Consider the following 57,671-nt stretch of genomic DNA (forward strand, 5'->3'; position numbering starts at 1 on the left):
CTACATCATCAGCACTACTTTCGCGGAGGGTTGGCTGCCGGTGGCGAACATGTCGACGGCTTCAAGGAATTTCTTGAAGGGGTAGCGGTGAGTAATCACCGGGCGCGGATCAACCATGCCGCCGTCGAGAAGCGCCTGCATCTGGTACCAGGTTTCGAACATCTTGCGGCCGTTGATACCGATCACGGTGGCGCCTTTGAAGATGATGGCTTTGTTGACATCGATCATCACAGCGTCGGGCGGGATACCGAACATCACGAGCGTGCCGGCTTTGCGAAGAATCTCGAATCCGGTTTCGACGGACTTTTGGTTGCCGGCCATATCGAGGACGACATCGACGCCGCCTGAGGTTTCATCCCAGATGCGCGTTTTGAAATCTTTGTCGTTGGCGACATTGATCGAGACGTGGGCGCCCATCTGTTTGCAGATGTCGAGATTGAAATCCTGCATGCCGATATTGTAGATTCGTTCGGCGCCGACGGCTTTGGCGATGCCGCACGAAAACGCCGCCGTTGGGCCGTCGCCGATGATGGCGATACGTTTGGTCGAGACATTGGCAGACATGGTGGTGTAGACGGCGTTGCCGAAAGGTTCGTGGATCGAGGCGATTGCCGGGTCCATGCCTTTGTCGATTTTCCAGCAGACGATTTCCGGGAGCGCGACATACTCGGCAAAGATGCCGTCGGTGTCGACACCGAGGATGACGAGATTGTCGCAGATGTGCATGTTGCCCATGCGGCATTGTTTGCAGACACCGCAGGGGATGTGCGATTCGGCGGCGATGAAGTCGCCGAGTTTGAGACCGCGGATATTTTTGCCGACCTCTACAACTTCGCCGCAACATTCGTGGCCGAAAATCAACGGCGGCTTGAGGCGGCCCTGCGCCCATTTGTCCCAATTGTAGATATGCTTGTCGGTACCGCAGATCGAGGACGCAATCGTCTTGATCAGTACCTGGTTGTCGTTTATCTGAGGAATTTTGACTTTACGAAAATCGGCTCCCGCCGCCCGATCCGGTTTTACTCCGGCCCACATCGTTTCCACGGTAGTTGTCCTTTCCCCTCGGTCTTGTCCAAGGGACTTGATAGGTGCTGGGAAAAGATACACTTCGGCAACCGCAAAGTCAATCAGCCCCGATGCCGGTGTTTCCTTTGGAAAAAGATTAGACCTTTGCCCGGAAGAAACTGGCATATTGACAAATTGCACCCAAGGCCTTATTATATGGACAATAACGTCTATCACCCACGCCGAACGCGGAGGTTTTGCGATGCGCTGGACCGCTGTTTTGACATTCTCGGTGATTATTGCCATCACCACGAGTGAAGTCTATGGCCAGCAGAGCACAAGCGGACCGTTCTCGCCGGCAGGATCGACCGTGGCCTGCGCCCGCCCGACAAATCCCGCAAAGTCATCGGCGGCGTCCCATCCTACATTTGGCACCACGGTTGCGGCCCGACAGCCGCCGGTATGGTGCTGGGCTTCTGGGACGGCTTTGCATTTCCCAACCTGATTTCGGGATCGGCAAGCACACAGACTATTGAAGTCAGCGAGATGATGGCGACCGACGGCGGAAATGAAGGCTGCGGTATTAGTGCATCGGATCACTTTCGCGACTACTCCTGCCCGATTGATGCTTCGCCCGGAGCTTTGCAGCCGGATCGCTCTGAGACCGGCCAGGTGCACGCCAACAATTGCCTGGCGGATTTCATGCTCACCTCCCGAAGCGCGAATTATAACTACTACGGTTGGAGTTGGTTCAATGACGTTGAATCGTCTTTGCGGCAATATTTCCTCTATCGACTCCCCGGAACAACCATCAACGCCGGCAGCTTTCTTTTTGATGATTACAGTTGGCAACTATTCAAAGATCAGATTGACCTCCTCCATCCGCTGGTGCTTTTGGTGGACACTGAGGGCGACGGCTGGACTGACCACTTTGTGACCGCAATCGGCTACGATGAAGCCCGGCAAGAATATGGCATCTATGACACGTGGGATCACAACGTGCATTGGTACAAGTGGCGCAAAATTGCTTCGGGAAGCGAGTGGGGTGTCTTCGGGGTGACAACGTTTGGCCCGCAGATTGCTTGTGTTGACAGTGACTCCGACGGATACGGAGATCCAGAGCAGGCCGGCAATCAGTGTCCTGACGATAACTGCCCGGCAATTGCCAATTCTGACCAGGGCGATGTCGATGGCGACTTGCTGGGCAACTCCTGCGATCCTGACGCCGACGCCGACGCAATCGCCAATGCTCTCGACAACTGCTGGTTAGTGAGCAATCCCGAACAGGAGGATACGGATGCTGACTCGGTCGGCAACCTGTGTGACAATTGTCCAAACGTTGGCAATTCTCAACAGCGCGATGAAGACTATGATGGCGTGGGCGACCTCTGTGACGGCAAGCTCCACATCTATTCTCGGTCCTGTCCCGACGCATATCTTGGAAAACCTTACTACTTCCAACTCGATGGCGCCGGCGGAGTCTATCCGTTAACATGGACTTTCTTGGGCGGGGATTTGCCATTCGGAACTTCGTTCACAGGTCCGGGAGGAACTATTAGCGGTACGCCGACTTACAAAGCCATTTACTACTTCACGGTCGAGTTATCCGATTCCGACAACCCAGCCCGACGCTCGACGTTAAACACTTCCATTCTCGTTACTGATCCTCCGCCCCCACCACGGCCATGCGGTGATGCCGACAACAATCTGCAAGTTACGATCTCTGATGCTGTATACCAAATCAGCTACGTCTTCTCCGGAGGTCCGGCGCCAACGCCGTTGCAATACGGCGACACCAACTGCAGCGGACAGGTTAGTATCTCGGATGCGGTATACTTGATAAATTACATTTTTGCCGGCGGACCTATTCCTTGCGCTGCATGTCCATAAGCAGAAATTGTGCTTCGATCGAACAATGGCCGCAATTGTCATCTATTGGCAAATCGCTTGATTTTGGGAGGCTTTTGTCGATTTTAGGATCAAACCGAACATTACATCGTTAGCGCCTGCAATTGTGTCTTTTACACCTATGTTTCAACTGATTCCGGAGGAGTATCATGTCTTCCTTACTATCCTTGCTCAACCTTGTTAAGTCCGTGGCATTACTGGTCTGCTTATTGACATCAGTGGCGCAAGCCAGCGTCCCCAGTTCCTTCACGTACCAAGGACGACTGACTGATGCTGCCGGCACAGCGCTTAATGAAGTTGTTGCACTGACATTTGGCATCTACTCTGATTCGCTCGGCACAAAGCTAATCTGGAGTGAGATGCATCCGACAGTAACCGTTACAGAAGGACTGTTCACAATAGTGTTAGGGCAGGCGAATCCACTGACCGTAGCAGTGTTTGATGGGAGTATTCGGTGGATTGGCGTCAGTATTGATGGCGAGGCGGAACTGCGACCGTTGCGGCCGCTGTTGAGTGTACCCGGGGCGTTTCAGGCAATCGAGTCTGATACTGCCGGGCACGCAAAGACAATAGCGGACAACTCTGTCACCACAAGTAAGATCGCTAATGGTACGATCGCATTTACCGACATCGGCCAGAATGGCGCGACGAGCGGACAGGTCATGAAGTGGAACGGATCGAACTGGGCGGCTGCCGCGGACGCGGTCAGCAGTAATACTTCGGGCTGGACCGATAATGGCACGGTGGTGAGCTTAACAAATCCGATTGATACTGTTGCCCTCAATACGAGTTCACGCCTGGGCAAATTGAACTTCAGCGGCGATCTGGGGATGTCAGGTCAATCAGCGATCTACTTCGGTTCCGCTAATGCGCGACTGGAATCACTGGTCGGCAATGACATGAAGTGGGTTGGCGCCGACTTGAGTTTGCTATCGACGGAGAGTGTTTACTTCACGGAACTCGGTGTTGATACATGGGCAGAGTTTGACAATGTCAACCGGAGGGTTGGAATCGGCACGATCAACCCGGATGACAGGCTTCATATAGAGAATTCCGAGGCGGGCACTTGCTGGTTAAAGATCCAGGGTTCACATCCGACCAATTGGGGGCAGACGGGCTTAAGGATTCAGACCCCGGCAAACACCTGGCATTTGCGGCAGGATCTCTACACCCATGCAAATTTCCCGGAAGGTGCGTTGTCGCTCTACTCCTCGGCGATGAGCGAGGAGGCGATGACTTGGTTAGAAAATGGTAATGTCGGGATCGGCACAGCCAACCCGACGCGAAAACTGCAAGTAGATGGCAGCATTCAAGTCGATGACACGCTTTATGCCGGTGCGATCAAGCCGTCGTTGATGGCGGCGTCGAGGTTACCGGACGAGGCGGGATTTGCAACGAGCTTCTTCTTCTCCCCGGCTAAAACCATCACCTCGGATCCGCATACAGTGCTCACGGCAGAGATTGTTGTCCCAGCCAGTGGCTATGTGCTTGGAGTAGGTTTCTGCGAGTTTCAAATTGACCATACATGGGGAGACGTTGACGAGGTATACGCCTCAATAGTCGAGGACACAACGTACTACTGGGTATCAACGGCCTTTGGATATGACGACGACGTCGAAAGCGGCAACTTTAAGGTAACAGCCTCACCAAATTCTGTCTTTTGGGTTTCGGAGCAGGATCACACACATTTCGCATTATGGCGTCCAAATGGTGACCTGCGGTTACCAAATCAGCCAGAGCCAGCCTTGTCTTAAACTATAGCCCAACTTATTACGGAACCTTCAAAAGCCCTGAAGAGTCGAATAAGGCAAATGACCACTTCGATCCGAGTAATAGTGCCCGATCCGCGGACACAATGTCCGGGAACGGCTGCCCGATTGACGGAGCAGATTAACACTCTTAAATCTGAAGTGGAAGCTCTCAAGGCACAAATGGCAGCGGCGAAGAAATGATCCTCGCCGCTCGACCATTCGCGATTGGGAATGGTGTAGTCGGTTGGAGTTAGACTACCGGAGTGGGCATTCCGTAGTTGCCCCATTCTTCGAGCGAGGGGCCGTAGATTCCCGGAATCTTCAAACCCGCTTGACGCATTAATACTGTCATCTGACCGCGATGATGGACCTCGTGGCCGATCAGGACAAAGAGGGTGAAACTGCGCGTCCAGATTGAGCCGTACATGTCATCCTCCTGGAGGAGGGTTTCGTCTTTCCAGTTCGCCTTGATTGTCGCCAAGAGCGAGGTTGCGGCTTTGTCGTACGCCTGCTGGATGGCAGCGGCGCTGGTGGGAACCGGAGCGTGTTCATCGGGTGCGTCGATCTTCATGCCAAGGCGGGTCGGCATCTCGCCCATAGTCTGGATGATATGCCAAGCCATCCGGCCTAAGGTGCGGTGGTCTTTGGCTACGGACTGATTTAGCGAGGCGTCGGTAAGTGCCCCAAGAATTTTCCGAGTCGCTGTTGTTTCGTTATTCCACCATTTTTCGAAGTCTGCGATTGTGCGAATCAGCACGAAGCCTTCTGACATAATGTCTCCTTGACGACTCTCAGTCGCTACGGTCTATAGGTTCAGCAAATATCTTTGGGTAAAATGGACATTAGGCGGCTTGTCGTCAATCACATTTCTGGGGCATAGGTTTTCGGTTGCGCGGAGGCTGTGCGAGGAATATATTCTCGTCAGGAGAGTTGGCAGAGCGGTCTAATGCGGCGGTCTTGAAAACCGTTGTCCTGCAAGGGACCGGGGGTTCGAATCCCTCACTCTCCGTATTTATATTGCACTCCGACCGCGCAGAATCTTGACATCTAATTTACTGCCGACATTGTTCTCTCCAATAATCGTAGTTTTCCAAGTATGTCAAATTTAGAGCCGAACAATGCGGAATGTCAGGCACCGGACCATCCTAACTTCCTATTGAGCCACCTTAAGCCCTAGACAATCTCGATAGCACGTATCGTAATTCAAGCACCGGATTCAGTGTTTTGCTGACAGCGAACAGGCCATCGAACGTGGACAAGAGCAGTGTCGTTTCGGTATGGCACGAGTTTCTCCAACAATCGCTGCCGGATCGAATGGCAGATTCGCAGAATGAAGATTGTGTGCGAATTTCCTGATAACATGGACTCGCTAGTTTAAGTTTTGTATCTCGCAGCCGAACCAAGTTGATATGTCACGCGCAGATGACTGCGAGTGCCTCGACTTAAGCGATCAGTGCATCTGTATCATTACACACCCAGGGCCTCCTAGAATGCAATGCGATCGTCCAAGGTTGACGGATAAAGAATATATCTCGAGGAAGGGAGCCTCTTAATCATATGATGCAAGACTTGACGTTAGCAGCCAGGGCGTGCCGTTGTCCGGGCGATTCGAGAAACGGTTGCGGTAGTAGGAAAGAGAAATCTACTCGATTGGCCGGTCTAATCGTTACAATATGTCTGTTGGTTCTCTCCACGGTTTTCGAGACGGCAACAGCCGAAAGGCCTGAGCGAGGTGATAATGCGGCGCTTGATCTGACCGAATTGAGTCTCGAGGACTTGATGAACGTTGAAGTTTCATCGGTGTCAAAGAAATCCGAACCGATTTCGGAAGCGGCTGCCGCTATCTATGTCCTGACAGCCGAAGATATACGCAAGTCTGGTGCCATGTCGATACCTGATGCACTAAGGATGGTGCCGGGCGTACAGGTAGCACAGATTGATGCAAACAAATGGGCGGTGACGGCACGCGGGTTCAATGGGAGCTTTGCCAACAAGCTCTTGGTCCTGGTTGACGGTCGGTCAGTATACACGCCCTTGTACTCCGGGGTCTACTGGAATGTCCAGGATGTGTTACTTGAAGATATCGATCGCATCGAGGTCATCCGTGGTCCCGGCGCAACTCTTTGGGGTGCCAATGCCGTCAATGGGGTCATTAATATCCTGACGAAGTCGGCTGCAGAAACGAAGGGCGTGTTCGTCAGCGGTGGTTCAGGATCGTATGACCGCGCCAACGGGGAAATTCGATATGGAAGATCCCTTAAGGGAAACGGCGCATTTCGCGCCTACGGCAAATGGTTTGAAAAAGACGGGTTTGATGATGCATCAGGCAAATCGACGCTAGACGCCTGGAAGATGCTCCGCGGCGGTCTGCGTGCGGATTGGGAACTCGGCTCCAATTCCAATCTGACCCTGCAGGGTGATGCTTATGATGGTGAAGCCAACACTGTCTATCACTTGCCCAGCATTTCATTTCCTTATTCGCAAACCCTGCATTCGGTTGCTCCGCTACGGGGACGAATACTCTGGCGCGCCTGACCACAGGGCAGCCTGATCAATCAACATGGACATTCCAAATGTACCACGATTGGTATGAGCGACATGATCGTTTCATTGGAGAGTCCCGGCACACCTACGACATCGACGTTCAGCACAATTGGACATTGTCCCGTCGATTCAATCTGACGTCTGGTGTCGGATACCGCCGCAGTACGGATAATGTAGACTCAACCGATTTTTCCGGAGTCGAAGATCCGAGCCGTAGTTCAAACCTGTTCAGTGCTTTTGCGCAGACCACAGCACTGCTGATTCATAATCGAGTTCAACTTACATTCGGTTCGAAGCTTGAGCACAACGACTACACGGGCTACGAGTTTCAGCCCAGTCTTGTTTGTTTGGGCGCTCAGTGAGCGCCATTCGGTTTGGTCATCAGTATCGCGGGCGATACGTACTCCTTCACGCGGAGAGAACGATGGGCGTGCCTGGCTGTACGTTGTTCCACCGCTTACAACGGCCAATCCTACAGACCTGGCGATGAAGGTTGAATACCAGGGGTCACCAGAATTCAAGAGTGAGACTCTGGTCAGTTATGAGTCCGGCTATCGTGGAAATCTGACAAACCGATTCTGGATTGATGCAGCAGCATATTACAACATTTACGATGGCATCATTATGGGCCAAGTGGGTCAGCCCGTACCTCCTGATGCGCAGCACCCTTATATCACAATTCCATTTAGACCATATAATGGTGGCAGTGTAAAGTCATACGGCATGGAGATTACCGCCGACTTCCAACTGTCTCCATCGATTCGAACCAAGATGGCCTACTCCTATGGCCACGGTGAGAAGCTAAAGGCGGTTTCCGAGATAAGCGCAGGATCCTTCTATCTGCCGCGCCATCAACTTAGCCTGCAACTAAACACCAGCCCAGCCCGTTGGATCGAGCTCGGATATTGGATCCGTTTTGTGGACGAGATTGCCGAAGGGCCGGTTCCGAGTTACTGGACGCTAGATTCGCGGCTGGCAATCAGCTTAACCAAGCAGCTAGAATTCGCACTGATCGGCAAAGATCTGCTTGAAAAACAACATCAGGAGTTTCAATCGGATCTGAACAACGTGTATTCAGAACCCGAACGAAGAATTGTCGGATCACTTACCTGGAGATACTAGCTTCATGCATAGATTCTGGCTTTGGCTCGCAACGGTGTTACTGTTGTCTGGAGTCAGTCAAGGTAACATCGGCGCAGGAGAAAGCCTCCGAGACCGACGTGAAAGCGGCGTTCCTTTATAACTTCGCGAAATTCGTTGAGTGGCCGAATTCGCCAAATCGTACACTGGACTCCACGTTTCGCATCGGAGTAGCAGGCAGAACTGCGATCAATAAGGCTATCAAGGCTGCTGTTGATAACAAACAAGTAGCAGGCCGACGTGTTGAGATCGTTGAGTCCGATGATGCCAAGGAGCTGCTTGACTGCAACATTGTATTCATCAATTCCTCTTCGCCTACCACGATGGAGGCTATGCTGACTGCCCTGCGCGGACATCCAGTTCTCACGGTGAGCGAGCATGAAGAGTTCATTTCCTACGGTGGGATGATTCGGTTCTTTGTCGCAGACGGAAAAGTTCGTTTCGAGATATCACCGAAAAGGCGCGCGAGAGAGGCTCAATATCAGCTCAAAGTTGTTGAAACTGGCAGTAATAGCTGACAGTTACGGGGACTGAATGATCCAAACATTCCTGAAAGACCTGACGATTCGCGGCAAGCTGATTGGAATCGTCATGATCAGCTCTGCTCTGGCGTTGTTACTCGTTGGAATCGCCTTCATCGCATACGATTACTCGAGTGCAAGGGCGGATTTGTTTCGTTCGATGGCGACCTTGACCGATGTCATCGGAATCAACTGCACTGCGTCGGTGCAGTTTGATAACAGCAATGATACAAAAGGCACGTTGGTCAGTTTGCTTGCTGAGCGGCAAGTAGTTTCGGCGGGTGTGTATTCTCGCACCGGCGAGATCTTTGCCTCCTTCCCCTCAGATGATAGCCTTTGTCCGCGTGTGTTTCGTCTCGAAGATTCCACGACGCAGATCGCCAAAGACGGGTTACTCATCACTTCTCGTCCCATTAGACTGGATGACGAACCGATCGGGTTCATAACGGTTCGCGCCGACATGCGTGAACTGTCGGCACGATTGAAGCGTGATTTCCTGATGGTGGGATTGCTTATCGTGCTGGCTCTGTTGTTTGCATTTCTCGTCGTCAGTCGTCTCCAACGAGTAATCTCCGAGCCGGTGTTGCATCTGACGTCGGTTGCTAAGGCGGTTTCAAGGGACAAAGACTACTCGATTCGGGCCGTGCCCTCCGGAGCCGATGAGATCGGGTACTTGGTTGGTACATTCAACGAGATGCTCACACAAGTGCAGGATCGCGATCGGGAGTTGCTCGACGCACGAGATTTTCTGGAACAACGCGTGAGGAGCGGACTTCTGAATTGGAGTCGGAAATCACCGAACGAGTCCTGGCAGGATAAAATCACTGCCTCGTTGCGGGAAGGAAGTCCTGCTTAAAGAAGTCCATCACCGCGTAAAGAATAATCTCCAGATTATAACCAGCTTGCTCAATTTACAGGCGGGCAAGATCAAAGATAAGAAACTCGAGGCAATGTTCCGCGATAGTCAGGGGAGGGTAAAGACAATGGCTTTGATTCATGAAAAGCTCTACCGCTCGGAGAATCTTAGCGAAGTCAATTTCCCGGACTACGTTGACAGTCTCACGAGTTACATGATGAGCACGGTCTCCGGTAATCGGGAGAGAGTCAACATCAGACGTGAGATTGACCCCATTAATCTCGGCGTTGATGTTGCCATACCGTGCGGTCTGATTATCAATGAACTCGTCACAAATTCGCTGAAGTACGCCTTTCCGGACGGCAGGCGAGGGGAAATCACAATCCGTTGCCGTAAGTCGATGAATGCGACACTCATCCTGGAAGTTGCCGACGACGGAATTGGAATTCCGGATGTGGTTGATATTCAAAATAGCGGGACGTTGGGAATGCAGTTGGTCCATGGGCTGATCGGCCAGTTGGACGGAACGATCAAGATCGAACGAGAACGCGGCACCAGTTTCATTCTTGAATTCGCCGCTTCCCGGCGCGAGGAGAAAGAGAGACAACTTGTCAGCGCATAAGATTCTGGTAGTTGAAGACGAGTCGATTGTTGCTTTAGACATTCGGCAGCGACTTGAAATCATGGGTTTTGAAGTAGTCGCGACAGTCGCCACCGGTGCTGCTGCCATCGAGAAAACATTGTCGGAAAAGCCTGATTTGATTCTAATGGATATTCAAATCAAAGGAGAGATCGATGGTATCCAGACAGCCGATCAGATAGCTCAATTAGTCGACGTACCGATCATCTTTCTCACGGCTAACTCCAGATCGAGTTACTATCGACCGGGCAAAGAACTCAGGTCCGCTCGCGTATCTTTGAAACCTTTCGAAGATCGGGAACTTCAAACCGCTATCGAAATCGCTCTCGAACGACACCGCTTAGAGCGCAAGCTGAAGGAGCACGAACAGTGGCTATCAGTGACTCTCGGCAGTATTGGTGATGCCGTTTTGGCATTTGACACGAAAGGCAATGTCACCTATCTAAATTGTATAGCGGAACAGCTTACAGGTTGGACAAACGATGAAGCACTCGGGCGACCAGCAAGAGAGGTCCTGAGACTCACGCTCAGCGAAGCGGCGGCATTCAAACCGATTGAACCAATCGCAAAGGTGTTGGATTCAGGGACAACCTTCCATCTGAGTGAATTCGCCCTTTTGACTCGGCGTGACGAAGTGCAAATCGCGATTGAAGACAGCGTTGCTCCAATTCGGCTCGAGTCGGGCGAATTGATCGGTGCTGTCATGGTCTTCCGTGACGTTACTGCTCGTATCCTCACTGAGAGGAAATTGCGAGATTCCGAGATGCACATCAAACGGATCTTTGAAACTGTGCAGGAAGGGTTGGGAGTGGTCGATGAACACGAGCAGATACTGATCTGCAACCCCGCCTTTGCTGCGATTCTGGGTGAAGACGATCCCAAAGCGGTCATCGGAAAGAAAATTGTAGACTACATGAGCCCGGAATCACAACTGGAAATCTTGGCACAGACAAACATCCGGCAGACGGGCGTCAGCAATGAGTACGAGTTGAGCGTTGCGACTCCGGCCGGCGAAGCAAGAATTGTAGATGTGAATGTCGCGCCGCTCGTAGATGAATTGGGCAAATACTGCGGCGCTGTTAGCACGATGGTTGATATTACCCATCGCAAGCAATTGGAACTGGAGCTGAGCCAGCATCGTGATCACCTCGAGAAGTTAGTGCAGGCACGCACCAAAGAACTAACGGTGACACTCAAGACTCTTCAAAGCGAAATCGATGAGCGCAAGCGCCTTGAAACTGAACGCGAGGCGATGAAAGGTAAGTTACAAAAGGCCGAGAAGATGGAAGCCTTGGGGATGCTCGCCGGCGGCGTCGCTCATGACCTAAACAACACCTTGGGACCCCTTGTCGGATATCCCGATTTGATTCTTGAGTTCCTGCCGAATAATCCCGGAGTCCGAAGAATGGTTGAGCGGATAAAGCTTGCCGCGGTTGACGCGGCCAGCGTGGTTAACGATCTCCTTACCCTCGCCCGACGGGGCCGGTATGAGATGTATCCGATGCGAATGAGTGACGTTCTTCGCGAATATCTTGATTCGCCTGGCTTCTTACGGCTCCAAGCTGAACATCCGAAAATCAAGACTGTGACCGACCTTGACGACGCCGCTGATCTCATAATGGGCTCAGCTCCACATCTGGCCAAGGTGCTGATGAACCTGGTGATCAACGCATTTGACGCCATCAAGGCAGAAGGAACTGTGACTGTTAAAATCGCCAAGGTTAGCTTGACAAGACTGGATTCCGGCTACGACAAAATCAATCCGGGCGACTACGTTATGGTTCGAGTATCCGATACCGGATGTGGAATCTCCGAGGAAGACCTCACCAAGATTTTTGAGCCTTACTACTCGAAGAAGAAAATGGGTCGTAGCGGTACGGGACTGGGACTTTCGGTGGTCTACGGGATTGTTCAGGACCATGCTGGTTACTACGATGTTCTCTCCGAAGTCGGACGAGGGACTGATTTTGTACTGTACTTCCCGGTAACCGAAAAGGCCATTTCCAAGACTCCGAATCAAGAAGTCAAGCAGGGTTCTGAATCACTTCTTGTGGTTGATGACAACGAGGAGCAGCGAGAACTTGCCAGCGAAATTCTTGGCAGCATCGGTTATCGCGTCAGTTCCGTTGCCAGTGGACGTGAAGCAGTAAGATACCTACATGACAACTCCGTTGATTTAATCTTGCTCGACATGATTATGGAACCTGACTTCGACGGGCTCGATACTTACAAAGAAGTGCTTAAGTTGAGACCGCAACAAAACGCAGTCGTCGTGTCCGGATTCTCTTCGAACGAACGTGTTGAGGAACTTCTGCGTCTCGGTGCGTCGGGGTACCTTCAAAACCATACTCGGTGGAACAGATCGCATCGGCAGTTTATGCCGCTCTACATCCATGCTCCTCAAATCCTGAACACGACACAAACAGTTCAGTCTCACCGATGCTGACTTTGTAGCCAGCCTGAGCGGCGAGAGATTAATGAGTTATTACAGAGTCAAACAGGTGCGGCGAGATGAGAAAAATGCGCCCACTGCCCTTCCGAACTCACTTTCCAAGTTTGACCGAGTGTTCAGCAGCGTCTAAACATGTAGCATGATTGGACCGCTCGATTCAAGTGCGCTACTACTTCACCGACTGCCACGAGTCGGTTTTCTTGTAGTCGAAGAGCAACAACAACGGAATCACCAGCCAAATCAACAGCGCCAATCCTGTCACTGACAGTGTCACTGCGCTCTTCGTTGAAATCAGGAAGATGAAGCTTCCGCCCCAGACGAATATATTGATGGCGACAATCGTCAGTGTCACTCTGAGATTATCCATCGTCCAGCCAGAGCTTGATTAGGATCTTCATCGACATGGCAAATGCCAAAAACAGTAGCCCGGCAACGCGGAGAATGCTGACGGCGACAAAGTAGGTGCTGTCGGTTACGATCCGGCCGGAACGTTCGCCCAGGAAATCAGGGCATCATTGACGATCAAGTGGGGAACCATCAACGCAAACACCGCAGGCAAACGTAAACCAGATTGAGAAGTTGATCAGCCGCCAAGTCATGGAATGAATCTACCTCCTACGTTATCAAACTGCAACACATCATCACCGAAGTTGCCTGAATAGGAAATCAACTGCCTAAACCTTTGCCGTCAACCATCGGCCGCGGCGATAATAGAAGTAGAACAGTATCGTTGTCAGGATTCCCGAGCCGGTAAGAACCCACCAGACGGCGGTTTCATTGAAACCAAGCAGCTGCGTCAACATGACTGCAGGCAGTACCTGGAAAAGCCACGAATGGATAATGCTGAATACCATGTATGGCGCATTGAGTCCGACGCCAAGATGAATCTGTTCAAGCATCAAGAACGCTCCAAAGAACGGGAAACTGATTGCCGTAATACGCAGAATATTGACACCGTGGCGCACCGTTTCTTCGCTCTCAAAGAATACCCGCATGTACGCTCCGGCAAAGACAAAAGTCAGAATTCCCATCGCAGCCATAACTCCGAACGACAACAAAACAGCATGATCGGCAGTCGCTTTGGCGCGATCGATTTTTGGGCGCCGATATTATGCCCAATCAGCGATGACAGCCCGAGTCCAATCCCGACAATGATCGACATACCAAATCCGATCACCTGCATACTTGCTCCATAGGCCGCAACCACTGTCGTGCCGAAGCCGGCGACGATCGGCGTAATCAACAAGCGGGATAAAGAGAATGACAGTTCTCCCAACCAGGCCGGGACGCCAAGCCAGATCATGGTCCACATAGAGGCAATCGAAATCGGTACTTTGCTGCGAAGGTGGAGCCGGACATTTACTTTGCTCGAGAAGAACAGAGCAATGCCAACAATAAACGTGACTGTGACGCTGATCACCGTCGCCCACCCCGCTCGGCAATGCCCCACTGCGGAAGACCCATCCAGCCGAACATCAGAAGCGGCGCCAAAATTATGTTGAGGATGTTTGAACCCAGCATCAGCGCCATCGCCAAATTCGGATTCGCCACACAGCGGAGGGCCGTAAAAATCGTATAAACCGAATACATAATCGGCAAACCAATGATCATGATCCGGCCATACACTATTCCCATCTCTAAAGCTTGCCCCTTTGCACCGAGGAGTTCGAGAAAGTCCGGAAGGAAAAACAGTCCTGTGAGGTTAAGCAGTATCCCAAAGAACAGTTTCAGAATCAGTGTTTCCTTAATTGCTGTTTCTGTCCGGTCGAAGTCCTTTTCGCCATATCGCCGAGAGATTATCGCAACAGAGCCAGGCCCAATGAGGCTGTTGAAGGCAAAAAGCATCCAGAGCAGGTTCATGAAGAAAGTCACACCGGCAACACCATTCTCGCCCTCCGGAAGACGCGACACCCAGAACATGTCGGCTACCGAATAGAGATGCTGGGCTAGGAACCCGATCATCGACGGCAACCCCATCTTCAGCACGGAGGCTGCAACGGAGCCTTCGGTAAAGTCGGTACGTTTCTGCTCGGTGGTTTCTAACATGGTTTAGCTATACGATAATATCGCAAGAATGTTCGTAACCGGTTACGCAAATTTGCTCTCTCAATTGGATGGTAGTCGTTACAGGCCGCCTTTACTTTCTCGCGTGGCCGAATATAATGTACTTATGGTGATCTTTCAGAATGGGGTCAATGAATTTGTCTATGTGATGGAGAGACTTTCTTTGAAACTCATTGCGCCCGAACGTGCCGAGGAATCCAAAGGTCGCATAATTGAAGTGAGAAAACCCTCCATGAAATTGCTGCATCTCATCAATCGTGACATAGCGCCAATATCCTCCCCATTTAGTCATCCTTCGGAAAAATCGATGAAGTGCAGTACCGGCAAGGTTTTCAGCAAAAAGCAGGATGCCGCCCGGCTTAAGAACCCGGTACATTTCGCTGATAGCATTTGCCTGATGGTTTATTTGGTCGTTGCGGCCAATGGTACCAAGAATCGACTTAAATGCGACTACATCGAAACGGCCACTATCAAACGGTAATCGCGTCGCGTCAGCAGCAGCGTAATTGATCAGATGAGAAACGCAGTGGCGCTTGTGGCGAATCTCTGCCGTCACTCGTGGGTTTTCGACATCGCTGCAGATTACATGGAAACCTTTGAGCGCAAAGTAGAGGGACAAACCGCCTTCCCGAGCGCCGACTTCCAGCGCCGAGGCTCCTTGCGGGACTTGAGAAAGTACCTTGTCCCACGTTCTGAGCGCGACGCTCCAGTTCTTTATGTCCCAGCCTATTATGTCCTGGAGAGTTGATCCCGGGTACTTAGTCATTTGGAGAATACTGTTAGGGCCTTGAAATCTGTTAGATTAGTGAGTACTATATTGTCCACGAACTTATTGAGAAACAACAGTGAGTCTCTCCGAGTATACGATACAGGGAACCAGATCTGCAAGTCGAGTGTTAGAGGGTGGGGTAATTTAGAAAGAATTATATACCTCAGGAGTTTTTTTGTATACTGCGAACGGGTCAGGCAATTTGGAATGAAGTGGTACCACGGTGACCTCCTGTTTCCCACAACAGCACAGTTTTGCCGCACCCTTGCAGAGCAGTAAAAAATGTACAGTAGAAGGAATTGGAATGAAGTTCAATCGTCTACATTCTTGGACAGACGATGTAAAAGAGGCCGAGCGTCTTCAAGAAAAACATGCTCCCTTGGTGAGCACTAAACCGGAGAAGACCTCTTTTCGTCTCGTAGGCGGAGTTGATGTCGCCTACTCAAAAAAGGACAACACCGCGTTTTGCACGGTCGTTGTCATGAAAGTTCCCGAGATGGAACTACTCGAAAAAGTTCGCGCGCAAGCGGAGATCACTTTCCCGTTTGTACCCGGGCTTTTTTACTTTCGAGAGGGTCCCGTCATCTCAAAAGCCCTGAGCAGGCTCAAATTTGTGCCAGATGTCTTTATCTTTGACGGTCACGGCATCGATCACCCGCGTGGTATCGGTATGGCGTCGCACATGGGTGTGATGCTTGAGATGCCGACGATCGGCTGTGCCAAGAAGATTCTTGTCGGCAAAGTCGATGCTCTTGGAAATGAAGTCGGCGAAACGGCAGCCATTTATCTTGGCAATATTGAAGTCGGGCGCGCCATCAGATCACGCGAGAATGTCAAACCGCTCTTTGTCTCACCCCGTCACAAGATCGATGTTGAGACGGCAGTCAAGACGGTTATCGACCTGTTGCGCGGATATCGTCTTCCCGAGCCATTGCGTTTGGCTCACATCATGGTCAACAAACAGCGTCGCAACTATGATATGAATTTACCGGGTGGAAACGCCCCATCCCGCGGACGCCAGCGTGATGATGACGATGATGATGATCGCGAGTAACTCTATCGAACGACAGTAAACGATTCGTTCAGTTTCCGCTAATGCATTAAGGGCGACCTACCGGTCGCCCTTAATGTTTGTGATCCGAAATTCGATTTGTTGTTGGTGCTAAGGCAGACACGCGGCACAAGGCACTGGTCCGCCGGAAAAGATGTGACTGATCAGATAGACTACGTCGGAAATCGTCACGCTCGAGTTGCAATCAACATCTGCCGATTCGAGCGGATCCGGCATTGTACCCCCGGAAAAGATGTAATTGATAATTCTTACGACGTCGGAGATATTGACCGACCCGCTGTTGTCTGCATCACCGCAAATATAGTCTGGAGGCGGCGCATCAGTAACGGCCATATGCAGGCTCAACGTGTCTGATTTAGCTGGACTACCGGCGTCCGTCGCAGTTATTGTGAAGTAGTAATCGGCATTAAATGTCGGAACGCCTGTGAGTGTACCCTGAGGGCTGTTGAATGTCAGACCAAAGGGAAGATCTCCACCGAGGAAAGCCCAGCTATAAGACCCAACTCCGCCGATTGCTTCCATTTGGCAGAAGTAACTCTCCATCCGATAGGCTGGCGGCATATTATAGCTTAGAATGTGCACTCTTCCATCGCAGTAGTCCCCGATACCGTCATTATACTCATCTTCCTGAAGCGGATTGTAAACATCAGGGCAGTTATCGCAGGAACTGCCGACTGCGTCGAGGTCGGGGTCGGCTTGCGAGGCATTTGCGACATAGATGCAGTTATCGACACCATTCAGAACTCCGTCGTTGTCAAAGTCACCTGAGTTGGCGCCTTGGACGACTGTCGCCAATGATGCGCGCACCATCCGCGTCATGTACTCGAAATTCATATATGTGGTGCTGTCGCGTGCTGAGTGATAGACGCTTGAGAAGTTGTATTCTATGATGAAGACTGCTGTATACCCGTTCTGCGTAAATGGATAGTGGTCCGATCCGCTCGAGTTGCCGCTAAGATACCCAGTGATGCCATAGCTTGCTTGAGCAATACCGTTCCACATGCTGGCGTACGTCGTGTTGGCACCGCTATATACTGTCGCCCGATTCGTGTTTGAGATGTTCGCGATCATGTCCATATTGAACATAAACAGAATCTGATCACCGTTGGCAGCCGCGGCATTGGCATAGTGGTACGAGCCGTAGAGTCCCCATTCTTCTGCGTCAAAAGTAATAAACTTGATTGTGACTTCTGTCGGCGTGTCGGAAAGAGCGCGGGCAATTTCCAGCACTCCTGCCGTTCCTGAGCCATTGTCGTCTGCGGCGGGCGAGGTTGTTACTCCGTCATAGTGAGCGCCGACAATAATCTCAATCTCCGGATAGACTGTTCCAACCTTGGTCGCCACGACATTGTAGCACTGGTTTGTCTTTCCATTGAAATACTGACTCCAGCCATCGAGATAAACCGAATCATAGCCGAACGACTCGAATTTTGCCTTGATCCAATCCCTCGCAAGGAAAATGCTTGGCGAACCGGCAACACGACGATAATATGATTGCAGGCGAGCAGTGTATGAATAGAGCGAATCCTGCTGGATCGTTCCCAAGAATTTCTCCATAGTCGTCGACTGATCAGGCGCCACGAATTCTTTCAAGCTCGTCTCTTCAAAAACTATCCTGAGCGGCTGATCCGGCAAGGCGAGCAATGTCGGTTGAACCTCTCGGAGTCGGATCAAATCCACCCGGTACCCGATAGACGCGAATAGCGCCTTCGGAGAAAACAATTGGATATCTCGACTGGTTGTAGTTATCGAGACGAAGGTCAAGCGCAAGCTCGTCGCGGTTGACTGCTGAGGCACAAGTTTCGACTTTCAACCAGATGCCGAAAGTTGTGCGGTGGTTGAAGGCTCTGCAATCAACAGATAGCCGGAATTCATCTTGAGTACAGCGTCGGGACTTAACTCCTGAGCAATTGTGCGTCATCCCGGTTGCTGAGCGTGACTTTCACAAGGTCCGAGGCGATATTGCAGTTGACAGTAAAAGAGTTAGAATTGTGACAAATTTTAACGTGGTTCTCATGGCAGGTAACTCCAGAGTAAGAGATCTAAAGAAATAGCGTTGATAATATAGTCTTAAATCTAATTTAGTAAAGCCCAAAAAGCGGTCAATTATGAGGGTCGATATGAACTGAAAGGAATTGAGGAAGGTTTTTTACCGAGGACTGCCAACCCGAAACAGTCGGATTTCGTACTCGGTCGATCCGGAGACGATCAAAGAATCAGTATACAGCTGGTAACCCGACTTGTATGCTGAGATTTGATAAACCCCCGCGGAAACTACAGAGAAGCTGAATTGTCCATTAGTTACGGTCGTAAATGAGTAATCACCCAACTTCACTTCGACCTTCGGAATCGTAAATTCTGTATCCTCAAGCAGGACCCTGCCGGTTACCCGACCTACTTCGCGACCATTGTCGACCGCATTCGAGCAAGATATTGCTGCCACTGCAATCGCGATAATTGAGAGCAGATTCCGCATGTAACACAACTTCCCGAATTGATATGGTGCTTATCATAATTTCTACGAGTTGATATATGCCGATTTTTGCCACATTACACCTAATCTGACCATCGCGAGAGAGTCGCAAGTTCACCTTGTCCTAATTCGCTTGACTTAAATTCGCCAAATCCCTAACCTTTATGATTCACTATGGCTACTAATTCTGAACTGCGATACGATTTCTGGGACATTCTCAAAGCCCCACGTATGGCTTTGTCCGGCAAGTGCTTGCTTGCTCAGGCACAGCCGCTGGCATTCGGCTACGCAGCTTACTTCGTGTTCGCTTACCTTGCCCTGCTAATCGACGGGCAACAACTATCCTCAGTCATGGAGCCAGTTCAGGCTCTTTCCCGTTCTTTCTTTGGGCTTGGAACATTGGTACAGCTGCGCAATTTGGATTGTCGGAATTATCGCATTCATTGTCATGTATGACTACGGCAACCTCACTGTAGCCAAGCTTGGTTTCGAGCATCTTCGCGGAAACCACTTCTTCTCGAAGCGGGATGCAGCGAATGACGCTCGTTCTAACTTGATGCCCATGTGGGTTTCAGGCGGGTTGGTACTGCTTTTGATAGCAGTTTTGACGCTGGTTCAAGGTGTAGTCAGCTTGGTATCGCTGATTCCGGGAATCGGTGAACTTCTCTATGCAGTGCTCTACATCGTTCCATTCTTTCTGTGGTCGCTCTTCCTCGTCTTCCTTGCTTTTGGATTGGCGACGTCTTGCCTGACACTCCCGGCAATCATTGTCGCCCGCGAGAAAGAAACCTTCGGAGCGACATTCTATATTTACAATGTCATCTGGACGCAGCCCTTGCGCTGGTTGGGAATGACCATTTCCGGTCTGGTTCTTGCCAAGATTGGCATCTTCGTCATAGGCTATTTCTTTGCTCGTGCTCTGCAGTTAACCAATTTCCTTGCCGCATGGTTTGGCGGCGAAAAGATAAACAGCATCATCGTCAGCGCCTATAGCGCCCTCGACCCAATCCAGAACGTGATTCGCTTCTTCACGACTCTGTATCCCGGTTCGTGCATCAGCTATGACCCCAAAATGCCTATCGCATACAACCTCAAGCACTTCGACTGGCTCTCTTCAGTTTCCGGAACCGAGCAAGTTGCCGCATTGGTAATCGCTATTGGCGTGTTGGGAATCCTGTTTCTGATGATTTCTTATGGTATCAACATCGTCACTAACTCGCAGTTATTGGCTTTTTTGCTGGTAGCATATTCTGAGGACAAGGTCAAACTTACCGAAGATGCCTCCAATCGTGCAGCCGAACCGAACGAAATTCTTCCCGAAAAACCGCAATCAGACAGCACGAACTCTTGACATTACCCCTCTTTGCACCGTAAATAGGCCGATGGAATTAGTAAAGAACATACGCAACTTCTCGATTATCGCACATATCGACCACGGCAAGTCAACTATAGCGGACCGCTTGCTCGAAATGACGCGCACAATCAACGTCACTCACAAGCAAATGCTCGACAATATGGACCTCGAGCAAGAGCGCGGAATCACGATCAAAGCACATGCGATCCGAATGCACTATCACGCCAATGACGGGCACAAGTACATCCTTAATCTGATCGATACACCCGGACACGTCGACTTCTCCTATGAAGTCTCGCGCTCGATTGCCGCTTGCGAGGGTGCGCTCTTGGTTGTTGACGCTTCACAGGGAATCGAAGCGCAAACGCTGTCAAATCTCTACAAAGCGCTCGACCAGAATCTGGAGATCATTCCGGTACTCAATAAGATCGATCTCCCCCACGCCGAACCGGAGCGAGTCGCCGAGTCGATTCTTAACCTCATTGGCGGCAAGAAGGAAGATATCCTCCATACCTCCGCGAAGATGGGAATCGGGATTCACGAGATTCTCGAAGCCATCGTTCAGCGCATTCCGGCTCCGACCACAGATCCCAACGGAACTCTGAAGGCGATGGTGTTCGATTCCAAATTCGACAGTTATCGCGGTGCAGTCCCGTATCTGCGTGTCGTCGATGGCGAAGTCAAGAAGGGCGATGTCATCAAGTTTTTCTCCACCGGAATCGAATACGAAGTCGACGAGGTTGGCCACTTGATCATCGACCGCAAGCCGGCCAAGAAACTCACCGCAGGGGAGGTCGGCTACATCGTCTGCAATATCCGCCACCTTGCTGATGCCAAGGTCGGCGACACAATCACCTATGCCAAAGATGGTGCACCAACGCCGCTGCCGGGCTTCAAAGAAATCAAGTCGATGGTCTTTTCCGGTATTTATCCCGCGACCACCGAACGCTACGAACAGCTCCGCGAAGCGCTGGAGAAACTACAGCTTAACGATGCGTCCTTAACCTTCGAGCCGGAATCGTCGCTGGCATTGGGATTCGGTTTCCGCTGCGGGTTCCTTGGGCTGTTGCATCTCGAGATCGTGCACGAACGCCTCGAACGCGAATACGGTGTCACGATTGTCAACACGGTGCCCAACGTCGAGTACCACGTTTATACTAAGAATAGTGAAATCGTCAAGGTCGATAACCCGGCCAAGATGCCTTCACCGATGTTGATCGACCATATCGAAGAGCCGTTTGTCGCGGCTCAAATCATCACGCCGGTGGAATACATCGGCGGTATCATGAAGATCATCGCCGAACGACGCGGCGAATTCAAGGCGACACATTATCCCGACCCGGCGCGTGCAACTTTGGAATTCAACTTGCCGTTGTCGGAGATCATCTTCGATTTCCACGACAAACTCAAATCGATTTCGCGCGGATATGCTTCGCTCGACTACGATTTCCTCGAAATGCGCACCAGCAAATTGCAAAAGCTCGATATCCTGCTCAATTCCGAGCCGGTCGATGCGCTGTCCTGTTTGATTCATCAGGACCGCGCCCAAGTCTGGGGCCGCAAACTTTGTGCAAAACTGCAGGAGTTGATTCCGCGACAGATGTTCGAGGTCATCATCCAGGCGGCAATCGGCTCCAAAGTCGTCGCGCGCGAGACAGTCCGCGCCATGCGCAAGAACGTTACTGCAAAATGCTACGGCGGCGACATTACCCGGAAACGCAAACTGATCGAGCGTCAAAAAGAGGGCAAGAAGAAGATGAAGCAGATCGGCAGCGTGGAATTACCGCAGGAAGCATTCCTGGCGGTACTGCAAATTGACCGGGACGGGGAGTAGAATCTACCGTCCTGCCCGCAAAGTCGTCTTCTCGGTCCGCTTGAGAGACCCTCTTAATATAGCAATCATGGCTCCATATTTTTATTGACACAACTATAAGTGCTCCTAAATTTACGACCGTAACATTCACAAGGAGTACCTTATGCGACTGACAAAAGTCAAAACCGTCCTTTCACTTTCTCTTCTTACTGCAGCTTTGATTGTTGCGAACTGCGCCCAAAACAGCGCCGACAAGCCGCTCACCAAGGAAGAAATGATCAAACGCGGGTCATACTTGGTAAATTCCGGCTCGTGTAATGACTGCCATTCACCCAAGAAGTATGGCCCGAAGGGACCAGAACCGGATCAGTCAATCTTGCTGTCTGGCCACAGAGCGAATCTGCCGGTCGCAGCGATTCCGGCTGGATTGCCCGATCCTAATGGCTGGGTCGTAATGGGTAATGCCGACTTCACTGCGTGGGCAGGTCCCTGGGGAGTTTCTTTTGCGGCCAACCTGACACCCGATCCGAATACGGGCATCGGCAAGTGGACCGAAGACGACTTTGTCAATGCGATGCGCAACGGCAAACACATGGGCACCGGTCGCGAGATTCTTCCGCCGATGCCGTGGCAGATGATCGGTCAGATGACTGATGAGGATCTCAAGTCGATGTTTGCTTACTTCATGTCATTGCCTGCCGTGCCCAATCTGGTGCCGGGACCGATCCCGCCGCAGGCTGCGCCTCCGGCGACAGCAGAATAACAAAGAGCGACCTGCAATAGAATCTCTGGTTACTCAACCGGAGATTCAATTGACGGAAGTATATACTTCGGGATGTACTCTTGTTGGGGGATCAGGCCCGCACGGTCGGAATAGTTTCCGCCATAGAAACCGATCAGTAAATCAAGTTCTGGAATTCCCAGCACAAGTTGACCGCCGTTGCCGCCGGCAAAGAATGCTCTAATCGTGCGACCGCGAAAGGGATATTCAACAACCCACCACAAATATCCATAACCGTGCCCTTCAATCTCCACGAGTGCCGACGTCGACCTGCGCGCATATTCTGCACTGACAATCTGACGACCTTGCCACTTGCCGTCATCGAGTATCATCTGGCCGAGCTTCATGAAATCGCGAAGTGTGAAGTGTCCACCACCACCCATGTAAGCATCGCCGGTTGGAGTCAAATTCAGGGCGTAGTTGCGAATTTGCAGGGGCTCGGCGATCAGTTCGCGAAACAGGTCTGGAAGCCATCTGCCGGTCGTCTTCGCGAGCACGCCTCCAAGCAGATTCGGATTCGCACTGCCATAAACAGCCTTCTCCCCCGGATTGCGCACCATGTCGAGGTCGAGAGTATAGCGATACCAGTCGGGCTGAACAGCTTGCTCTTGCATTGTGTCCTCGTTGCCGCGGGAATCGGAATTGGAATCGTCACAATCGAGACCGGAGGACATGGTCAGAAGATGTTCAACTTTGAGTGCTTGCTTGCGCGGATCGAGATGAATCAAGGCGGACGCGCCGTCCATAACCTCAAAGACGCCGGTCGAAATTGAAATCGTTTGATTGTCAAGCATTGCGGCGCCGAAAAGCGCTGAAGTCATGCTCTTTGAAGCGGACCTTGTATCGTGAAGCTGATCGCGTGAATAGCGATGGAAGTATTCCTCCAGCACGAGTTTGCCGTGGCGGGCGATCAGTAATGCGTGAATGTCCGAAGTCTGAACCGATTCAATCGGCATTTTGATTAGCATCTCGACGAATTTAGCAATTGTGTCTCTTGAAATGCCGACATCGGCAAGATTCGCGACTGGCCAACCGTCGTCCAGAAGCGGAGGCGCATGATATGTGTATGGCGCGGGCGATTTGCTGCGCGGATAGAACCCAAGCTCTTCAAACTCCGACGCGCGGTGGAAATCATAGGTTCCACCCCGCCAAGGCAGCGATAGAGAAAACATCTCATGCTCAGTATTGAACGATCCCACCATCAACAACTCTTCCGGCTGATCTGATGAGCGACGGCCAAAAAGGGATACCTTATTTGTATCAAGCGAGATCCGATCAACTCTCATGAATCTGCCGGAGTTGCGTTCCGGATTGCGCAGGAACGTAGCAAACGAGCCATCCTCATTGCGTTTGACGGGCAAGTAGAAAGTCATGTGATCATCGAGGGGACTTACTTCGCCGAGCCAACGGTTCGGACCTTGCTGGCTCAAGATCACCGGCGTCGCATATCGACAGCCATTGACGACTGTGTGCGGTTGAATCCAATGGCCAATGATTTGGTCGCCAGTGAAGCGACCGCGAAAGCCCCCTTGTTCTCCCGAAATCTCGAACGAGATTTGATTGTCACTGACGGTTACGAATTCCGTTACGCCACCAATCTCCGCGATCCAATAGTCTCCGCGATGTTGAATCGCCAAGTCGCCTTTTAGCTCAGGACCGAAATGACGCTTGGCGCACCACAGACCGACAGGGTCTCGTGCTGTAGCCAATGAATCTGAGCGCAGGGGTTCAGCCGTCAGAGCGTGTACGAACAAAAGTATTGCGAGTAGCAGTGTCTTAGTTTTCATAAGTATAGTCGTTACTTTCGCGTTTGTCGGTTTTTCAACCATTCGACGATGGGATCCTTACCGCTCTCCATATTCTCCTGAAGTGCGGTGCAGGCAGCATCCAAGTCGCCGCGATTGAGGGCTTCGATAATGGTCTGGTGACCCTGCAGAGTTCGGTTGACGTTGCGGTTTTCTCGCATTAGTGCAATTTCATAGCGCCGGGTTCGTCGCATGAATTGTTCAATCAGCTCAATCAGGACGCGATTGGGACATTGAGACAACAATTCGAGATGCCAAGAATCATCGAGCGAAGATGCAGTCGCAGGCTCGGTGGCTTTCTCGATCTTCTTATTCATGGCCTCTAACCGCGAGAGCTGTTTGCATGTTGGCAAGCCGGCAAGCCTCAAAGCGTGAGGATCGAGTATTGCACGGATGGGGTAGATCTGCTCGAATTCTTCGAGCGTGAGTGGGCACGCAACAAAACCGATTCGCGGGCGACTTATGATTGCGCCTTCAGCAACAAGGCGAGTGAGTGCCTCTCGAAGCGGAGTTCGACTAATGCCAAGTTTCTCGGCTAAATGTACTTCGTTGATCCGCTGACCGGGCGGAAAAACCCCGTCGACGATCATTTGCCTGACAAGAGTTACAGCAGAATCACTGAGATTGGACCTATCTAGCAAACGCACCACTTTCATAAGTGTATACAGTATAATAAATATATGTTATTTGTCAATATGTTACTGTGAAAGTTTACAATTTCATCCAGCCAGGCCGTTTGCGACGGTCCAAGGTCTGAGCCTCGGTATTCGGACCGGTAACTGGGAACCGTCGCGGCTGTGGGCCACGTATTTCGGACCGCGTGCTCGGATAATATGTATCCATATTATGCTTGACAAATCACCCGACATCTTTAGATATAGCAGCAAATCTTGAAAAGGATAATGCATGAAGCCAGCTACTACTAAAATCGTTCTGTTCGTTTCGCTTGTCGGTGCCTGCTCGCTGCTGGTCATGTGCGCACAAGCTGAGAAAGATGTCGCCATGACCCCGGAGCAAATGGTCAAGCGCGGTGAATATCTGGTGAACCTTGGCGGATGCAACGACTGCCATTCGCCCAAGAAGTTTACTGAGAAAGGCCCTGAGTTTGATCAGTCGATCCTGCTCTCTGGTCACCCGGCCAATGCCCCGATTCCGGATATCCCGGAGGGACTACCCAATCCAATGGGATGGATGGCGATGTGCAATGGTCACATGACTGCTTGGGCAGGACCGTGGGGAATCAGTTTCGCCTCGAATCTGACTCCCGATCCGCAGACCGGTTTGGGCGACTGGGATGAAGAGGCTTTCATCAACACGATGCGCACCGGTCAGCACTTGGGGATGGGCAGAGAAATTCTCCCGCCAATGCCGTGGCAGTCTCTTGGCAAAGCAACGGATGATGATCTCAAAGCTATCTTCGCCTACTTGAATTCGCTTCCTGCTGTACCGAACCTGGTCCCGGGTCCGATTCCTCCGCCGTCAGCGCCGGCGCAACCGTAGTCTGTATTCTTTCCAGCAAAGAAAAATGGCAGGTATCAACTACCTGCCATTTTCATTTCTGCTCCAATTTGATTTTCTAATCTCTACTCACACGCGGCACATGGCGCGTTGCCGCCGAGGAAGATGTAGTTAACCAAATAAACGCAGTCAGTGATGCGAATCAAACCGTCGCAGTTGACATCGGCATCTTCCGCATTGATAGGGTCGAAGCTGACACCAAAGATGAAGTTGATGAGCCCGACAGCGTCGACAATATTGACATCCCCTGATTGATTCACGTCACCGCACTCAAATCCTGTTGAGAATTCGAAAATATCAAAAAAACCGTTAAGTGCCGCAGCGTCGATTACCAGCATTTGGCCGTCGGCCAACTCGGTTGCGGGATTGTGTCCGGGACGCACGCGCGGCCAAAGTGAATAGAGGACGTCCATCGACATAGCGTCGTTCAACAAATTCTTGTTCGTGTAGTTCGCATTCGGTGTTCCGGTATACGTGCTGTTGGTTACGAACAGGTACTCACGTTACCAACCTCATCGCAGGGCAGCCAGGTGGACATCGAAGGCCGGCTTTCTGTTGTCACAATCAGGCGTTCAGTTGACGTTCTGGATTTGCTAACATCCCAAGCAGTAAACGGAACATCAAAGAAGCCATAATAGCAGTAGCTGGCCGGTCCTCGCAGTAAAAATGCCCTTCTGTGTCGCCGTCAAGCTCAAGCGAATCTCGACGTCCTTGTAGTCATTGCGGCCAACGTTAGAACCAAAGAAATCAATACCGTTTCCAAGCCCGCCAAAGAACTGCGGCAGACTAGCATCGACTCCCGTCATCCAACGATCCCCGATCCACGACCAGCCCGAAATGCCGGGCTCAGGTCCGAAAACGCGCGGCATAAATCCATCAACCACTGGATAGTTGTAGTCGCCCGATTGGTTTGTCTGGTTGTTCAAAATGGTCAAACCCGTCGTCAGGTCGATCAAGTCCCAGGTTCCATTGTCGGCAAATGTGATGCGATAATCGTGTCCCGTGACAGCTGCTTGATCGATTGTCTCAATAATGACCCGACCTTCACTCTGTCCGGAAATGTGTACCGCCGTATCGGTAACCGAGCCAGGGCTTGCTATGGGCACTTCTTCAATTTTGACAATCGGTGACTCAAGAACTGGAGTCAAATATCCGAGGAAGTTTCCGCCTAGGTCGGTGAATTCGACCATGTGGTTTACATCGTAGTGATATCCGGAAACGCCAAAATGGTAAGTATGACCATTTACAAGCGGCTGATCGGTAAAAGTATCGTAGCCGACTAACCGTTGAAATTGTAGGCCGGAGTTCGTGCCATTCTGTATGATTATCCTTTGTGTCCCGCCAGCGATCGGATCGACGACATCGGCATAAATGAGTGCGACCTCATTGACCACATCGTATGTAGCAATCTTCTCCCACGGACCGACTTCAGTTTGTCCCTGGTAAACATTGAACCCTTCGAAATGATACTCTTCATTTAGGAGGCTACTGTATTGAACATCTCCCACAAGTTCTCCGCTCCAGAATAACTCAATCTGGCTGTCGAGCCCGCGAGAGTATACTGATGCAATCTGATCAGCGCTTGGAATGTCAAAGCCCAAATCGTAAGTGGTTTGAGCAGTTACGGATGCCGCCTTCAAGGCCGAGATTGAATTTATCGGGTTGCTCCCTTGCGCTACTACTACTGCAACGACGACTTCCTGCGTATCACCCGGTGCCATATTAAATGGTCCCGCAGAAAGCATCAACCGTCTGTCGGCAGCGGCAGCATCAACCCAACCGATCTGATTGACCGGATCTCCGGAGACGGCGAACTTCGTCGTCATGCCTGTTGACGGATTCACCATTGGCACCATCTGGCCCGAAATCGGATCCTTTACCAGACCACGCATGTAACCGTATGTTTCAACCGGACTAGCAGGGTCCGTACCGTTGATGTACTTATTGAATGAACTCATCGGCAGATTTCTGAATCCGTGTCGCCAATTTCCATTCACCAGAGCAGAATCTTTTCGGTTCGGCGGGAACGATCGGCCCTGGAAAGAAATCGAATCCTACGGCCGGTGGCGCTGCACCATACCGGTTCGTCAGGCCTTCATTGTAGCAATATCCTAGTGACAGAAGGGTGTCGCATCCAACCAAGTCGTCGCTAGCACTACCCAGATCAGGATCCACCCAAATCGACACGTATGTGTCCTCGAGGTTATTCCCGCCTTTGTTAATAATCTTGTACTTAATGATATAGGTATTACCGAGAGCGCCGCCGCGCGCATATCCGAATGTCGTCTGCTGTATCTCAAGTCCAAGTGGCTGCGTGTCGGCGGCATCATTTATGTGACCGTCCGGATTGGCATCGTTAAAGACAGACCAAGTCATCTGATCTCCGGTCACTAACGGATCGCCGTTCTCGTCGACCGGTGCTCCCTGATCAACCGGCCAATTGGCATAATCAGGATTGGATGCAGGCGTATCGCCATCTTGTATCTTGTAGACGCGAAAGTCAAAATTGTCCGGCGAAAATGTGCCACCTTCCATCGGTCCAGGAACAAACTCGGAAGAGTATTCGGCGATAGCCAGGCGGACAAGAATCCTTGCATAAGACCTCCCGTTTTGGTTTCTGGAGCGGCCCAATATCTGCGGTTGGAAGTAATAGTCGTAAGCAATTAACACTGTATGGATGATTTTGTCAATTTCTTATCGGCTATAGGTCCATGATTATTGAAGAGCACTTGTCCCGCGAAACATAAAATATGCGGCCCCGACCAGACATAACCCTGCCCACAAGAAGTCCAACTTCAGTTCCTGTTTCATGTACAGCACTGAGAAGAGAGCAAACACGCACATGGTGATTACTTCTTGCATCACTTTGAGTTGTCCAAGCGAATAGTGCTGATATCCGATCCGATTGGCCGGCACCTGCAGACAATACTCAAAAAACGCTATCCCCCAGCTGATAAGTATTACCATCAACAAGGGCTTGTTCTTGAAGTCTTTCAAATGCCCGTACCAAGCATAAGTCATGAAGAAATTGGAAGCAGTCAGCAATACCACGGTCCACAGTCTTCCCATTGTCTTTCCTCGCAGTCTATCGGTAGAAAAAGATCAACTCAAGTTCATCGTCGCTGCAATTTCGCGCCTCTTTTCTCCTTCGGCAACGGGAAAAGACTTGCTGAAAGTGATGCTCACACGCTATCTTGAAGTTCGGAAGAATCATCATCGCGGATTCAAATACTCCACATCATAATCGTGAATATAAGATTTGTTTATATGGAAGAGGAATAACTATGCATGGACATGTAGACGACTTGGAAGTCGCTGCGACAAAAGGGCTGAACTTCGAACTGCCATCTGTTGTATTCTCCGGTATCGTTGCCGTCCGTGATCGATTGCTGCAACTGCCAAATCCTCTGCGCCTCGAATCGGGCGACCCGAATTTCGATACTCCGGATCACATCAAAGAGGCCGCCGCCAAGGCTATCCGCGACAATCACACCCACTACGCGCCGTCGACGGGAATAAAACCGCTTCGAGATTCAATCGTCAAGAAAGTCGCTCGCAAGAACAAGATTACTAATATCACAAACCCGGATCAGGTTTTGGTGACCAACGGCGGCATGCACGGGCTATATTGCGCCTTCCGCACCATTCTCAATCCGGGCGACGAAGTTCTCATCCCCCAACCAAATTGGACTTCGACTGCGTGGATCATACGGATCGCCGGCGGCGTTCCCGTTACAGTTCGTCTTCATCGTGAATTCGAATATCGCTGGGATATCAACGAGCTAAAATCGAAGATCACCGACAAGACCAAAGCAGTTCTTATCAACTCTCCTCAAAATCCAACCGGTGCTGTGATGTCGCGGCAGGACTTGATTGACTTGCTCGATGTCGCCGCAGAGCATGACCTCTTCGTCATCGGTGATGAAGCCTATGAAGACATCATTTTTGAGGGCGAGCACAATTGCATTGCAGCACTTGCTTGCGAGTATCCGCGCCGGGTGCAGGACAAGATGATTTCCTGTTTTACATTCTCCAAGAGCTATGCGATGACAGGATGGCGTCTCGGCTATCTCACCTGCACCGATGCTGAATTCAACGAGAATGCCAAGAAGATGATACTCTATACCATCAACGGCGTTTCTACTCCGACGCAATATGCCGGACTTGCCGCCCTCGAAGGTCCGCAAGACGCCATCGGAAAGATGGTCGCCGAGTATAAACTTCGTCGCGACATTCTCTTCGATGCCGTCAATGCAACCGAGTTCATGCATTGCGACATGAAGCCCAAAGGCGCAGTCTATTTGTATGCCCGAATTACTGACAAGTGGCAAGGCACCGAATGGGATCTTGTGAACTACCTGATCGAGCACTACTCCCTCGGATCAGTGCCGGGCGAAGAGTTTGCCGACGACGAGAAGTCGATTCGCTTTGCCTACGCGTGTTCGACCGACATGGTTCGTCGCACTATTGAGGCGCTAAAGAAGTAGACATCGCAGATACATATTGACAGCGGTCGATTTCGCAGTACTTTAGAAAGTGGCTGGTCCTCCAGGAACTTTCTAAAGGCGAACACAAAATGCGGATTCGATTCCAACTTCTTATTGCCATTTTGATTCTCGGCCCGTTGCCATTTGCGAGTCCGTCTCTAAACTCGGCAGCGGCCAGAGCAGAATCGGTCGCCTCCGAAAATTCCTACCGAGGGTTTTCGCTTCAAGCAAAACCCAGGCAATTCTGTTCATCATATCTTGTAACTGAACTTGCGCTGCTGTTTCGTGCGGTCAATTCGCAAGTCACTACCAACTTGCTTCGACGCGACGGCACACACCGCTACGGTGAAGACTTCGGTTTGCGATTCGGCGCCCAGGGAAATCTCGGACTGATGATCAACGTATCGCGATCAGCATCTTTGGGATTGGTTGGATTTGGTGTCATCGAAGAGCATCGTCCCCGAGCTGGGGTAAAACTTCGGTACCGTTTCTGGGAATGGGTCGGCACAGCAATAGACCTTGAGGGAGGATTGGTTGTCGATCTCGCCAAGGATGATTTTTCCACGGATCTCAATCGGCGACAATGGGTTGTTACCGGACTCTCATTAAGCCATACTCAATTCGTACACTTTGTATTTCAAGTAGAATCGTGGCTTCAGGATTATCCGCCCAATCGCCGCACGTCTGCCGCCTACCTCGGATTAAGATTTGGATATTAAGGTAGAGATTCCACTTTTCACTGATTATATTTCCCGCAGATATTCTGACGATTTCGCCCGAGGTATGATTGTATGTCAACTGAGATCAACATCCTGCTCATAACCGCCGCTTCAATCGGATTTATTCACACCCTCATTGGTCCTGACCACTACCTCCCCTTCATCATGATGTCCAAAGCCAGAGGCTGGTCGGTCACCAAGACCATGTGGATCACCTTGGCCTGCGGAATTGGCCATGTTGCAAGCAGTGTTGTGCTTGGATTCCTGGGCATAGCTCTTGGCATGGCAGTTGGCGAACTCGAGGCAATTGAGTCAATTCGTGGCGACCTCGCTGCCTGGGCGTTGATAGCCTTTGGCTTGGTCTACGCTGTCTGGGGATTCCGTCGCGCTATGCGCAACCATCCACATACCCACACTCACTTGGCTGGCAAGCTAGCGGGCATAACGCATGTTCACTCTCATTCAGCCGGCGAAATTCACGAGCACCCGGAAGGGAACAAAGCCAACATCACTCCTTGGGTGCTATTCACCGTATTCGTCCTTGGACCGTGCGAGCCCCTCATTCCAATCCTGATGTATCCGGCGTCACAGCACAACTTCGGCGGCGTCGCTGCCGTAACATTGACTTTTGGTCTGACTACAATCGCAACCATGATGACAATAGTCCTCGTGACATCCTATGGATTCAAGCTGCTGCCCATGGGAAAACTTGACCGCTTTTCGCACGCCATTGCCGGTTCGACAATCGCGCTCAGTGGCCTAGCGATCAAGGTATTAGGCATATAGGAGGGAATTTGGGATTCCTAAAAAATAACAGCGGCGCATCCAAAATCGACCGTCCCAAGATTGAAGTCCCCCGAACCAGAATAGACTACGCCCTGGAAATTCTGGCAGCAATCGGAGTCTTCTTGGGACTGTACGAGTTGCTTGTCAACTATTCCGCATTGCCGGCTTCGATTCCCACGCATTTCAATTTCAAGGGTGAGGTCGATTCCTGGGGTAGCAAAGAGACAATACTGATCCTTGGCGCTGGAATCATTGTGGTTCATGTCGTATTGACCTTCGTCAGCCGGATTCCCAACATGTACAATTTCCCATGGGAGATCACCAAAGAGAACGCCCCGCGTCAGTATCGACTCGCCCGCACCTTCATTACTTTGCTAAAAACAGAGATCGTCTGGCTCTTCGCCGCAATAGTCAGCGAAACCGTCAAGGTTGCTCTCGGACAATCCAATCAAATGCAACCATCAAACCTGTACCTGTTTCTTGGACTCATAACCACTTCGGTGGTAGGTTACTTTATCGTCTCTTACAGAGCTCGCTGAGCAAAATCGGCTACTGCACTGAAATCATCTATTCGCCTTCTGGGCGTGGCTTACGTTCCCTCGGCACAATACCGTGGCTCGCCAGCATCGTCAGGGAATTATTGACAAAGCTCGCAATTGAATCCTTTTCTTCTTGCGACAATGAAGCGCTCCAATGCATGAACTTATACTTGCCCGGAGGCATGGCACCCTCTTCGACCTCGCGCGCGAGCTTTTTTAGATCATCAACCGGAGCTCGGTTGCTTACGAATGGAAACCCTTTGGACATATCGAGCTCGGCGCGAGCTTCTTCTATGTCATGGTCAATCATTCCCTTTACGAATGGCAGCTTGTAGTACCACGGATAATCTGTCCGGTCCGTATGGCAGTCGTTGCAGGCTTTCTGCCAGATAGGTTCGAGTTTCACGAATTCCTGCTGTACGATCGCATACAGCGAATCAACATTCACTTCTGCCTGCCCTGAGATTGCATTTTCGGCAACAGAATCTTCAATTTTCTCATTGTCTGCCAAAATTGATGCAGAGTAGACCAACTGACAGATCGCGAAAACAACAACGGCAAACATCAGCCACATACGGGCGAATTTTGAAGACAAAACTACCTCCGGAAAGTTTGGTTTATGCACGCAACTTAACATGTAACATCAACTGCGACAAGATGGTTTCCCCGACTCAGCACAATTTTGGTCGAGATAAAGGATTTGACAATTGTTGACAATGTCGTAACTTTAGCGCCGTTTTTGATTAAGCTGTAAACCTGCGGAGGAGCCGTGAATATGCTGTTCAGAGCCATTATGATTTGTCTTGCTGTGCTGATGGTCGGTGCGCTGGTATCTTGTGCGTCAGAGGCACCCGAAACTCAGAAACTTTACACTGATGCCAAGCAGATGTGGGACGAGCTAAACAGAGCGTTCACTCTCGAAAAAGGCCAGGCGCGCATCGATCTGATGGGTAAGATTTTGAACGAAGAATGGGACGTCAAGATCATCACCAATCTCGAAGCTTATCTCAAGGCCGCGCCAACAGGAAAGTTCGCATCCGAGGCTACGGCACTCTTGAGCGAAGCGAAGAATTCCGACAGACTTAAGATGCTCGGACAGACGAGGCCGATGCTGCAGATGATTGGTGGAGCGCCTAAGACTCCCGAACAAGTTGACTCTCTTGCCAAACAGGCGGCGCCGCCAGACACAACAAAATAGTCAACTTCGGTCCCTGCCAGCGTATATAACATTGACACTTCCAGCCGCCGGTGAAACAGAGCCGGCGGCTCCGTAGTATAATCACCAAGGAAAACAAAGAGCATAGAGTGTTTAGTTCGATAGTTAAAAAGATATTCGGGACGAAGTTTGATCGCGACATCAAGTCGATTCGACCGATTGTTGCCCGCATTAATGAAATCTTTCCGACATTAGCAGATTGGCCCGACGAGAAATTCCAGGAGCGGACTGCTTACTTCAAGAAAGAACTGGAAGAGCTCAAGGCCGAAGTTCGCAAAGAGGCAGAAGCCGGCAACTGGGACAAGGACCTTCTCAAGAAAAACTTCCGCGAAGAGATCGACGAGTATCTCAACGAGATTGCTCCGGAAGCATTCGCCATGGTCAAGGAAGCGTGCCGTCGTCTGTGCGGCAAATCCTGGGACGTTTGCGGAATGGACCTGTCATGGGAAATGGTGCCGTTTGATGTCCAGCTGATAGGCGGGCTGGCGCTTCATCAAGGTAAGATCGCCGAAATGGCTACGGGCGAAGGCAAGACGTTGGTTGCGACGATGCCGATGTACCTCAACGCGCTTGTCGGCGAAGGCGTTCACCTCGTCACGGTCAACGACTATCTTGCCAAACGCGACTCGGAATGGATGGGCGAAGTCTACCGCTTCCTTGGTCTGACCGTAGGATGCGTACAGCGCGATATGGACTTCAACGAACGGCGCGCCCAGTATAACTGCGATATCACCTACGGAACAAACAGCGAGTTCGGCTTTGACTACCTCCGCGATAACATGGCTGTTGCCGCTGAGTATCGTGTACAGCGCGGTCACTTCTACTCAATCGTCGACGAAGTTGATAGTGCCCTTATCGACGAAGCGCGTACTCCATTGATTATCTCCGGCCCGGTGGAGAGCAGCTCGCTGACGCCGAGATTCATGGAAATGCAACCGTTGGTCGAACGCCTTGTCAAGCGCCAAACCGAATACGTCAACAAAGTGATGCTCGATGCTGAGAAGATGTTCGAAGAAGGCAAGGCCGACGAAGCCGGTACAGCAATGCTAATCGCGCAGCGCGGCGCTCCTAAGAATAAACGCCTGATCAAACTCTACAAAGAGCAAGGCGCTCAGAAACTATCCCAGCGTGCCGAACTCGACATACTTCGCGAGAAGAAGATGCACACCATCGACGAGGAGCTTTACTTCGTCATCGATGAAAAAGAGCATACGATAAATCTGACTGACAAGGGTCGCGATCTGCTCTCTCCGGAAGACCGACAGTTGTTCGTACTCCCCGACATCACCGAAGGCCTCCACGAGATCGACTCCAACGAGAAGCTCAACCTCGAGCAGAAACTCGCGGAGAAAGAACGGCTGTATAAACTGCACGCGGAACGTGCCGACAAGAACCACGCCATCAACCAATTGCTCAAAGCCTACGCCCTGTACGAGAAAGACGTCGAATACGTCGTGCAAGAGGACAAGGTCCTGATCGTCGACGAGTTTACCGGACGCTTGATGCCGGGCAGACGCTACTCCGATGGTCTCCACCAGGCAATCGAAGCCAAAGAGCGAGTTCGCGTCGAAGGCGAAACTCAGACCGTCGCGACGATTACCCTGCAGAATTACTTCCGCATGTATGTCAAGCTCGCAGGTATGACAGGTACCGCAGAAACTGAAGCCGGCGAATTTTGGGAAATCTACAAACTCGATGTGATGGTAATTCCGACCAACAAGCCGATTCGCCGCTTAGACTTCGAAGACCAGATTTATCGCACACGCCGCGAAAAGTACGCCGCCATCATTGAGGAGATTCGCCGTCTGCACGAAAAAGGCATGCCGGTGTTGGTTGGTACTATCTCTGTCGAAGTATCGGAACAGCTTTCGCGCATGCTCAAACGCGAGAAGATTCCGCACAATGTGCTCAATGCCAAATACCATCAGCAGGAAGCCGAAATCGTCCGAGATGCCGGTCGTGCCGGTGGTGTGACTATTGCTACCAACATGGCCGGTCGTGGTACCGACATCAAATTGGAAAAGCACGCCGTCAAACGCGAAGTCATCACCGATGAAGTCAAAGATATGATAAAGCATATCAATGCCGTCGAAGGACTGAAGCTTGCCGACGACGAAGAGCCGTTTGGTTTGCACATCATCGGCACTGAACGTCACGAATCCCGCCGTATCGATCGCCAGTTGCGCGGTCGTGCCGGTCGACAGGGAGACTTCGGTGCTTCACGATTCTTCCTCTCACTTGAGGATGACTTGATGCGTCTCTTCGGCAGCGATCGTATAGCAACGATCATGGATAAGCTCGGAGTTCAGGAAGGCGAAGTTATCGCTCATGGCATGGTCACCAAGGCCATTGAACGCGCGCAAAAGCGAATCGAGACACAGAACTTCTCCATCCGCAAACACACGCTGCAATACGACGATGTGATGAACAGTCAGCGCACCGCAGTCTACGATCGGCGCAATTCGATTATTGACAAACTCGATCACCGCGAAGAAATCGAAGAGATGATCGTGCAGACCGCTGATGCAATCGTCATCGAGAACTCGACCAAGGGCGAGGATGAGGATACGATTGACTTGAGCAATATGCTCCTGGCTTGCCAAAACTCGTTTCTGCTTACATTCGATCCGCGTTCAAAGGAGCTGTTGGAATTGACCCGCCAAGGACTGGCGGAAAAGCTCGGCGAGATGGCGATTCAGCATTATCACAACAAAGAAGCATTCCACGGCCCTGATGTGATGCGTCAACTCGAGCGATTTGCGCTCTTAACGACAATCGACACTGAGTGGAAGGAACATCTCTACGAGATGGATCAGCTCAAGTCGGGAATTGGGTTGCGGGCTTACGGCCAGCGCGATCCGTTGATCGAGTACAAGAAAGAAGCTTTCAGTATGTTTGAAGCCTTGCTTGGTCGCATTGACCGCAATGCTGTCAGCTTGGTGTTCAAGCTTCAGCCGGTCGATCGCTCGCAGGTTCAGCAACGTCGTCAGCAACAACAAGCGCGTTTGACTTCGGTCCACGAAAGCATCTCCGGAATGCAGTCAGTCGCCCCGCAAGCCGAGCAACCGGAGGAGGCGATGCCATCCAAAGTAAAACCGATTGTACGCGACATGCCTAAGGTTGGCCGCAATGACCCTTGTCCCTGTGGTTCAGGCAAGAAGTACAAAAAGTGCCATGGGGTTGAATAACACGATCTCATTATTCAGAATCGCTTAGTGAGTTAACGGCAGGGTGAAGACCCTGCCGTTTTCATTTAGGGGATATCTGTAGATATGCGGAAGAAGCGAAAACCCTATTTGAACTGATAAGTCAGATTACCACTCAGCAAGTACAGAAATACATCATCTTCTTTATCGTCGTGGTATTCAAAACTCGAACCACCGACTACGGAAAAACGTATCCGGTCCGACAGATTGAGATCCGCAAGCAAATCCAGATTCACGAACCAGTGGTCAGTATAGAATTCAGAATCATTGTTCAGGTAGTTGCGCCATCCAAGTTGACTGTCCAGACTGAATGAATATTTCCGCGAAGAGAGATTCTCATATCCGGCGAGCAGTTTTGTTGCCTGATAATCTTGTTCGTTGTAAATAGAATCAGCTGCCTGAAAGCGCTCGCGCGCAATACCAATGCTGAATGTTGACAGAAGATTGTAGCGATAATCCAACTCCATTTGCGTCATCACGCGCCAGTGTGAGAATGTCGCGAGCCCCTGAACATCAAAATCATAGTATTGCACTTCCAACTGGGGTGAGAGCTCTAATTGCTCTGCAACTGAGAATGAAGCATCGAAGTATGGTCCGAAGAAGTAGTAATTGTCATCTGAGCTGTCCCACGAGTAGCTCTTTCTTTCCAGATAGATTCGTGATTGAATCGACCGCGAGGCACCAATGTAGTCCAATCCAATTTCAGCAATGCCCTTGCTAAAGTCGAGCAACGACGAATCATAGCTGTCGCGTCTGTCGTATCGCAGCGCAAACTCCAATGCCGAGAAATCCGCAATGTTGCGGGTTATCCGCACCCGTGATTCATGCTGGCGGTATCCATAAACCGACTCTGAGCGGTTGTCGTATCCTGTGTACTCAAACTCTTGAGAGATTTCCGCCTCCCAGTCTTCGTTCTTGAAAAATGCAAATCCGAGTCGCGAACTGTTTTGGAAGCGGCTGTCATAGATGTTGAAATCATCTGAACCGGCATATGACTTGAACTCGGCATCCGAGGTGAGCTTCCAAGCACCCCATTCAATTCTGAAGTTGATCTGATTGCGAAGCTTCTCGTCAGAAAGGAAAGTGTTGTTCGTAAAGACGACCTTCGCGGGACCTTTTCGCTGAAGTTCGAGACGGAGATTTACACCCCTTTCGTCCAACCGATCAGAGTAGCTTCGCAACTCCGCCAACGAATCGTCGCTGATTCCAAGTGTGTCGATATCGCGAAGATAATAATCCTGCGAAATGAAATCGTAGTTTAGCCCCGCCTTTCCTTTCCATTCCCAACTTCCGGCATAAACCGGCACTGAAATGAAAACAAGAACTAAGAAAAGAAAAAGTCTCTTCGGCGCAGCGCTGAAGAGACTCCGCTTAGCAAAAATATCCTGCATCTACCAGGCTCCGAGAATCCTGGCAGCCTGTTGGTTGAGTTCGATAACGACGCGCACTATTACCAGAGCACGCTGCTCCTCGCCGCGTTCGTGCAAAGTGCGTGCCTGATCCAGTTTCTCGGTGGCCTCATCAAGCAGTTTGTCAGCATCGTGACTGCCGGTTTCCTGCGCGCGCTCACGCAATCGCTCGAGTTGCGATTGAGCCGTAGCGATGGCACGCTCGGAATCGGTTATCGCACCTGATTCTCCACACATCTGCACGGCGCGTCGCACTCGGGTGACTCCGCTTGCCAGCAAACGAATCGACTCTTCGAAACTGCCAGACTCGTATGCTTGATCCGCCTTGTCAATCTGCTCCTCACCGGAATCGAAAAGCCTCTTTGCCGATTCATCCTTGCAGGAATTCATAGTTTCTGAATTGTCCGAAACGAAGTCCTGTGCCCGATCGAGGTTGAGTCGAAGATTTTCCCTCCGCCGTTCGCCTCCGCCCACATACTCGGTAAGGTTGCGACAGATATCCTGCGCACGGCGAGTAAACTGCAATGATTGACGAAGATTATTTTCGCTGAAGAAATCACGCGCCCGGTCCTGAAGCCGCTGAGCCTCCTGCAATCGCAGATCAAGAATCGGAGTTTCACCGCTTTGCGCGACCGCACGAATCTGTTCAATTAGTTCGTCTGTACGGTCAAGCTGCTGTTCAACCAACGAGCGATCTTCATCAGAACGCACCATTGAGCCGATGCAGCGCCTTGCCGCTTCCCGCGCTCGCAGTGTCGACTGCAACGCCAATGCCAGACGTCCTCTCTCGAGAAGCTCTAATGCCCGATCTTGGGATTGCTCAGCCTGACGCAACAATGCTGTCGTCTTCTGGTCTCGCGATTGGTCGACTGACTTACGCGCTTGCTCAATGATATTGTCAGTCTGCTCAATCTCCTGCTTCACGCGATCCCGGTCAAGAACCTGTCCGTAGGCACTACCGCTCAAGACCGCTATCGAAAAGAGCAAAACGGTGACGGCTATCCACATGGTCGATTGTATTTTCATTTCTCGTAAGCTTCTCTTCATAATATCCTCGAATTGGATATTCTCAAAATCCGTGCCGGAATTGCGGATTTCACGAGTTTTCCTAAGGCGTTCATTTTGAGGATGTTAGAAACACCGGAAACTGCACCTTCCAACCCTGACAAAAACGCACGGCCGGAGTGTACCATTAGGTTCATTTATATGTACCATCCGGTCCAGAATTGATGCCGTAGATCTTCATTCGCGAGTACAGACGCCTGCGTGTAATCTTGAGCTTCTCCGCCGCGACTGTCTTCCTGCCGCCGCTTTGATTAAGCGCATCCACAATCATCCTGCGTTCAGTGTCATTTATCCCGCCCGGCTCGTGTTCCAACACTTGTTCGTCAGCCTGAATTCCAAGCAGATCCGGACTCAAAGGTTCACCATCGGCGAGTATCACGGCACGCTCGATGATGTTTTTCAATTCCCGAACATTGCCGGGGTATGCATAGCGCTTGAGTGTTTCCACGCAGTCGTTAGACAATCCGCCATGAGTATAGCTATGACGCTTAAGAAAGTACTCTGCCAACGGCACAATGTCATCCTGCCTCTCGCGTAACGGCGGAATTGCCATAGGAAAGACACTCAACCTGAAGAACAAATCTTCGCGAAACGACCCGTTCTCCATCAGCGCCTTAAGGTCTCGATTCGTTGCAGCAATTATGCGAGCATCGGAACGTAAGGTCTCTGTCCCGCCGACACGCACGAATTGCCCCAGTTCCAGCACACGCAGCAGTTTGGCCTGCATCGATTGTGAGATTTCGCCGATTTCATCGAGGAACAGAGTCCCTCCCTGTGCCAGCTCGAATCGCCCAGGCTTGCGTTTCACCGCGCCGGTGAATGCGCCTTTTTCATGGCCAAACAGTTCTGACTCCAACAATGTCTCGCTCAGTGCGGCGCAGTTAAGTGCAATAAACGGTCCCGATTGGCGCGGCGACCGCTTATGAATCATATTGGCGACCAGTTCCTTGCCGGTACCTGATTCACCAAGCAGAAGCACCGTGGATTCCCGCTTGGCGACCTTGTCTATCATCTCAAAAAGTTGTTTGACGCCTGCCGACTTGCCGACAAACTCTCCAACTGCAAACTGCTCATAGTCGGCGACAAACTGCTCATTGAGTACCTTGATTCGCCGATTGTCCAGAAAGCGGTCAACCAATATTGTCAGTTCGTCCAATGAGAACGGTTTGATCAAGTAATCATACGCTCCATTCTTCATCGCCATAACTGCTGACTCTGCTGTTGCGTAAGCCGTCATCAAGATGACACCGGTATCCGGCGCGATTTGACTCGCCTGCTTGAGAATCTCCAACCCATCCGGCGGGGACATTCGGAGATCGGAAATCACGAGATCGTACGATCCGCCGTTAAGCGCCTTAATCGCAAGGTCGCCTGAATTGTGTACTGTGACTGTGTGACCGGCATCCTCCAGTGTGGAAGCAACCAGCATCGCCATTTTGGCTTCATCATCAACTACGAGAATCTTCGCCATCAATCCGTTCCGGGAAAGTTACTGTTACTGATGTCCCAACTCCCACTTGAGAGTTGATACGAATTTCGCCTTTCATATTATCGACCAAACGCTTCACAACAAAGAGCCCGAGCCCCGTTCCCTGCGATTTGGTTGTGAAGAATGGATCAAAAATGTGCTTCATCACTTTCTTCTCGATGCCAGCGCCTGTATCGCTGATTGTGATCGACAGTATTCCCGAACGTGCCGTGCCCGCCGTCACATTGACAGTTGCACCTTCAGGCGAAACATCGAGTGCGTTCTTCATCAAGTTCACAAGTATCTGGCGAACCTTCTGTGAGTCGACCTTGCAACTTGTTATTGATGACTCGCAATCCGCGTGCAGCTTTACGCCCTTCTGCTCAAACTCTTTGCTCATTCCTTGGACAACTGATTCCACTACCTCACTGAGGTTCTGTACCTTACCTGGGGCATCAATCGGCGATGCAAATTGAAGATAGTGCGTTGTAATCGTGTTGAGCCGGTCTACCTCTTCGGGAATGAAATCAAATAGCTGCGCATCGCTCGATTCACCAGAAGCGTACTTCTTTTTCAATCGTTCAGCGGTCGCCTTGATAATCGCCAGCGGATTGCGCACCTCATGCGCGATTACCGCCGCCATTTGACCCATTTGCGAAAGAGCCGCTTGCGACACCAACATCTTCTCCGCTTGTATGAGTCTGCGATTTAGTATGACGACTACTATAGAAACAAATAACAGAAACCCAATCGCCGCCGCGTTGACAACAATCATATACTGCTTGAAGTCTTCGAACTCCGTGAAGAATTCAAAATTGCTTTCGATCAATAGTACGCCATAGACCGGATCCTCGCCGACCGGCTGATACGCCGACTTGAAGTAGCGGTTGCCGGCACGATTCAACTCGGAGACTCCGGCATTGCCCAAAGCGGCGCGGCTCAACCCCTCGATGTGCAACGGCAAGAACAACTGCACATTTGAGATTGAATCATCCAGTGAGAGCATATCACGATGCTCTGCATCGAGAAGATATATGGCAGACAACGCATCCGAATCCCGAATTCGAACAAGATAATCCTGGAGCCTGACCACTGTCGCCAAAGACAAAGGATCTTCCGGCGTTTCGTATTGCAGTACGCCTTCGATTTCCGGCGCGATTGCGCGTCCGACCGACAGAAGACGGTCGCCGAGCGAACGATCAAGTGTATCCAGCGAGCGCGTGTACAATAAGTATAGCGCAATGTTGAATCCCGCCACCAGCAACAGAAGGAGAGCAATAATAAGTATGGAAACGAGTTTGCGATTGTCACCGATCATTGCTTATAACTGCCGCCTGATTGTTACACATTTGTGCCCTCGGATTTCGTACCTCGTGGTTCGAGATCGTACTTCGATGTACCATGTGGTACGCATCGACAAATAGTCGTCATCAATGTCGATTGCTTGAGACATTTACACAAGGGGTCTAAGCCGCGTTACGGCAAATGGTTGTCTCTTGTCTCGACCTCCCTGCGAAAGTTGGCACGACATTTGACTATACCCTCAGTAAGAGATCATTGCAGATCAGACCTAAATGAAGGAGAAATTATGAAGTCCAAAATCAGAATCCTGCTATTCGGAGTACTCGCGTTGTTGGTAGTTGGCCTAATCGGCTGCAGCGACAATAACGTCACTCCCGAACAAGGCGACGATGAGTCAATCAATCTGACCGATAACTTCGGCGGTTACAAAGCAACTGACGAGCAACCTGCATTCGGCGATCCCGATATTGCCAGCCTCGAAGGCAGCGCTGAGGCAAACGATCCGATCATGTTGAATCCCGATGTCGATTCAATCACCAAGCTTCTTGACATCGGCGTCTATTCGGTCGAATTCCTTTGGGGACACCTTGAACTCGATTCCACTGAAGTTGCCGTCACCGATTGGTCCGGCTCACTGACTCTAGAACGCGGCGCAATTGTTGCCGTCCGCCTGATCCGCTTTGAAGCCGGCGACTTTATCGTTCGTCCGCGTCTATCGCGTACTGTTCTCGAGTTCGAAAGCAAGACCCGTCCGAGTTTTGATGGAATGCTCGTTTACATCTATGATCCAACCCCTTCCGTTTTTGATACCGAGAACACTCTGACCTTCACGTCCGGACCTATCACCCAGACTTTCACTATGTCCGAACTGGCGTCAATTAGCACCGTAACTGACGTCGGCAGTAACCAGTTCTCAGTTAATGGATTTAAGATCGAGCGCCTTGCTTGCGGCGAGGGCTATCTCGAAGGAAGATGGATTCGTCCGGCATCAGTACGCGGACAGGGCACTTTCGTCGGCCGGTGGATCTCCGAAGATGGCCTGATGTTGGGTCATGTGCGCGGGCACTTCGGTAACCGTGAAGATGACGTTCAGGTGCTCTTCGGCAAGTGGATCTCAGTAGCTGGCCTCTTCCGTGGCTTCCTCAAGGGAGAATGGGGATACGGTACTGATGATGATCCGAGCGCGACTGACAAAGGCTGGTTGTCGGGAGACATCTTCAATCGCGAAGCTGTCGCTGTTGGTGAATTTGATGCCAACTGGGTCGCGAGAGAACGTCCCGGAAATGGCAATAATGACCGCGCCGCAAAACACGGTTACTTCCGCGGTCAATGGTCGCAGAACTGTGAATAACACCCATCCGTAAAGGCGTTTGCAATCGCCTTCCTGAAGATCAGGCGCTCGACAATTGTCGGGCGCCTGATTTGTTAAGAGCTTGATACAAAATAGGATACTCGAAAACCCGTAGTTGCCGATCCTCGACGGCAAAACCCCGACAGACACCAACTTTGTGATCGAATGTTCTGATGATCAAATCCAGTTTCAGTACCGATGATTGTGGCGCACAAATTCTAACATCGTCGTGGTTTGTCCTAACAAAAAATTAACAATCACGATAGTGGTGTTTGTCTGTCCACAAACTTCATTTTTACTTGCTTTTAAGCGCCTTTTCGTTTCATTGCCTGTAACAACCCCAAAACCCGAGCCGCTTGATTAGCCGATGTGAAACTTGCCAAACGCTGATATGGGCAAGCCGATCACTGCACCATTGCACGGCTGACACGAGCAGCAGTTTTAATTAAGGAGAGCGTATGACCAGTCGATTCGGTTTGTTGATGATGCTTGCCGCATTCATCTTGTGTCTTGGTGCTACTGCGTACAGCGGCGTTACGCCATCACGTCTCAACTATCAAGGGTTGTTGACGGATGCAAATGGCCAGCCAATGAACGCCACCGGCGTGCAGATGACATTTCGCATTTGGAACCATCCTATTCAAAGCGACATCGCTAATCTGAAATGGGAAGAGACACTCCTGGTCGATGTCACCAACGGACTCTTCAACGTCATTCTTGGCGACAATATCCAAATTGAACCCGAAGTATTCGATTCATCTGCCAGCTATCTTGGCATCCAAATCGGAACTGACCCGGAAGGCGAACCGCGCACCAGATTGGTGTCGGTCGGTTACTCAACCAGAGTTGAAACCCTCGATGGTGCCCGCGGCGGCGTGATCTCCGGAACGATCGGATTGCAGCCATCAACCGGCACAAAAGATGGCGACATCGAACAGCTCCGCTACGAGATCTTCGACGAACAAGACAGCATCAAGTTCTGGGCGAGCGAGACCGAGGTCTTCGCTCCCTGTGTACAATTCTCCGGCGACGACAGCCGTCAATGCACTGCGGCAATGAGCTCCGGCGCAGCGCAAGTTGAAGATAGCGATGTAACAACCACTATTGGTAACACACCGGTGGTGCTTGCTCAACAGACTATCGATTGCCCGAGCGATGGCTATGTCCTCGTATTGGGCTCCTGTGAAGCTTCATTCGATCTGACCGGATCAGATATCACGGCAGTGGCGCCCGGTACTATTCCGACTTATGCAGCGGAATTTGGCGTCGTTGCCAATGAGACCGAACAACCCGACGATCAGCGCAAGAGCTGGCTGATTCGTGGTATTGAACCATTCTTGCAGGCGAAAAATGTAATAAGTCTCCAAAAAGTCTTCGCGGTCGAAGCCGGTGCTTCGACATTTTTCCTCGTAGCCGAACGTACTGCCGGTGATGCTGAATTCACAGCTTCCGATAAAACACTGACCCTGGTCTTCATACCGACGGCATATGGCGACGTTAGCTCCACATCTACGACCGCGGCGCCCACGACTGCTGTCACGAGCACAGTCGGAGTTAGCAAGGCAGCATCAAGAACAGTGCTGTCAACAACTGAAAACGGCTCGAATAGTGAGATTGCGAGACTCAAGACCGAGATCAACGAACTGAGATCACTTCTGCAGCAAGTCGTTGCCGAAAAGAACAAACAATAACGGACCGAAATCGGAGGTAACTTATGACAAAGGTCCGAGTGATTGTTAGAGTGGCACTGTTGATAGTCGTGATGCTCTCTTCCACTTTGTTGGGGGACGACTACACGATCAAGTGGCATGTGGTATCGACCGGCGGTACCCAAAGCACATACTCTGACGGGAAGACGCTTCATGGTACGGTGGTACAGACCGCCATTGGCACCGTTTCGTCATCCAACTACCGCGTCTACCAGGGGTTCTGGCAAGAGTTTACTTCGTGCCGTGCCGGCGATGCCGACGGCAGCGGCAATGCCAATATTTCTGACGCCGTTTATATCATCAGCTTCATCTTCCTTGGTGGCCCCGAACCGGTCACCGCTTGCGGCGGAGATGCTGATGGCAACGGCTTCGTTAATGTCTCGGATGCGATCTGGTTGATTCGATACATCTTCCAGTCGCCATGATTTGAACACAGTCGATTCAACGCTGGAGAGCCGATCGCATTGTTGCGACCGGCTCTTCTGCATTTTGATTGTCAGATTTCACAGTATTTGCTATCCTCAGACCGTTAGCAGTGCGAATTGAACCCGTAGAAATGAATGGCCCCGACAAATTGCCATGAGCGATTCTGAAGAACAAGATAACCTCGAAAAAACCAAAGTAAGCCGAAACGACGGCAAGATCGCAACCGTCGGCAGATATCGCGTTATTGAAAAAATCGGCGCTGGTGGTATGGGAGAGGTTTATCTTGCATTCGACCCGAAACTACAGCGCAATGTCGCAATCAAACTACTACCGCCCACACTGGCCGAAGATCCGGAGACCAAAGCGCGCTTCATTCGCGAGGCTCAAACCGCTGCCGCGCTAAACCACAACAACATTGTCACCATCTACGAAGTTGACGAAAGCGAGGGAAGACAATTCATCGCTATGGAGCTTGTTGAAGGTGTGCCGCTCAAAGACCTAATCAAAGCTCAGCGACTACCACTGGAAAATTGCATCGACTTGATCTTGCAAGTCTGCGACGGCCTTGTCGCCGCTCACGAACGCAGTATCGTTCACCGCGATATCAAACCGGCAAATATACTTGTCAGTGGCAAAGGCAAAGTCAAAATCCTCGACTTCGGTCTCGCCAAGCTTCAAAGCGTTTCCGGTTTGACCAGCACTGGCGTTCGACTTGGTACAATTGCCTACATGTCGCCAGAGCAGGCCCAAGGCGTTGAAGTCGACCAACGTTCCGACATCTTCTCGCTCGGAGTTGTCATCTATGAGATGCTTTCAGGGCAGACTCCATTTAAGAAGGATTCCGAAATCGCCACGTTACTGGCAATCCTTCAGCAGATTCACGTTCCGCTTCTGCAACTCACCCCTGAGGTTGGAGAGAAGATTAGCGCAATTGTTGATCGCGCACTTCAAAAAGATCCCGCTTTGCGCTACCAGAATGTGGAAGACCTCGCCCGGGAACTTCGGCTTGTCATGAAACGTGCCGAGCCGCAGCCATCGCAATTTCCAAACGTTGCATCGGCGCCTCTACCGATGCCGTCAGCAGGCTTGGAATCCAGTACTGTAACTCGCACTTCCGTTGGACTCAAGAAAGCCATCGCAATTCTTCCCTTCGAGAATCTTGGTCCGACCGAGCACGATTACTTTGCTGATGGTATCACGGATGAAATCACCACCAGCCTCGCCAAAATCAAGCTGCTCAAGGTCATCTCCAACAACAGCGCGCGCCAGTTTCGCGACAAGAATAAGAGTCTTGTCGAAATTGCGGGCGAGCTGGGAGTAGAGTTCTTGCTGACCGCAACGATCCGCTGGGACAACAGCCAGACACCTTCTCGGTTTCGACTAAGCTGCAAGCTTGTCGACACTAAAGATGAATCATATCTCTGGGCGGAATCATACGATCGTGTTCTCGACCAGATTTTTGTGCTCCAATCGGAGTTGGCATCGGAGATCACCAAGGCGCTCGGTGTTGCATTGGCAACTCCTGAATTGGATAGTCTCTCGCGCATTCCTACAACGAATCTCGAAGCCTACGACTTCTATCTCCGCGGAAATGAATTCTATCCTCGCAGCACTCAGCCAGCCGACATCAGCAAGGCCATCGAGATGTACGAAAAGGCTGTCGAGCTCGATCCTGATTTCGCATTAGCTCACGTGAAATTGAGCCAGGCAAACCTCAGTATGTATTGGTTCTTCCATGACCGGACACAGGCACGTATTGCCCGCGCCAAATTGTCGGTAGATGCTGCAGTTCGCGTGGCGCCGCAGTTAGCTGAGACCAATCTGGCAATGGGGTACTACTATTACTATGGCTGCAAAGAATACATGTTGGCGCTTGAGCAATTTGTTGTCGCCGGTAAGAGCCGTCCTAATGACAGCAGTCTATTGGCCGCAACTGGATTTATCCAGCGGCGGCTCGGGTTCTGGAACGAAGCCCTTCGCAATATACGCAAAGCAGCCGAACTCGACCCCAAATCGTCGTTGCTTGCTTCAGAACTCGGCAATACGCTAATGCTTTTGCGGCAGTATGACGCGGCGTTGATACAATTTGACCGCGCCATTTGGCTCGTGCCTGATTGGATAGATATTTACGCTCGAAAAGCCCAAACGATTCTTTTGCGCGACGGCAACGTCGCCGCAGCAGCACAGATATTCCGTGAGGCCGAATCACGTGTGCCGCCCGGCGAGATGGTCATGGAATTTATGCTGCTCGATGTCTTTGTCGAATACTGCGATCGCGATGTCCAGAAGGCGATGGATAGACTCGCCATCGACGAAGTTGAAATGGAGCTGTACTTCATAAACAAAGGCCGGTTGGCGCAGCGCCTCGGACGTGAATCAGAGGCAAGATCATATTTCGAATCCGCACGCGTAATGCTCGAATCCAAACTCAAAACCAGCCCCGATGACGCCCGCTATCTCGCTAATTTGGGCATAGCCTACGCCGGACTTGGTCAGGCAGACAAGTCGATTAGTCACTGTGAAAAAGCGCTGGAGTTGTTTCCACATGACCGCGACCACGTCTTCAGTATTGTTTACATGGAAACCTTCGCAATCGCTTTGACGATGCTTGGCCGCACCGACCAGGCAATCGAACAACTGAAGTTCCTCCTCGGCGTGCCGTCCTACATTTCGCGACCGCTCCTAATGGTGGCCGAACATTTCGCGCCGTTGCGGGGCCTCCCCGGATTCCAGAAGCTATTGATCGGTTAACCCACGCCGTCTGTATCTCAGAATTCCTTTCTCGAAAATCGGTAGAGAATCCTCACGCTAAGGTTATCTTTCTGGCGCTGATTTCTAGAAGGGAATATCCTCATGCGACCTGCTGACATAACCCGCTTGATACTCCTTGCCGCAATCTGGGGAAGCTCTTTCATATTCATGCGTGTCCTCGCCCCTGTCCTCGGCGCTATCACGACGGCAGATTCACGTTTGCTGATCGCCGGTGTGGCAATGTTGGCTTATTTCGCCGTTATCCGCTTTGACCTTGCCTGGCGCGAGAACTGGAAACAATATGCCATCATCGGAGTCGTCAATTCCAGCATTCCATTTTCACTTTACGCCTTCGCAGCCCAACACATTCCAGCGTCATACTCAGTCATCTTCAATTCAACCTCGCCACTATTCGGCGCGGTCTTTTCGGCGATCTGGCTAAACGATAAACTCACTCTTCGTAAGATAGCCGGCCTGATTTCCGGAGCCGTTGGAGTTGCCTTGGTCAGCAAAGTCGGCGGTGCGCAGGTCGACGCCATGTTCGGCTGGTCATTAGCAGCCTGTCTCGCCGCGCCCATGTGTTATGGTCTGGCGGGAATTTATACCAAGAAGAAGGCATCCAAAATCAAGCCAATGGCGATTTCCGGCGGCAGTCAGATCATGGCCGGACTCGCACTCCTGCCTCTCGCATTGTTGTTCCCTCCGACCGGTGAGATCAATTCGAGAATAGTAATCTACACCATCATCCTTGCGGTTCTTTGCGGATCAATCGCCTATGTGCTCTACTACCGCCTTGTCAGTGATGTCGGCCCAACCAAAGCTCTCAGCGTCACATTCCTGATGCCCGCCTTCGGTATGCTCTGGGGAGTCATTTTCCTGCATGAATCGGTGACACTTCCAATGATTGCCGGCTGCCTCATGATCATTGCCGGTACAGTACTGATAGCTCGCAAATAGAATTCGCCTCACTCACTTTCTTTAGCTGGCGAGCTTTACCACTTCTTCAATTTGTCATGTGTCATTCTGAGTGCTTGCTTATTGCCTCGATTTGCGGCAAATTGGAGTTTAGTCACCGTTGTCTTCGGAAAGGAAGTTCAATTGTCGGAACAAAATTTCTCTAATCACGCCCGCTATGTCCCGGGTTTCCATATCGTCCTGTTTGGAATGCTATTTCTCTCGCTTATCGGCGCATCCGTCAACCTTTACCATTCACTTGACGACCACACAAGGCTCTACTCTGCTTCACTATTAGTCGTCGTGTTTGTCTCCTTGTTGATGCTGTTCTTCTATGCTCGTTCATTTGCTCTCAAGGCACAAGACCGCGCCATCCGGGCCGAAGAAAACCTTCGTCACTTCGTAATGACCGGAAGGATGCTTGACTCCCGACTCACCATGCGCCAGGTCATCGCATTGCGTTTTGCCTCCGATGGTGAATTTGTCAAGCTTGCCATGCGTGCCGCCAGCGAGGATATGTCGAGCGTCGACATCAAGAAAGCTATCACCAACTGGCGCGCCGACAATTACCGCGTCTGAGAAGAATCAGGGAGCATCAATGCAAAAACGAAAGATCGGGAAGTCCGAACTCGAAGTCGCACCTTTGGCACTTGGCGGCAATGTCTTCGGCTGGACAATCGACGAACCAACATCGTTTGAGATTCTCGATCGTTTCGTCGGGGCTGGATTCAATTTGATTGACACTGCCGATGTCTACTCCCGCTGGAAACCGGGACACGTCGGCGGCGAATCGGAGACGATTATCGGCAAATGGCAAAAAGCGCGCGGCAATCGCGACAAGATCATCATTGCTACAAAAGTCGGTATGGAAATGGAGTCGGATCGGAAAGGTCTTTCGAAGGTTCACATCTTGCGTTCCGTCGATGAATCCCTGAAGCGACTGCAAACCGACTACATCGATTTGTACCAATCACACACCGACGACAAAGATACACCCATTGATGAAACCCTCGAAGCATTCTCACAGCTTGTGGCACAAGGCAAGGTTCGCATCATTGGCGCGTCAAACTACACTGCCGAACGACTGAGCGAGTCATTGACTATCAGCGAGCAACATTCCTGGCCGCTCTACCAATGCCTCCAACCGTGTTACAATCTCTACGAGCGAGCAGACTTCGAAACCAATCTCGAACAGCTCTGTCTCAAGCGCGATCTGGGCGTCATACCATATTTTTCGCTCGCACGAGGTTTCCTAACCGGCAAGTACCGCTCCGAGGCTGACCTCTCCAAAAGCCCGCGCGGGAAGGGTGTTGCGAAATTTCTTGATGATCGTGGATTTCGTATTCTTGCGGCGCTCGACAACCTGGCCGAGAAGCTTGGCTCTACACCAGGCAGGCTCGCTATCGCCTGGCTGATTGCACGTCCAAGTATCACTGCGCCAATCGCCAGCGCCACAACTATCGAGCAACTCGATGACTTGATTGCTGCAACCCGACTCGTCTTGAGCGATGCCGATATTGCGTTGTTGAATCAAGCCAGCGCCTATTAGCCGCATTCCGTCCGCTTTAAGAACAGCGGCTTACCTGCCGATAAATTCAGAGACTATGAAATCGAACTCTCTAAAGGCTACTACTGGTTCAGCGCTGTTTTGTGCTTTGTTCGCCGTTTGCCTCACCATTGGCTCATGCGGCGAAGACAAATCGACCGAGCCAAAATCGCCATACGAAGAAAACACCGACCCGGCCATCTTCACCGTTTCGCCGGTCGCTATCGACAAGATCACCGACCTTGAGCCGCTCGGTGCAATGAATCCATCGGGTCATACGATTCCGACTGATCATGTGTATTTCTATACCAGTTGGACATATGGTCAACAGCCGATCTATCCAGCCGAGATTCTGCCTGTTTATGCACCGGGCTCAGGTGTCGTGACTTGGATATTACAAGGCGATGGCCGCGATGCCGATGCCAAGATCATGCTGAGGATGAACAAATGGGTGCTTTACTATCTTGACCACGTGGTCCTTGACTCTGCGATCAAAGTCGGCTCCATAGTTACTGCCGGACAAATCATTGGTGAGAGCCGTGGAATCGCTATCGACCTTGGCGTGGTCAATGAGCAGGCCGCGTTGACCGGATTTGTCAATCCCCTTCGCTATGGCTGGCAGACACTGTATACAGATTCGCCTTACAAGTACTTCTCTGAGCCGCTTCGTTCGCAACTCTATGCTATGGTACGCCGAAACGCAGTCGACAAAGACGGCAAGATCGATTATGACGTTCCCGGCACACTCATCGGTAACTGGTTCCACGAGAGCGTCGAGGTGGCCGAATCGATGATGCCGCCCGCCTGGCCCAAGCATCTTGCCTTCTGCCCCGACTCGAATGAACCGGAAGAAATGCGAATCTCAATCGGCGGCACTGTCTCCACACCGGGCAAGTTCAAACCTTCACCAACAGACCCCGCCTTTACCGATGTGACTCTGCAAAGCGGTCGCGTCGTCTACCACTTGAACTACACCGAATTTGGTTACTTCGGCATCATGCTGGTACAGCTACTCGACAGCCTCCATTTGAAAGTCGAAGTCTTCCCAAACAGCACCGACCTCAATCAACAGTTTACCGACAACGCCAAGGTCTATTCGCGATAAGTGCAGATTCAGAAAGGCCGGTACCCCACCCGAAGCGAAGCGCAGGGTGGGACTTTTGGCTCAACCAGTAGAGTCTATCGAATATCCAGAGAATCACTGCCGACCGAGGATACGTTAGATAGCAGATTGCAGCCTGCTCAGCCCTGCGGGTACACGTGCATCTTCTACTCGCTGCCAACGATCCGATGAAAATGGATACTTATAACTCTGCCCCTTTACCTGCGCAAAGACTACGTCAAAGTCTTTGTCGTCAGTCGGAACATAAAGCAGAATGCTCTCTCCAATAACGCTTTGATCGGACGGAAGAAAGTCGGAAGCCACTGTTGCCCTGCCCGCATTGAGGATTGTTCGCGACTTCAGATCAAACCCATTCGGATATGTTGTGTAATTTATGAGGTAACAGAACAAGCGTGGCTCAATACCAGCTGGAAATCTGACCCGCCGAACCCATCCCGAACTTGCGTGAATCTCGGTAGAGAAGTTCTTGGGCAGCTGGTAACTATACATCTGCTGAAAATCGCCGATGATCTGCCTTAGCTCTGAATCGTTCCAACCTTCCACGAGCAATTCCATTTCACTGATTTCGAAACTGACTTTGGGCTGCTTGCTGCAGCCGCCAAATAGAAGTGAAAAGATGCTCATGATCCACCAGATATGGCAATATGACTTTCTCATGGCGTTTTTGGTAGGTACCCCACCCAGAGCGAAGCAAAATGTGGAACTCTTAGTACCACCAATAAAAATCGGAGAGGCAGGGATTCGAACCCTGGATACCCTCGCGGGTATAACGGTTTTCGAGACCGCCGCTATCGACCACTCAGCCACCTCTCCAAAATCTTCAAAGAACGAACGCCCACAAGGGGCTAGACTACCGTGATGTTGCCAGGCTAAGCTATCTTGGTATCGCTAGTTTGGCTTCAGCATCACGAGCCAAATCGCGAACTGTGCTCTCGGTAGGTCGAAAGAACAGATACGCAATTGGCGAAATGCAAATCAAGACGCTCGCAAGAGTTGCGTTGTGCGTCACCAGAAATATCACCATCCCGAACACCGCGGGACAAATTGCGAAAGCATAACCTACCAGATGTCCGACAAAGATGCCCTGCGAGACATTGCCCTGTACGCTTCGGGCGGCTACTGCATCAGCATTGAGCTGACGCTTGCGCAGCACGTACCCGATCACCGGTTCGGCGATTGACATTGCCGAGAGTATCCAGATAAACATCTCGGTGTCATCACCAGCTGGCGGTTCTATATTTTCACCCGGAGCCAAGACGGTCCAGATGAGAACAAGAAACACGATTGGTGCTGCGAAACACATTAGATATCCCAGCAGTTTGAGTCTTGTCTCAAGGCTGGTAACATCGCTCTGATCCAAGTGCTAATCCTCGCTCCCCGGAAGTTCGCTCTCCAACTGCTCGATTTCCGATTCTCTCGGCTTAAGTATCATTAAGCCAGCCGGACAAAATACGGAAATGAGTACATACGTGTCAAGGTCGCCGCCGAGAAAATAGAAAATTAATCCGATTGCTGCGGGAATTGCGGCTATAAAGAACAACGGATAGAGCTGATTCGAGAGAATTTCGGCAATATTGGCAGGATGTGAGCGAATTTCGGCTATGAGCTTCTCGGATTTGAGAATGCTTCGTTTTCGCAAGAAGACGAAGGCAAGGACCGCGAGTGCTACAGTGATCAAAGCAAACCCGGCGATCTTGAGATTCTCTGCGCCCGTAACTGGAGTTTCAAGGAATTCAAGGTTCGCTCGAGCCAACAACGCGATTGCCAAAAGAGCTGCCGGTAACCCGATGCAGATATTGAAGCCTCTTTGGGCAATTGCGCCTTGAACGGCGCGCGCGTCAATTTTGCTCATTGCCGCTTTTCCTGCGCTTTTCGCGAATACTCTCGAAAAACTCGGTAATCAGGGTCGCACATTCGAAGTCTTTCACTCCGCCCACGACTTCTACTTGATGATTTAGTCTTGGATCCTGAACAAGATTGAAAACCGAGCCACAAGCGCCTGCTTTGGCATCGCGTGCCCCAAACACCAAACGCGGCAGACGCGCCAGGACAATCGCGCCGGCACACATCGAGCACGGTTCGATTGTGACGTACAGGGTCGCGGATTCGAGATATCGAAGCTGGATTTTGTTACACGCCGCCGTGATGGCAATCATCTCCGCGTGCGCGGTAGGGTCGATTAGTGTCTTGTTCTGATTATGCCCCCGCCCGATGACCTTGCCGTCCAAAACAACGACCGCGCCAATCGGGATTTCTTCCTTGGATTCGGCGATCATCGCCTCGCGAATGGCCATTGCCATGAAGGCTTGGTCAATTTCTTCCTGTGTCGCGTCGGGATTGAGGTTCAACATAACCGTCAGTATATACGAGAACACTCGATTTCAAAGAGGAAATCGCAGTCATAAATCAAGTAGTCCGGCATTCTGTCGGAAAATCTTCGTTGCGATCAGAAGGTTCTTCGTCGATGTCATTGTCGATTTACAGGTTGGGAATTATCATATTTGAATGAAGCTGCTTGATCTAACCGGATTCTACTGCCGAACCGTCGCCACTAACGGCGCTTGGCGCGATTATGAAGAACAATGTCCCGAGCTGTTTCGACATTATTTTCGATTTTGGGCAAAGCGCTCATATCCTGATGTCAAGATTCCCGTGAACATGCTGTTGTCGAGATCAGCCCGGATCACACGGCGCCTGCCGCAACTTCTGCGGAAGTTCAAAGAAAAGGGATTCGATACCAGCGACCTGTGCATCGTGCTATTCGTTGGCAAGAACTGCACCAACGGGCATGCATTTCGAGGTGAAAGTGGCTGGGTAGTTTGGATTCCGGTCGAGTCCTATGCAACCGATCTGCTAATAGATGTATTCGTTACACACGAAATCGCCCATGCACTGCATTATGAAAGTTCATCGAAATTCTATTTCACTTCAAAACCCGAGCATCGCGATTTCGCTCGATTGCTGTTAACGGAAGGCATTGCAACGTACCTGACGACAGTGATACTTGGCTGTACCGATGATGTGGCGCTGTGGGGTGACTTCTTGACCGCAAAACAGATTTCCAATTGGCGGGTCAACTGCGAACGAAGCTGGTCCTTGATAAATGACATTGCTGTGCGGAAGTTCCGCTCAAATGCACCGACCGAGCTGTTTCAGGCAAATGACTCCAATGATGTATTCAAGTTCCGAGCAGGATATCTACTTGGCTTGGAATTGGTCAAAGAAGTCTCCAGTGTTGAGAATATTGCGCCTAACGAGCTTGTTGCTCTTTCCCGAAAGCGTTTCGAGCGGCTTGCCCTCAGTTACTTGAAGACTCAGAGTTGATGGCTGCCGAAAATCTGAAGCAGCGAGAAAACTAGGCTAAACTGTTCCGATGCGCTCGGCTTCGTGCTCGATGAAGCTCTTCAGTCCGATCAGGTCGTCCTCGTAGACATCCACAAACTTCGCTGCAACCTCGTAACTTCCGGTCGCTACTTGCTTACTGCGGATGATCTGACAAATGGCCATGATCGTCGAGTTCACATCGTCTTCATCCACACGGAAGAATTGTGGGTGATGTTTCTTCCAAGTCGGCAAAGAGATCGTCATTTTCACCAGCTCATTGCGGTGGTAATCGCGGCCGGCACTGAAGAGCACACCGCCAGCGCCGATATTTTGCGCCTGGCCAGTTGACTCTGAGTCAGCTTTTGTGCTGAAGAGGATTTTCTGCGTGGTGAGTTTGCAGCTTGACGGAATTCGAATGAACTTCCGCCGATTCGTCGTCGTGGTCTGAGTTTCTGCTACCATGGTAGTCCCTTAGTCCTATTATCGTCCCAATCGAGACAAGATTGTTTAAACATCTAACATTTTGATTATCGGAAGCTTAGGGGAAATTTCGAGCATTTTAGCCCGAAAATGTTCTTGATCAACGATACAGCCTTTCGTATCGTATCAGACTTATATGAGTACTGAGCGGCTCGCCAAGCCAAAATGGCTTATGATGAACGCCAACTTCGGCTCCGGCTACCGCCGCGTCCGCAGTTTGCTCAAAGAACATGGTTTGCATTCCGTTTGCCAGGAAGCTTCCTGCCCGAACATGAGCGAATGCTTCGAGTCGGGAACGGCGACTTTCCTGATTTTAGGCCATGTTTGCACCCGTGGTTGCGGATTTTGCGACATCCTCAAGGGGAAGCCTAAAATCCACGATCTCGGTGAGCCACAGCGTCTTGCAAGCGCGGTTGCCAAACTTGGACTGAAGCATGTCGTGATAACTTCGGTGACTCGCGATGATCTCGACGACGGTGGTGCGGCGATCTTTGCTGCCACAGTCGTCAAACTCCGTGAATATGATCCGGGTATTCAGATTGAGCTGCTGGTCCCCGATTTCCAGGGAGCAAAGGCTTCTGTTGACCTCATTTTAGAGGCGGCTCCGGAGATATTTAATCACAACATCGAGACAGTTCCGCGTCTTTACAAGACAGTCCGGCCCAGAATGGGCTATAAACGCAGTTTGTCTATTCTCAAATACGCCAAGGGTTCCGGCAAAGTAAAGCTGGTCAAATCCGGCATATTTGTCGGAGTAGGCGAGCGCGAAGATGAAATCAAGCAGACGATGCAAGACATTTGCGATACGGGCGTCGATATCCTGACAATCGGTCAGTATTTGTCGCCGTCGGAACTGCATTTGCCGGTTCTAAAGTACTATCCGCCAGAGGATTTTGTGAAGTTCAAGCAGTGGGGCAATGAGATGGGCTTCAAGCATACTGAATCTGGTCCGCTGGTACGGAGTTCATACAAGGCGTCGCATCAAAGCGCAAATTTGATTGAAGTTTGATTTCAGTCGATTCTTTTTTTCGCACTATTCGTTGATTCAATTGTAAGAAAGACCAATGATTAAGATTTTCTTCGCCAAAGAGCTGGGATTTTGTTGGGGTGTTGAACGGGCAATCAATTTGGCCGCTCAAGCCAAGAATGAGTATTCCGGCGAAGTTACCATTCTCAAGGAAATCGTCCACAACCGTCAAGTTGTCGACTTCTTCAAGAAGAAGGGTGTTGGTCAGGAAGATACGCTGGACAAGATTGAAAGCGGAACTCTGGTCATATCCGCCCACGGATTGAGCCCAAAGTTGAAAGAGGAAGCCCAACAGAAGGGACTTCGCATCGTCGATA

The 57,671-nt window shown here is 51.0% G+C and carries 59 protein-coding genes and 2 tRNA genes (1 of these 61 running past the window's edge); 34 read left to right on the forward strand and 27 right to left on the reverse strand.

All coding sequences use genetic code 11. The features are described from left to right. Positions 1-1,044 carry an alcohol dehydrogenase catalytic domain-containing protein gene (locus tag IPH59_05210; protein ID MBK7091105.1) on the reverse strand — a complete coding sequence of 348 codons (1,044 nt, stop codon included), beginning with the start codon at positions 1,042-1,044 and terminating at the stop codon, positions 1-3. Between the two features lie 223 nt (positions 1,045-1,267). Between IPH59_05210 and IPH59_05215 the strand changes: the two genes are divergently transcribed. The 3 genes from IPH59_05215 (at position 1,268) to IPH59_05225 (ending at position 4,667) form a co-directional block, all read left to right on the forward strand. After that, positions 1,268-1,510, forward strand: coding sequence for a hypothetical protein (locus IPH59_05215; GenBank protein MBK7091106.1), 243 nt, complete (start codon positions 1,268-1,270; stop codon positions 1,508-1,510). 197 nt (positions 1,511-1,707) lie between these two features. Further along, positions 1,708-2,895 (forward strand): thrombospondin type 3 repeat-containing protein, encoded by a 1,188-nt coding sequence (locus IPH59_05220; protein ID MBK7091107.1) that lies wholly within the window; start codon positions 1,708-1,710, stop codon positions 2,893-2,895. 167 nt (positions 2,896-3,062) lie between these two features. Beyond that, a complete protein-coding gene (locus IPH59_05225) occupies positions 3,063-4,667 on the forward strand; it encodes a hypothetical protein (protein ID MBK7091108.1) in 1,605 nt (534 codons plus the stop codon). Positions 4,668-4,914: 247 nt separating this feature from the next. Here IPH59_05225 and IPH59_05230 read toward each other — a convergent pair whose 3' ends face one another. After that, complete coding sequence (locus tag IPH59_05230; GenBank protein MBK7091109.1) at positions 4,915-5,418, reverse strand: DinB family protein; 504 nt, start codon at positions 5,416-5,418, stop codon at positions 4,915-4,917. Between the two features lie 170 nt (positions 5,419-5,588). On the opposite strand from IPH59_05230, the gene IPH59_05235 reads away from it, so the two are divergent. From IPH59_05235 to IPH59_05270, 8 genes are all read left to right on the forward strand, one after another. Next, a tRNA-Ser gene (locus tag IPH59_05235) sits at positions 5,589-5,673 on the forward strand. A 770-nt stretch (positions 5,674-6,443) separates the two neighbouring features. Continuing rightward, the gene (locus IPH59_05240; protein ID MBK7091110.1) at positions 6,444-7,199 is read left to right on the forward strand and encodes a TonB-dependent receptor plug domain-containing protein; all 756 of its coding nucleotides are present in this window, start codon (positions 6,444-6,446) and stop codon (positions 7,197-7,199) included. Between the two features lie 38 nt (positions 7,200-7,237). Next, positions 7,238-7,570, forward strand: a complete 333-nt coding sequence (locus tag IPH59_05245) for a hypothetical protein (GenBank protein ID MBK7091111.1) — start codon at positions 7,238-7,240, stop codon at positions 7,568-7,570. Continuing rightward, the gene (locus IPH59_05250; protein ID MBK7091112.1) at positions 7,548-8,330 is read left to right on the forward strand and encodes a TonB-dependent receptor; all 783 of its coding nucleotides are present in this window, start codon (positions 7,548-7,550) and stop codon (positions 8,328-8,330) included. Before IPH59_05245 ends, IPH59_05250 begins: the two co-directional genes overlap by 23 nt. Positions 8,331-8,428: 98 nt before the next feature. Then, entirely contained in the window at positions 8,429-8,866 is a 438-nt protein-coding gene (locus IPH59_05255) for a YfiR family protein (protein ID MBK7091113.1), read from the forward strand. Positions 8,867-8,882: 16 nt separating this feature from the next. After that, complete coding sequence (locus IPH59_05260) at positions 8,883-9,725, forward strand: HAMP domain-containing protein (protein MBK7091114.1); 843 nt, start codon at positions 8,883-8,885, stop codon at positions 9,723-9,725. A 127-nt stretch (positions 9,726-9,852) separates the two neighbouring features. Further along, positions 9,853-10,347, forward strand: coding sequence for a hypothetical protein (locus tag IPH59_05265; protein ID MBK7091115.1), 495 nt, complete (start codon positions 9,853-9,855; stop codon positions 10,345-10,347). After that, positions 10,334-12,811, forward strand: coding sequence for a response regulator (locus IPH59_05270; GenBank protein ID MBK7091116.1), 2,478 nt, complete (start codon positions 10,334-10,336; stop codon positions 12,809-12,811). The genes IPH59_05265 and IPH59_05270 overlap by 14 nt, the downstream gene beginning before the upstream one ends. Positions 12,812-12,986: 175 nt before the next feature. Here the strand turns inward: IPH59_05270 and IPH59_05275 are convergent, their stop codons facing one another. From IPH59_05275 to IPH59_05295, 5 genes are all read right to left on the reverse strand, one after another. Continuing rightward, complete coding sequence (locus IPH59_05275; protein ID MBK7091117.1) at positions 12,987-13,184, reverse strand: hypothetical protein; 198 nt, start codon at positions 13,182-13,184, stop codon at positions 12,987-12,989. A gap of 307 nt (positions 13,185-13,491) precedes the next feature. After that, positions 13,492-13,872: a hypothetical protein gene (locus IPH59_05280; GenBank protein ID MBK7091118.1), complete on the reverse strand. Its 381-nt coding sequence runs from the start codon at positions 13,870-13,872 to the stop codon at positions 13,492-13,494. Beyond that, on the reverse strand, positions 13,836-14,237 hold the full coding sequence (locus IPH59_05285; protein ID MBK7091119.1) for a hypothetical protein: 402 nt from the start codon (positions 14,235-14,237) through the stop codon (positions 13,836-13,838). The genes IPH59_05280 and IPH59_05285 overlap by 37 nt, the downstream gene beginning before the upstream one ends. Beyond that, positions 14,234-14,863, reverse strand: coding sequence for a hypothetical protein (locus IPH59_05290; protein MBK7091120.1), 630 nt, complete (start codon positions 14,861-14,863; stop codon positions 14,234-14,236). Before IPH59_05290 ends, IPH59_05285 begins: the two co-directional genes overlap by 4 nt. A gap of 91 nt (positions 14,864-14,954) precedes the next feature. Continuing rightward, positions 14,955-15,647, reverse strand: coding sequence for a class I SAM-dependent methyltransferase (locus tag IPH59_05295; protein MBK7091121.1), 693 nt, complete (start codon positions 15,645-15,647; stop codon positions 14,955-14,957). A 307-nt stretch (positions 15,648-15,954) separates the two neighbouring features. Here IPH59_05295 and IPH59_05300 point away from each other — a divergent pair, with 307 nt between their 5' ends. Then, positions 15,955-16,704, forward strand: a complete 750-nt coding sequence (locus tag IPH59_05300; protein ID MBK7091122.1) for an endonuclease V — start codon at positions 15,955-15,957, stop codon at positions 16,702-16,704. Between the two features lie 108 nt (positions 16,705-16,812). Here the strand turns inward: IPH59_05300 and IPH59_05305 are convergent, their stop codons facing one another. The 3 genes from IPH59_05305 to IPH59_05315 all read right to left on the reverse strand — a co-directional run bounded on the left by IPH59_05305 (position 16,813) and on the right by IPH59_05315 (position 19,198). Next, positions 16,813-18,315, reverse strand: a complete 1,503-nt coding sequence (locus IPH59_05305; protein ID MBK7091123.1) for a M28 family peptidase — start codon at positions 18,313-18,315, stop codon at positions 16,813-16,815. A gap of 10 nt (positions 18,316-18,325) precedes the next feature. Next, positions 18,326-18,535, reverse strand: coding sequence for a hypothetical protein (locus IPH59_05310; protein MBK7091124.1), 210 nt, complete (start codon positions 18,533-18,535; stop codon positions 18,326-18,328). A 336-nt stretch (positions 18,536-18,871) separates the two neighbouring features. Further along, complete coding sequence (locus tag IPH59_05315) at positions 18,872-19,198, reverse strand: hypothetical protein (GenBank protein ID MBK7091125.1); 327 nt, start codon at positions 19,196-19,198, stop codon at positions 18,872-18,874. Between the two features lie 171 nt (positions 19,199-19,369). Here IPH59_05315 and IPH59_05320 point away from each other — a divergent pair, with 171 nt between their 5' ends. The 4 genes from IPH59_05320 to IPH59_05335 all read left to right on the forward strand — a co-directional run bounded on the left by IPH59_05320 (position 19,370) and on the right by IPH59_05335 (position 23,125). After that, the gene (locus IPH59_05320) at positions 19,370-19,651 is read left to right on the forward strand and encodes a hypothetical protein (protein ID MBK7091126.1); all 282 of its coding nucleotides are present in this window, start codon (positions 19,370-19,372) and stop codon (positions 19,649-19,651) included. Next, positions 19,644-20,546: a hypothetical protein gene (locus IPH59_05325; GenBank protein MBK7091127.1), complete on the forward strand. Its 903-nt coding sequence runs from the start codon at positions 19,644-19,646 to the stop codon at positions 20,544-20,546. The genes IPH59_05320 and IPH59_05325 overlap by 8 nt, the downstream gene beginning before the upstream one ends. Before the next feature lie 31 nt (positions 20,547-20,577). After that, the gene (gene lepA / locus IPH59_05330) at positions 20,578-22,383 is read left to right on the forward strand and encodes an elongation factor 4 (GenBank protein ID MBK7091128.1); all 1,806 of its coding nucleotides are present in this window, start codon (positions 20,578-20,580) and stop codon (positions 22,381-22,383) included. Between the two features lie 142 nt (positions 22,384-22,525). Next, positions 22,526-23,125: a diheme cytochrome c-553 gene (locus IPH59_05335; protein ID MBK7091129.1), complete on the forward strand. Its 600-nt coding sequence runs from the start codon at positions 22,526-22,528 to the stop codon at positions 23,123-23,125. Between the two features lie 29 nt (positions 23,126-23,154). On the opposite strand, the gene IPH59_05340 is transcribed toward IPH59_05335, so the two are convergent. Both IPH59_05340 and IPH59_05345 read right to left on the reverse strand, forming a co-directional pair. Beyond that, complete coding sequence (locus IPH59_05340) at positions 23,155-24,930, reverse strand: serine hydrolase (GenBank protein ID MBK7091130.1); 1,776 nt, start codon at positions 24,928-24,930, stop codon at positions 23,155-23,157. An 11-nt stretch (positions 24,931-24,941) separates the two neighbouring features. Then, a complete protein-coding gene (locus IPH59_05345; GenBank protein ID MBK7091131.1) occupies positions 24,942-25,589 on the reverse strand; it encodes a GntR family transcriptional regulator in 648 nt (215 codons plus the stop codon). 265 nt (positions 25,590-25,854) lie between these two features. Between IPH59_05345 and IPH59_05350 the strand changes: the two genes are divergently transcribed. Beyond that, positions 25,855-26,448: a diheme cytochrome c-553 gene (locus IPH59_05350; protein MBK7091132.1), complete on the forward strand. Its 594-nt coding sequence runs from the start codon at positions 25,855-25,857 to the stop codon at positions 26,446-26,448. An 83-nt stretch (positions 26,449-26,531) separates the two neighbouring features. On the opposite strand, the gene IPH59_05355 is transcribed toward IPH59_05350, so the two are convergent. The 4 genes from IPH59_05355 to IPH59_05370 all read right to left on the reverse strand — a co-directional run bounded on the left by IPH59_05355 (position 26,532) and on the right by IPH59_05370 (position 29,535). Continuing rightward, positions 26,532-26,885: a dockerin type I repeat-containing protein gene (locus tag IPH59_05355; protein ID MBK7091133.1), complete on the reverse strand. Its 354-nt coding sequence runs from the start codon at positions 26,883-26,885 to the stop codon at positions 26,532-26,534. Between the two features lie 201 nt (positions 26,886-27,086). After that, positions 27,087-28,424 carry a hypothetical protein gene (locus IPH59_05360; protein ID MBK7091134.1) on the reverse strand — a complete coding sequence of 446 codons (1,338 nt, stop codon included), beginning with the start codon at positions 28,422-28,424 and terminating at the stop codon, positions 27,087-27,089. Further along, positions 28,408-29,136, reverse strand: coding sequence for a hypothetical protein (locus IPH59_05365; protein MBK7091135.1), 729 nt, complete (start codon positions 29,134-29,136; stop codon positions 28,408-28,410). The genes IPH59_05360 and IPH59_05365 overlap by 17 nt, the downstream gene beginning before the upstream one ends. Positions 29,137-29,181: 45 nt before the next feature. Beyond that, positions 29,182-29,535: a DMT family protein gene (locus tag IPH59_05370; GenBank protein ID MBK7091136.1), complete on the reverse strand. Its 354-nt coding sequence runs from the start codon at positions 29,533-29,535 to the stop codon at positions 29,182-29,184. A gap of 215 nt (positions 29,536-29,750) precedes the next feature. On the opposite strand from IPH59_05370, the gene IPH59_05375 reads away from it, so the two are divergent. The 4 genes from IPH59_05375 (at position 29,751) to IPH59_05390 (ending at position 32,997) form a co-directional block, all read left to right on the forward strand. After that, complete coding sequence (locus IPH59_05375; GenBank protein ID MBK7091137.1) at positions 29,751-30,953, forward strand: aminotransferase class I/II-fold pyridoxal phosphate-dependent enzyme; 1,203 nt, start codon at positions 29,751-29,753, stop codon at positions 30,951-30,953. A gap of 89 nt (positions 30,954-31,042) precedes the next feature. Further along, positions 31,043-31,672 carry a hypothetical protein gene (locus tag IPH59_05380; protein ID MBK7091138.1) on the forward strand — a complete coding sequence of 210 codons (630 nt, stop codon included), beginning with the start codon at positions 31,043-31,045 and terminating at the stop codon, positions 31,670-31,672. A gap of 72 nt (positions 31,673-31,744) precedes the next feature. Further along, on the forward strand, positions 31,745-32,458 hold the full coding sequence (locus tag IPH59_05385) for a sulfite exporter TauE/SafE family protein (protein ID MBK7091139.1): 714 nt from the start codon (positions 31,745-31,747) through the stop codon (positions 32,456-32,458). An 8-nt stretch (positions 32,459-32,466) separates the two neighbouring features. Then, on the forward strand, positions 32,467-32,997 hold the full coding sequence (locus tag IPH59_05390; protein ID MBK7091140.1) for a DUF1648 domain-containing protein: 531 nt from the start codon (positions 32,467-32,469) through the stop codon (positions 32,995-32,997). Between the two features lie 28 nt (positions 32,998-33,025). Here IPH59_05390 and IPH59_05395 read toward each other — a convergent pair whose 3' ends face one another. After that, complete coding sequence (locus IPH59_05395) at positions 33,026-33,592, reverse strand: heme-binding domain-containing protein (protein ID MBK7091141.1); 567 nt, start codon at positions 33,590-33,592, stop codon at positions 33,026-33,028. Positions 33,593-33,772: 180 nt separating this feature from the next. On the opposite strand from IPH59_05395, the gene IPH59_05400 reads away from it, so the two are divergent. Together IPH59_05400 and secA are read left to right on the forward strand one after the other, a co-directional pair. Then, the gene (locus IPH59_05400) at positions 33,773-34,195 is read left to right on the forward strand and encodes a hypothetical protein (GenBank protein ID MBK7091142.1); all 423 of its coding nucleotides are present in this window, start codon (positions 33,773-33,775) and stop codon (positions 34,193-34,195) included. Between the two features lie 107 nt (positions 34,196-34,302). Continuing rightward, positions 34,303-37,401, forward strand: coding sequence for a preprotein translocase subunit SecA (gene secA, locus IPH59_05405; GenBank protein MBK7091143.1), 3,099 nt, complete (start codon positions 34,303-34,305; stop codon positions 37,399-37,401). A gap of 104 nt (positions 37,402-37,505) precedes the next feature. Here secA and IPH59_05410 read toward each other — a convergent pair whose 3' ends face one another. The 4 genes from IPH59_05410 to IPH59_05425 form a co-directional block, all read right to left on the reverse strand. Next, the gene (locus tag IPH59_05410; GenBank protein ID MBK7091144.1) at positions 37,506-38,810 is read right to left on the reverse strand and encodes a hypothetical protein; all 1,305 of its coding nucleotides are present in this window, start codon (positions 38,808-38,810) and stop codon (positions 37,506-37,508) included. After that, positions 38,811-39,875, reverse strand: coding sequence for a hypothetical protein (locus tag IPH59_05415; protein MBK7091145.1), 1,065 nt, complete (start codon positions 39,873-39,875; stop codon positions 38,811-38,813). Positions 39,876-40,026: 151 nt separating this feature from the next. Beyond that, positions 40,027-41,364 carry a sigma-54-dependent Fis family transcriptional regulator gene (locus tag IPH59_05420; protein MBK7091146.1) on the reverse strand — a complete coding sequence of 446 codons (1,338 nt, stop codon included), beginning with the start codon at positions 41,362-41,364 and terminating at the stop codon, positions 40,027-40,029. Continuing rightward, positions 41,342-42,679 (reverse strand): hypothetical protein, encoded by a 1,338-nt coding sequence (locus IPH59_05425; protein MBK7091147.1) that lies wholly within the window; start codon positions 42,677-42,679, stop codon positions 41,342-41,344. Before IPH59_05425 ends, IPH59_05420 begins: the two co-directional genes overlap by 23 nt. Positions 42,680-42,949: 270 nt before the next feature. Between IPH59_05425 and IPH59_05430 the strand changes: the two genes are divergently transcribed. From IPH59_05430 to IPH59_05465, 8 genes are all read left to right on the forward strand, one after another. Beyond that, positions 42,950-44,014, forward strand: a complete 1,065-nt coding sequence (locus IPH59_05430; GenBank protein ID MBK7091148.1) for a hypothetical protein — start codon at positions 42,950-42,952, stop codon at positions 44,012-44,014. Between the two features lie 458 nt (positions 44,015-44,472). Further along, positions 44,473-45,705, forward strand: a complete 1,233-nt coding sequence (locus tag IPH59_05435; GenBank protein ID MBK7091149.1) for a hypothetical protein — start codon at positions 44,473-44,475, stop codon at positions 45,703-45,705. 23 nt (positions 45,706-45,728) lie between these two features. Beyond that, positions 45,729-46,148, forward strand: coding sequence for a dockerin type I repeat-containing protein (locus tag IPH59_05440; protein ID MBK7091150.1), 420 nt, complete (start codon positions 45,729-45,731; stop codon positions 46,146-46,148). Between the two features lie 154 nt (positions 46,149-46,302). Then, positions 46,303-48,900, forward strand: a complete 2,598-nt coding sequence (locus IPH59_05445) for a protein kinase (protein MBK7091151.1) — start codon at positions 46,303-46,305, stop codon at positions 48,898-48,900. A 102-nt stretch (positions 48,901-49,002) separates the two neighbouring features. After that, entirely contained in the window at positions 49,003-49,857 is an 855-nt protein-coding gene (locus IPH59_05450; protein ID MBK7091152.1) for a DMT family transporter, read from the forward strand. 141 nt (positions 49,858-49,998) lie between these two features. Continuing rightward, positions 49,999-50,433 carry a hypothetical protein gene (locus IPH59_05455; protein ID MBK7091153.1) on the forward strand — a complete coding sequence of 145 codons (435 nt, stop codon included), beginning with the start codon at positions 49,999-50,001 and terminating at the stop codon, positions 50,431-50,433. A 19-nt stretch (positions 50,434-50,452) separates the two neighbouring features. Continuing rightward, complete coding sequence (locus IPH59_05460; protein ID MBK7091154.1) at positions 50,453-51,403, forward strand: aldo/keto reductase; 951 nt, start codon at positions 50,453-50,455, stop codon at positions 51,401-51,403. 55 nt (positions 51,404-51,458) lie between these two features. Then, the gene (locus IPH59_05465) at positions 51,459-52,505 is read left to right on the forward strand and encodes a hypothetical protein (GenBank protein MBK7091155.1); all 1,047 of its coding nucleotides are present in this window, start codon (positions 51,459-51,461) and stop codon (positions 52,503-52,505) included. Between the two features lie 114 nt (positions 52,506-52,619). Here the strand turns inward: IPH59_05465 and IPH59_05470 are convergent, their stop codons facing one another. The 5 genes from IPH59_05470 to IPH59_05490 all read right to left on the reverse strand — a co-directional run bounded on the left by IPH59_05470 (position 52,620) and on the right by IPH59_05490 (position 54,874). Then, a complete protein-coding gene (locus IPH59_05470) occupies positions 52,620-53,180 on the reverse strand; it encodes a hypothetical protein (GenBank protein ID MBK7091156.1) in 561 nt (186 codons plus the stop codon). Positions 53,181-53,249: 69 nt separating this feature from the next. After that, positions 53,250-53,336: transfer RNA gene (locus tag IPH59_05475), tRNA-Ser, on the reverse strand. A gap of 61 nt (positions 53,337-53,397) precedes the next feature. Next, the gene (locus IPH59_05480; protein ID MBK7091157.1) at positions 53,398-53,883 is read right to left on the reverse strand and encodes a hypothetical protein; all 486 of its coding nucleotides are present in this window, start codon (positions 53,881-53,883) and stop codon (positions 53,398-53,400) included. Between the two features lie 3 nt (positions 53,884-53,886). Then, positions 53,887-54,375 carry a hypothetical protein gene (locus IPH59_05485; protein MBK7091158.1) on the reverse strand — a complete coding sequence of 163 codons (489 nt, stop codon included), beginning with the start codon at positions 54,373-54,375 and terminating at the stop codon, positions 53,887-53,889. Then, complete coding sequence (locus IPH59_05490; protein ID MBK7091159.1) at positions 54,362-54,874, reverse strand: nucleoside deaminase; 513 nt, start codon at positions 54,872-54,874, stop codon at positions 54,362-54,364. Before IPH59_05490 ends, IPH59_05485 begins: the two co-directional genes overlap by 14 nt. Before the next feature lie 154 nt (positions 54,875-55,028). Between IPH59_05490 and IPH59_05495 the strand changes: the two genes are divergently transcribed. Continuing rightward, the gene (locus IPH59_05495) at positions 55,029-55,847 is read left to right on the forward strand and encodes a hypothetical protein (GenBank protein ID MBK7091160.1); all 819 of its coding nucleotides are present in this window, start codon (positions 55,029-55,031) and stop codon (positions 55,845-55,847) included. Between the two features lie 36 nt (positions 55,848-55,883). Here the strand turns inward: IPH59_05495 and IPH59_05500 are convergent, their stop codons facing one another. After that, a complete protein-coding gene (locus IPH59_05500) occupies positions 55,884-56,309 on the reverse strand; it encodes a hypothetical protein (protein ID MBK7091161.1) in 426 nt (141 codons plus the stop codon). Between the two features lie 154 nt (positions 56,310-56,463). On the opposite strand from IPH59_05500, the gene lipA reads away from it, so the two are divergent. Both lipA and ispH read left to right on the forward strand, forming a co-directional pair. Beyond that, positions 56,464-57,336 (forward strand): lipoyl synthase, encoded by an 873-nt coding sequence (gene lipA, locus IPH59_05505; protein ID MBK7091162.1) that lies wholly within the window; start codon positions 56,464-56,466, stop codon positions 57,334-57,336. A 55-nt stretch (positions 57,337-57,391) separates the two neighbouring features. After that, a protein-coding gene (ispH, locus tag IPH59_05510) for a 4-hydroxy-3-methylbut-2-enyl diphosphate reductase (protein MBK7091163.1) crosses the window boundary here: on the forward strand, positions 57,392-57,671 show its start. Its footprint extends 650 nt past the window's final position; 280 of the gene's 930 nt are visible here — the first part of the coding sequence; its start codon is at positions 57,392-57,394; its stop codon lies off the right edge, out of view.

The organism is bacterium, assembly GCA_016708315.1.
Lineage (GTDB): Bacteria > Zixibacteria > MSB-5A5 > CAIYYT01 > CAIYYT01 > JADJGC01.

Bases quoted from the DNA above. Each gene is read 5' to 3' on its own strand.
- IPH59_05460 (MBK7091154.1), top strand. From the start codon at position 50,453: ATGCAAAAACGAAAGATCGGGAAGTCCGAACTCGAAGTCGCACCTTTG.
- IPH59_05370 (MBK7091136.1), bottom strand. From the start codon at position 29,535: ATGGGAAGACTGTGGACCGTGGTATTGCTGACTGCTTCCAATTTCTTC.
- IPH59_05415 (MBK7091145.1), bottom strand. From the start codon at position 39,875: ATGAAGAGAAGCTTACGAGAAATGAAAATACAATCGACCATGTGGATA.
- IPH59_05275 (MBK7091117.1), bottom strand. From the start codon at position 13,184: ATGGATAATCTCAGAGTGACACTGACGATTGTCGCCATCAATATATTC.
- IPH59_05420 (MBK7091146.1), bottom strand. From the start codon at position 41,364: ATGGCGAAGATTCTCGTAGTTGATGATGAAGCCAAAATGGCGATGCTG.
- IPH59_05265 (MBK7091115.1), top strand. From the start codon at position 9,853: ATGGCTTTGATTCATGAAAAGCTCTACCGCTCGGAGAATCTTAGCGAA.
- lepA (MBK7091128.1), top strand. From the start codon at position 20,578: ATGGAATTAGTAAAGAACATACGCAACTTCTCGATTATCGCACATATC.
- IPH59_05295 (MBK7091121.1), bottom strand. From the start codon at position 15,647: ATGACTAAGTACCCGGGATCAACTCTCCAGGACATAATAGGCTGGGAC.
- IPH59_05300 (MBK7091122.1), top strand. From the start codon at position 15,955: ATGAAGTTCAATCGTCTACATTCTTGGACAGACGATGTAAAAGAGGCC.
- IPH59_05445 (MBK7091151.1), top strand. From the start codon at position 46,303: ATGAGCGATTCTGAAGAACAAGATAACCTCGAAAAAACCAAAGTAAGC.
- IPH59_05440 (MBK7091150.1), top strand. From the start codon at position 45,729: ATGACAAAGGTCCGAGTGATTGTTAGAGTGGCACTGTTGATAGTCGTG.
- IPH59_05465 (MBK7091155.1), top strand. From the start codon at position 51,459: ATGAAATCGAACTCTCTAAAGGCTACTACTGGTTCAGCGCTGTTTTGT.
- IPH59_05470 (MBK7091156.1), bottom strand. From the start codon at position 53,180: ATGAGAAAGTCATATTGCCATATCTGGTGGATCATGAGCATCTTTTCA.
- IPH59_05290 (MBK7091120.1), bottom strand. From the start codon at position 14,863: ATGTTAGAAACCACCGAGCAGAAACGTACCGACTTTACCGAAGGCTCC.
- IPH59_05315 (MBK7091125.1), bottom strand. From the start codon at position 19,198: ATGCGGAATCTGCTCTCAATTATCGCGATTGCAGTGGCAGCAATATCT.
- IPH59_05450 (MBK7091152.1), top strand. From the start codon at position 49,003: ATGCGACCTGCTGACATAACCCGCTTGATACTCCTTGCCGCAATCTGG.
- IPH59_05355 (MBK7091133.1), bottom strand. From the start codon at position 26,885: ATGTCGATGGACGTCCTCTATTCACTTTGGCCGCGCGTGCGTCCCGGA.
- IPH59_05260 (MBK7091114.1), top strand. From the start codon at position 8,883: ATGATCCAAACATTCCTGAAAGACCTGACGATTCGCGGCAAGCTGATT.
- IPH59_05340 (MBK7091130.1), bottom strand. From the start codon at position 24,930: ATGAAAACTAAGACACTGCTACTCGCAATACTTTTGTTCGTACACGCT.
- lipA (MBK7091162.1), top strand. From the start codon at position 56,464: ATGAGTACTGAGCGGCTCGCCAAGCCAAAATGGCTTATGATGAACGCC.
- IPH59_05425 (MBK7091147.1), bottom strand. From the start codon at position 42,679: ATGATCGGTGACAATCGCAAACTCGTTTCCATACTTATTATTGCTCTC.
- IPH59_05320 (MBK7091126.1), top strand. From the start codon at position 19,370: ATGGCTACTAATTCTGAACTGCGATACGATTTCTGGGACATTCTCAAA.
- IPH59_05220 (MBK7091107.1), top strand. From the start codon at position 1,708: ATGCTCACCTCCCGAAGCGCGAATTATAACTACTACGGTTGGAGTTGG.
- IPH59_05215 (MBK7091106.1), top strand. From the start codon at position 1,268: ATGCGCTGGACCGCTGTTTTGACATTCTCGGTGATTATTGCCATCACC.
- IPH59_05335 (MBK7091129.1), top strand. From the start codon at position 22,526: ATGCGACTGACAAAAGTCAAAACCGTCCTTTCACTTTCTCTTCTTACT.
- IPH59_05350 (MBK7091132.1), top strand. From the start codon at position 25,855: ATGAAGCCAGCTACTACTAAAATCGTTCTGTTCGTTTCGCTTGTCGGT.
- IPH59_05430 (MBK7091148.1), top strand. From the start codon at position 42,950: ATGAAGTCCAAAATCAGAATCCTGCTATTCGGAGTACTCGCGTTGTTG.
- IPH59_05385 (MBK7091139.1), top strand. From the start codon at position 31,745: ATGTCAACTGAGATCAACATCCTGCTCATAACCGCCGCTTCAATCGGA.
- IPH59_05400 (MBK7091142.1), top strand. From the start codon at position 33,773: ATGCTGTTCAGAGCCATTATGATTTGTCTTGCTGTGCTGATGGTCGGT.
- IPH59_05485 (MBK7091158.1), bottom strand. From the start codon at position 54,375: ATGAGCAAAATTGACGCGCGCGCCGTTCAAGGCGCAATTGCCCAAAGA.
- IPH59_05500 (MBK7091161.1), bottom strand. From the start codon at position 56,309: ATGGTAGCAGAAACTCAGACCACGACGACGAATCGGCGGAAGTTCATT.
- IPH59_05490 (MBK7091159.1), bottom strand. From the start codon at position 54,874: ATGTTGAACCTCAATCCCGACGCGACACAGGAAGAAATTGACCAAGCC.
- IPH59_05325 (MBK7091127.1), top strand. From the start codon at position 19,644: ATGTATGACTACGGCAACCTCACTGTAGCCAAGCTTGGTTTCGAGCAT.
- IPH59_05245 (MBK7091111.1), top strand. From the start codon at position 7,238: ATGTACCACGATTGGTATGAGCGACATGATCGTTTCATTGGAGAGTCC.
- IPH59_05380 (MBK7091138.1), top strand. From the start codon at position 31,043: ATGCGGATTCGATTCCAACTTCTTATTGCCATTTTGATTCTCGGCCCG.
- IPH59_05360 (MBK7091134.1), bottom strand. From the start codon at position 28,424: ATGAGTTCATTCAATAAGTACATCAACGGTACGGACCCTGCTAGTCCG.
- IPH59_05495 (MBK7091160.1), top strand. From the start codon at position 55,029: ATGAAGCTGCTTGATCTAACCGGATTCTACTGCCGAACCGTCGCCACT.
- IPH59_05225 (MBK7091108.1), top strand. From the start codon at position 3,063: ATGTCTTCCTTACTATCCTTGCTCAACCTTGTTAAGTCCGTGGCATTA.
- IPH59_05435 (MBK7091149.1), top strand. From the start codon at position 44,473: ATGACCAGTCGATTCGGTTTGTTGATGATGCTTGCCGCATTCATCTTG.
- IPH59_05240 (MBK7091110.1), top strand. From the start codon at position 6,444: ATGAACGTTGAAGTTTCATCGGTGTCAAAGAAATCCGAACCGATTTCG.
- IPH59_05410 (MBK7091144.1), bottom strand. From the start codon at position 38,810: ATGCAGGATATTTTTGCTAAGCGGAGTCTCTTCAGCGCTGCGCCGAAG.
- IPH59_05375 (MBK7091137.1), top strand. From the start codon at position 29,751: ATGCATGGACATGTAGACGACTTGGAAGTCGCTGCGACAAAAGGGCTG.